The sequence below is a fragment of the Streptomyces sp. NPDC046335 genome, assembly GCF_055587985.1.
The window spans coordinates 1-56,840 of sequence record NZ_JBVJFF010000012.1 but is presented as its reverse complement, the minus strand read 5'-3'; the positions used below and the strand labels follow the sequence as shown (position 1 = coordinate 56,840).

Sequence of the window (56,840 nt, the reverse complement as noted above, 5' to 3'; positions counted from 1 at the left end):
CGTCGCCGCGGCCGTCGCCGCGGCGACCCTCTCCACGAAGCAGCAGGACACCCTCAAGGACAAGCTCGCCGAGCAGGTGCCCGGCATCTCCGACCAACTGGACCTGGACGCCCTCGTCGCCAACGCGGGCACGGTCGGCCTCATCGCGGGCGCCCTGCTGCTCTTCACCGGCATCGGCTGGGTCGGCTCCATGCGGGAGTGCCTGCGCGCCGTCTGGGAGTGCGAGGACGACGACGAGAACCCCGTCCTGCGCAAGGCCAAGGACGCCGTGGTGCTCATCGGGCTCGGCGGCGCGGGCCTCGCCTCGTTCGCCGCGTCCGGCCTCGCCTCCGTCGCCGTCGGCTGGACGGCCCGCCTCATCGGCATCGACGAGACCGGCTGGGGAACCGTGCTGCTCCGGGCCATCGCGGTCGCGATCGCCGTCCTCGCTGACTTCCTGCTGCTGCTCTACGTCCTGACGCTGCTGCCCGGAGTACAGCCGCACCGCCGCGACCTCGTCACCGCCGCCCTGATCGGCGCCGTCGGCTTCGAACTGCTCAAGCTGCTCCTCGGCGGCTACATGAAGGGCGTCGCCTCGAAGAGCATGTACGGGGCCTTCGGAGTCCCCGTAGCGCTGCTCCTGTGGATCAGCTTCACGGCGAAGCTGCTGCTGTTCTGCGCCGCCTGGACGGCGACGCGCGCCGTCAGTCCTGCGGAGTCCGCCGGCCGGCCTGCCCCGGGAGCGGCATCCGGCGCCTGAGCACGAAGGCACCCGCACCGAGCACCAGGACCACGCCGCCCGTCACCGCGAGGGCGACACCCATGCCGCCGCCGCCCTTGTCCGAGGCGTGCGCCATGTTCGCCGCGGCGCCGCCGCTCTTGCCGCCGGGAGCGCCCTTGCCCGAACCGGTCGCCCCCTTCGGCGCGACGAGCTCACCCACGGGCTCGACCTTGTCCGCGGCCGCGAAGCCCCAGTCGAAGAGCCGCGCGGTCTCCGCGTAGAGCGCGTGCGGCTCTCCGGACGAGGGGTTCATGACGGTCACGAGGAGGACCTTGCCGTCGCGCTCGGCGACCCCGGTGAACGTGTTGCCCGCGTTCGTGGTGCTGCCGTTCTTGACCCCGGCGATGCCCTTGTAGGGGCTGACTCCGTCGGCCCCGGTGAGCAGCCGGTTGGTGTTCTGTATCCCGAAGGACCCGCGCTTGGTCTTGCCCTTGTCCTTGCCCTTGGTGACCTTCTTCGTCTCACCGGGGAACTGGGCGGTGGCCGTCGAGCAGTACTCGCGGAAGTCCTTCTTCTGGAGCCCCGACCGGGCGAACAGCGTCAGGTCGTACGCGGAGGAGACCTGCCCCTTCTCGTCGTAGCCGTCGGGCGAGACGACGTGTGTGTCGAGCGCCTGGAGCTCCTCGGCGTGCTCCTGCATGTCCTTGACGGTCTGCTTGACGCCGTCGTTCATCGCGGACAGGACGTGCACCGCGTCGTTGCCCGAGCGGAGGAAGACGCCGAGCCACAGGTCGTGGACGCTGTACGTCTCGTTCTCCTTGATGCCGACCAGGCTGCTGCCCGCGCCGATCCCGGCCAGGTCGGAGAGCGCGACCTTGTGCTTCTGGCTCTTGGGGAACTTCGGCAGGACCGTGTCCGCGAACAGCATCTTCAGGGTGCTCGCCGGAGGCAGCCGCCAGTGCGCGTTGTGCGCGGCGAGGACCTCGCCCGACTCCGCGTCCGACACCATCCAGGAGCGCCCGGAGAGGTCCTTGGGCAGCACGGGGGCGCCCGGCTTGAGCTGCACCTGGGTGCCTGGTCTGCCGAGCTTCGCACCGCCGACCGTCGACATGGAGGAGGGCGGCTTGGGCTGCCCGTTCTCGTCCGGCTTGTCGTCCGCGAAGGCGGGGGCCGTGGTCGACATGGTCAGCAACGTCGCGGAAGCGAGGAGCAAGGCGGCTTTTTTGGAGGCAGACACGGATGTGAACGTACAGGGCCCCGCTGTGGAGACCCGCGCCGAGGTGCTCCCCGTCATGACGTCCCCACCCCGGCGGTTGTTCGACAGGACGGATCGCGATACTGAGCGTATGAAGCTCAGCCGCCCTGTCTCATGGTTCCTGCTCGCCTTCGGGGTGTGGAGCTGGTTCATCTGGATCACTTTCGTCAAGAACCTGTGGAAGGACGGCAGCGGGCTCGCCTTCGACGACGCGGACAACCCGACCGGGTACTTCTGGGTGCACCTGACGCTTGCCGTTGTCTCCTTTGTCTTGGGGACGGTGGTAGGGACCATCGGGTTCCGTGGAGTCCGTGCTCTGCGGAGAACGTCATAGCCATGATCGTCGTCGCGGTCCTCGTGGGCCTTCTCGTCCTCGCCGCCTTCGCGGCCCTGCACTGGTACGCGTGGCGCCGCCTGGTGCGGGACACCACCGCGGGGCCGGGGCTCGCCCGCCGCTCCGGCACGGTGCTGTTCGTCGTCGCCCCGGTGGTGATGTTCGCCGCCCTCGTGGCCGAGCGGGCCGGAGCGCCCTTCCTGCTGCAACAGGTGCTGGCCTGGCCAGGCTTCATGTGGATGGCCCTCTCGCTCTACCTGCTGCTCGCGCTGCTCGTGGGCGAGTTGGTACGTCCGCTGCTGCGCCGCGGGCTGGAGCGGAGGGCTCACGGGGGCAGCGAGGCGCCCCCCGCGCAGGAGCCTGCCGCCGCACAGCAGCCCGCCGCCGCGCAGGAGCCCGTCGCCGCGGGGGCTGCTTCCGCTGCCCTGAAGCCGGCCTCCGGGGAGCGCGCTGCCGGGAAGCCCGCGCCGGAGGAACTCGTACCGGAGGAGCCCGTACGGGAGGAACCGGCGTCCGAGCGACCCGCATCCGAGCGGCCCGAATCCGAGCGACCCGCGTCCGAGCGGCCCGTGTCGTCCGCGCCCTCCCGCCGTCTCTTCGTCTCCCGGATCGTCGGGGGCGCCGCGGCGGCCGCCGCCGTGGGGACCGTCGGGTACGGGACGTACGGCGTGCTCAGCGGCCCCAAGGTCAAGCGGCTCACCGTCCCGCTGGCCAAACTGCCGCGCGCCGCGCACGGGTTCCGGATCGCCGTGGTCAGCGACATCCACCTGGGTCCGATCCTCGGCCGCGGCTTCACGCAGCGCGTGGTCGACACGATCAACGCCACGCAGCCCGATCTGATCGCCGTGGTCGGCGACCTGGTGGACGGCAGCGTCGAGAACCTCGGCCCGGCCGCGGCACCGCTCGCCGGGCTGCGGGCGCGCCACGGCGCGTACTTCGTCACCGGCAACCACGAGTACTTCTCCGGGGCCGACGAATGGGTCGACCACGTACGCGAACTCGGCCTGCGCCCGCTGCGCAACGCCCGTACCGAACTGCCCGGCTTCGACCTCGCGGGCGTCGACGACGTGGCCGGAGAGGACGAGGGCGCGGGCCCCGACTTCGCCGCGGCGCTCGGCGACCGGGACCGCGAGCGGGCCTCGGTGCTGCTGGCCCACCAGCCCATCGTGATCCACGACGCCGTCGAGCACGGCGTGGACCTCCAGCTCTCCGGCCACACCCACGGCGGCCAGCTCTGGCCGGGCAACCTCGTGGCCGACCTGGCGAACCCGACGCTCGCGGGCCTGGAGCGGTACGGCGACACACAGCTCTACGTGAGCCGCGGCGCGGGCGCGTGGGGCCCGCCGGTGCGGGTCGGGGCGCCCTCGGACATCACGGTCGTCGAACTGGCCTCGCGGCACGCCTGACGGGCCTCACGGCCCGGACCTCAGGGACCTCAGGAGGTGCGGGCCAGCTCGGGCCGTTTGAGGTAGTCCGTGAAGCCGATGACGTTGCCCCACGGGTCGGCGATCTCCACGGTCCATCCGGTGGACACGGAGAACGGTTCGGCGAGGAGCACGATGCCCGCGTCCGCGAGGGCCCGCCCCTTGGCGCGCGCGTCCGGGACCTCCAGCCAGAGCCGGGGCGAGGGCCACAGCGGCGTACGGGGGACGATCCCGTCCTCCAGGCGGAGCAGCACGCCCGGCGTCTCCTTGCCCACCTTCAGGATCGCGAGCCCGATGTCGTCGAGCCGGAAGGCGACGGGGAAGCCGGCCCGCTCGTAGAACCCGACGGCCTCACCGAGGTCGCCGACGGGGAACAGGACGTTGTCGAAGCCGAGCAGCGCGGTGGACGGCTCCGCGGACTGGTCAACGGACAGGCCGACGGACTGGTTGTCTGACATTCCGTCAGCGTAGGACGGCGGGCGCCGCGCGGACGCAGGCGCGCGAGAGCCGTGCCGCCGGGCGGCGCCATCTTCGGCCGTCCGGCGGCACGGGCGCCGTCCGCGGCACGGGCGCGCCGTCCGGCGCGGCCGTCACCGGTTGATGGACTGGATCTCCTGGACGCCGACGTCCTGGGCTCCCTCGAAGGTGCCGTTCGGCAGGTCGCCGCCCGCGTTGCCGGTGCCTTCCCAGGTGATCTCCCAGGTGATGGACGCCTTGAGCCGGTACGGTTCGCCGCCGGTGGCCCGCAGGTACGTGACGCCGCACGGCGGGTCCTCCTTCGAGGAGCCCTTCGTGTACGGGGTGCCGATGCTGCCGTCCTCGTTGACCACGCATTCGCCGTCGGCGGGAAACGTCTCGGCGTCCGCCGTGCCGGGGTCCAGGTGGAGGCTCACGGGTTTGGCGGTGGTCTCCGCGTACAGGTTCGTCCCGGGCAACTCGGCGCGGACCTTGACCGGCTCGAACTTGCCCTTGTCCAGCCAGATCCAGGTCGGCAGGTTCACGGTCGACTTGCCCTGGGGCTTCATCTCGACGTTGGTGTCGGGGACCTTGATCTGGTTGTACGCGTACGAGGCGAGGACTTCGGGTGTCGGGGCGTGAGCGATCTTCGGGACGGTACCGGCGTCCTGCCAGAAGAGGTTCTTCTCGCAGTCGTACGCCTCCGGGTCGTCCTCCATGTCCGGGTTGACGACCCCGCGCCAGAACTTCCCCTTCTTGCCCATGTTGAAGTTCTTGTAGCCCTCGGCGCCGTCGGACTGGGTCTTGCCCTTCTCGTAGTGGTCGACCATCAGCCGCTCTCCCCAGTACAGGGAGGGCGTGACCGGCACGAGGTTCTCGTTGGGAGTCTTCTTGAGCTGGTCCACGGCGGCCTTCACCTGCGCGGAGGTGGCCACGGGTTCGTACCAGCAGGCCGGAGGCTTCCAGTTGGGGTCCACCGGCACGACGGGCTTGGCGGCCGCGCCTCCCCGGCCCCCGCTGACCTGTGTGACCTCGATGCTGGTGGTTCCCGCACCGGCCATGAGCGTGTTGCCCCTGGCGCCACCGGACGGGCCGGACGGGCCGGACGGCGCCTGGTTGTCCTTGTCCCCGATGGCGTAGGCGGCCGTCGGGCACAACGTCGTGGCGAGGGCAGCGGCGATGAGGAAGGTGCTCGTCCTGGAGACGGCTCGCATCACTTGCAGCCTCCCGCCACCGTCTCGAGGGAGACGGTCTGCCACACGCCCTGCGACGATTTCGTGAGCCTGGCCCGGTACTGCAGGACAGATTCCGGGCTGTCGGGAGTCTCCGTGACCTTCTTCGTCTTGCGGTTCTTGGTGGCCGACTTGCGCTCGTCGACGCAGTAGAAAAGCACCCCTGCGCCGTTGTCGCTGACGTGAACCTTGGGGTTGTAGGCCCTGACCGAGCCGATCAGGCTGTCATCGGTCTCGACGAAGCTCTTGATCCACTTCCGGGCCGTGGTGAGGGACGCGCCGGAGTCGTAGAACGTCACGGCGTCCGACTGCGGGTTCGCCTCGGTGATCGCCGCGTACTTCGCCCGCAGCTCCTCGCGCCCGTCGTCCAGGATCTGCTGCAGCTTCGGATCACTGTTCGTCCAGCCGACGAAGTCGGCCTTGAACGTGGCCGGCAGTTTGATCTCCGGCCGGTCCGCGCCGCCCGGCTTCTTGCCGGGGGAAGGCGAGGCGGAGGCCTTGCCGGCCCCCTCGTCCGCCCCCTTGATCCCGTCGGAGGCGTCGTCGTCGCCGCCTCCCGAGCCGCACGCGGTCAACAGCAGGGCCGCGGACACGGTCAGCGCGGCCGTCATGAGGCGGAGAGGGTGCTTCACTCGGGACTCCAGAGAGGTAAGAACGTGGGGGGACGGGCCGTCCGCGGGAGGGACGCGAGCGGATCAAAGCTATAACCGCGGGCGTTGCGTACGCACATGGGCCCCGCTCCAAGAGGAGCGGGGCCCATGGGACGTACAGGAGGAAACAGGATCAGAAGCGGCGGGTGATCAGCGCGCGCTTCACTTCCTGGATCGCCTTCGTGACCTCGATGCCACGCGGGCACGCGTCCGTGCAGTTGAACGTCGTGCGGCAACGCCACACGCCGTCCTTGTCGTTCAGGATCTCCAGGCGCTGCTCGCCCGCCTCGTCACGGCTGTCGAAGATGAAGCGGTGCGCGTTCACGATCGCGGCCGGGCCGAAGTACTGGCCGTCGTTCCAGAACACCGGGCACGACGACGTGCACGCGGCGCACAGGATGCACTTCGTGGTGTCGTCGAAGCGCTCGCGGTCCTCGGCGGACTGAAGACGCTCGCGCGTCGGCTCGTTGCCCTTCGTCACCAGGAACGGCATGACGTCGCGGTAGGCCTGGAAGAACGGGTCCATGTCGACGACCAGGTCCTTCAGGACCGTGAGCCCCTTTATGGGCTCGACCGTGATCGGCTTGGACGGGTTGATGTCCTTGATCAGGGTCTTGCAGGCAAGACGGTTCTTGCCGTTGATCCGCATGGCGTCGGAACCGCAGATGCCGTGCGCGCAGGAACGGCGGAACGTGAGCGTGCCGTCCTGCTCCCACTTGATCTTGTGGAGGCCGTCGAGGACGCGCTCCTTGGGGTCGATCTCCATCTGGAAGTCTTCCCAGACCGCGTCCGCCGAGACCTCGGGGTTGAAGCGGCGGATGCGGAAGGTGACCGTGATGTACGGGGAGTCGGCGAAGCCCGCCTCGGGCTTGGCGTCTTCCTTCGTGAGGGTCGGGGTAGCCATCAGTACTTACGCTCCATCGGCTGGTAGCGGGTCTGGACGACCGGCTTGTAGTCGAGACGGATCGTCTCCGTGCCGTCGTCGCCGACCTCGCGGTACGCCATGGTGTGGCGCATGAAGTTGACGTCGTCGCGGGTGGGGAAGTCCTCGCGGTAGTGACCGCCGCGCGACTCCTTGCGGGCGAGCGCCGACTGCGCCATGACCTCGGCGAGGTCGAGCAGGTTGCCCAGCTCGACGGCCTCGAGGAGGTCGGTGTTGAAGCGCTTGCCCTTGTCCTGGATCGAGACGTTCTTGTAGCGGGCGCGGAGTTCGGCGATCTTCTCCACGGCCGTCTTGATCGTCTGCTCCGTGCGGAACACCATGACGTTGGCGTCCATGGTCTCCTGGAGCTCGGTGCGGAGCACGGAGACCCGCTCGTTGCCCTTGGCGTCGCGCAGCTGCTCGACGAGGGAGACGACGAGGCTCTCGGGGTTCTCCGGCAGCTCGACGAAGTCGTTCTTCGCGGAGTACTCGGCCGCGGCGATGCCCGCGCGCTTGCCGAAGACGTTGATGTCCAGGAGCGAGTTGGTGCCCAGGCGGTTGGCGCCGTGCACCGAGACGCAGGCCACCTCGCCCGCCGCGTACAGACCCGGGACGACGGTGGTGTTGTCCGCGAGGACCTCACCCTCGACGTTGGTCGGGATGCCGCCCATGGCGTAGTGCGCGGTCGGCTGGATCGGGATCGGGTCCGTGTAGGGCTCGATGCCGAGGTAGGTGCGCGCGAACTCCGTGATGTCCGGGAGCTTGGCGTCGAGCTGCTCCGGCGGGAGGTGCGTGAGGTCGAGGTAGACGTGGTCGCCCGCGGGACCGCAGCCGCGGCCCTCACGGATCTCCGTGTAGATGGAGCGCGAGACGACGTCACGGGACGCGAGGTCCTTCATGACCGGCGCGTACTTCTCCATGAAGCGCTCGCCGTCCTTGTTGCGGAGGATGCCGCCCTCACCGCGGGCGCCCTCCGTGAGGAGGATACCCATGCGCCAGATGCCGGTCGGGTGGAACTGGAAGAACTCCATGTCCTCCAGCGGCAGCCCGCGCCGGTAGCAGGCCGCCTGGCCGTCACCGGTGAGCGTGTGCGCGTTGGACGTCACCTTGAAGAACTTGCCGGTGCCGCCGGACGCGTAGATCACGGCCTTGGCCTGGAAGATGTGGATCTCGCCGGTCGCCAGCTCGTACGCGACGACGCCCGCGCTCTTCTTGACCCCGTCGACCTCGACGATGAGCTGGTCGAGGACGTAGAACTCGTTGAAGAACTCCACACCCTCCTTGACGCAGTTCTGGTAGAGCGTCTGGAGGATCATGTGGCCGGTGCGGTCGGCCGCGTAGCAGGACCGGCGCACGGCGGCCTCGCCGTGGTTACGGGTGTGACCGCCGAAGCGGCGCTGGTCGATCGTCCCGTCCGGCGTGCGGTTGAACGGGAGGCCCATCTTCTCCAGGTCGAGGACCGCGTCGATGGCCTCCTTCGCCAGGATCTCGGCGGCGTCCTGGTCGACCAGGTAGTCGCCGCCCTTGACCGTGTCGAAGGTGTGCCACTCCCAGTTGTCCTCCTCCACGTTGGCGAGCGCGGCGGCCATGCCGCCCTGCGCGGCGCCCGTGTGGGAGCGGGTGGGGTACAGCTTGGTGAGCACGGCGGTGCGGCTGCGCTTCGTCGCCTCGATGGCGGCGCGCATGCCGGCACCGCCCGCGCCGACGATGACTGTGTCGTACTTGTGAATCTTCACTGGGGTCGCCTCGGCTTTAGCGGATGTTCGGGTCGAAGGTGAAGATCACCAGCGTGCCCAGAAGGATGGTGAACACCGTGGCGGTGTACAGCAGGCCCTTGAGCCACAGACGCGTGTTCGGCCGCTCGGCGTAGTCGTTGATGACCGTGCGCAGGCCGTTCGCGCCGTGCAGCATCGCGAGCCACAGCATCAGCAGATCCCAGACCTGCCAGAACGGGGACGCCCAGCGGCCCGCGACGAACGCGAAGCCGATCTTGGAGACGCCGCCGTCGAGCACGAGCTGGATCAGCAGGTGGCCGAGGACGAGGACGACCAGGACGACACCGGAGAGGCGCATGAAGAGCCATGCGGCCATCTCGAAGTTGCCGCGGGTCGAGCGCGGGGTCTTGGTCGTGCGCTTGCGGGGCGGCTCGATGACCGGGGCCGGGTTGTCGGCGTCGTAGAGCGAGGCTCCTTCGACGGGACCGACTCCGGACGTACCGGACGAGCCGGACTTCTCAAGCGTGGTGTCAGAAGACATGTCTGGCCTCAGCTCCCGAAGACTTCGCGGACGGCGTGGCCCAGGACGGGGTAGAGCGCCCCGACCATCAGGACGACCCAGATGCCGACAACGGTCCAGAGCATCTGCTTCTGGTAGCGGGGACCCTTCGACCAGAAGTCGACGGCGATGACGCGCAGGCCGTTGAGGGCGTGGAAGAGGATGGCGGCGACCAGGCCGTACTCGAGGAGTGCGACGAGGGGCGTCTTGTAGGTGCTGACGACATCGTCGTACGCCTCCGGGGAGACGCGGACGAGAGCGGTGTCGAGCACATGCACGAACAGGAAGAAGAAGATGAGGACGCCGGTGACTCGATGAGCCACCCAGGACCACATTCCTTCCCTGCCGCGATACAGCGTTCCAGCCGGCACGGCAGAACCCTCCGGGAGCGGGGATTGGGGCCGGCCGCCAACTTTTTGCCGATTAGACACACAGTTTGTCGGTCGAGCCCGGCCGGGTACGGTCCACCGGCCGCTCGTCATCGTATCGACGAGTTGTCGGTGACCTTGCCCCGGGTCGGCAGGTGTGATCAAACAGGCAATCAAACAGGCACGTACGGGCTATCAGGACGCGATTGCGGGCGAGTGGGGCGTTGGGCGTGTCCTGGGGCCCCGGCGCCCGTGTTTCCGGCGTCGTCGCAGGTCGTGGTGGCCGTGGAGCGCACGAGGCGGGTGAGCCGGCCCCGGATGAGGCGGCGCAGCTCGTCCGCGGCCACGACGCGCTCCTCGTCCGGATCGTTGCCGAGGCGTGACCGGATGCCGGAGAGCAGGTGGTCGAGGGCCTCACCGGGGTCGACGTCGTCGAGACAGATCACGAACGTATGTCCGAACCGGCTCTCGTACGCGGCGTGGGCGGCGCGCAGAGCGGTGTCCGCGGCGCCGTACGTGCCCTGCGGCGCGCTGTGACCCGGAACGCCCGGAACGCCTGGAACGCCTGGATCGAGAGGCTCGCAGGTCAGCGCCTCGACGAGATGGGAGGGCGGCAGGTCGTACGACGCTTCGTCGGAGGCGGCGAGCAGCGCGTCGAGGTCGGGGTAGGGCCGGTGGGCAGCGATACGACGCGCCCAGCGGCGGCTGCCGCAGCAGGTCAGGAGGGCGGCTTCCGCGGCGTCCGGGTCGGCGGAGTTGAGCTGATCCGGCGTGACGACAGGGGCGGCGTGGGATACGTCACCGGGGAGTCGAGGAGGACGGTACGGAGACAGCGGGCGCTCCTGGGCAGGGGGCGGTCGGGGACGGGGTGCGGGGGGAGGGGGGCGCGCGGTGGTACCGGTGGTGGGGGTAGTGCGCGGGGTGGTGCGGGGTGGCGCGTATGTGGGAGTCGGTAGTCACGCTAGCGAGCGTGGGCTGAAGGCGTCGGACCGCCGAGTGAATTTCACCTGAATGGGCGAGTTTCGTCTCGTGGTTTGGACGTTGGGTGGTCGGGGCGGCGTGGGGAGGGGGCCGGAACTCTCGGGGTCTCGGGGCGTCGGGGCCTCGGGGTCCTCGGGGTGGCCTCCCGGTGGACGGGTGAGCCGCGCGGACGCGCCGTAGCGTGGTGGGCATGGCTGTGACTTCTGGTGCGATGGCTGTGACTGCTGGTGCCTGCGATGCCGCTCGGCGGCGAGGCGGTACGCGAAGGGTCTGTACGCGACGGGTCGGCGTACGGCGGGCCTGTGTCCGGCAGGTCTGTCTCCGGCAGGTCTGTCTCCGGCAGGTCTACGTACGGCGGGCCTGCGCCTGCGCCTGCGTCCGGCAGGACGAGGACGAGCACATATCCCCGCCCCCGCGGGAACGGCCCGCCGCCCCCGGGAGCGAGCGGTGAGCCCCGGACCGCGGCGCGGCCCCCTCGTGGCCGGGGGCGTCACGGCCGCCGCAGTCGCCGCCGCGCTGACCGTGGCCCTGTGGCCCGGCGGTGCCTCCACCCCGCAGAACCGGCCATCGGCGGGGAAGTCCGCGGCGGCCCCGAGCCCGAAGGAGACCCCGACGCCCGGCAAGAGCTACGCGCTCTCGAAGGCCCCGGCCACCATCCCCGCCGTACGGGAGCACACTCCGGCCCGCGGCCCCGGCTGGCGCCCCGACGGCAAGGGCCGCGTGGTCACGGGCGACGACGGCCTTGCGGACGAGGGCCGCCTGCTCGCCGGCGAGCTGAAGCTCCGGTACGCGGGGGACGAGAAGCCCCGCGAGGGCGACGTGGAACTACGGCTCAACAAGGACGCGAAGGATTCGCGGGGCGGCGGCCCCGAGTCGTACACCCTGTCCGTCGAGGGACGGACGGTACGGATCACCGCCCCGGACCAGGCAGGCGTGTTCTACGGCACCCGCACCCTCAAGCAAGCGGTGAAGGGCGGAGGGACGGCCCCCGAGGGTGTCGTGCGCGACCGGCCCGCCAAGCCGCAGCGGGGCTTCATGATCGACATCGCCCGCAAGCACTTCGACGCCTCGTGGATCGAGGACCGGATCCGCGAGCTCGGCGACCTCAAGTACAACCAGCTCGGTCTGCACTTCTCCGACGACCAGGCCTTCCGCATCGAGTCGGACTCGCACCCCGAGATCGTGTCGTCCGACCACCTCACCAAGGACCAGGTCCGCCGCATCCTGAAGCTGGCCGAGAGCCGGCACATCACCGTCGTGCCGGAGATCGACTCGCCGGGCCACCTCGGCGCCGTCATCCGCGCCCACCCCTCCCTCCAGCTCAAGAACGTCCAGGGCGCCGCCACCAAGGGAGCCGTCGACATATCGAAGCCGGAGGCCGGGCGGATAGTGGACGATCTGCTCAAGGAGTACGGCAAGCTCTTCCCCGGCGCCTACTGGCATCTCGGCGCCGACGAATACCTCGCCCTGACGGTCCGGGACCCCGAGGCCTCGTTCCCGCAGCTCGCCGCCGCCGCCCGCGAGCGGTACGGGCCGAACGCCCGCGTGCAGGACCTCACGACGGGCTGGCTCAACGACCGCGCGGACGCTGTGCGCCCGCTCGACAAGAAGCTCAAGGCCTGGAACGACGGCTTCTTCCGGGGCGGCGAGACCCAGGCGGCCGACGACCTGGAGGTCGCGTACTGGACCGGCAAGGAGATCGGCGCGCGCGAGCCCGACGAATACCTGCGGGCCGGCCGCAAGCTCACCAACTACAACGACGAGTACCTCTACTACGTGCTCGGCCAGCCCAACGACTTCCGCTATCCGACCGGGCAGCGGATATACGAGAGCTGGACCCCGCGGGTGATCCGCGGCACGAGCCCGGTGAGCGAGAAGTACGACGACCAGATCCTCGGCGGCTCGTTCGCGGTCTGGTGCGACCTGGCCGGGTCGCAGACGCAGGAGCAGGTCGCACAGGGCATCCGCATGCCGCTCGCGGCGACCGTCCAGAAGCTGTGGGACCCCAGAAAGCCCGCGCTGTCCTGGAACGATTTCGCGAAACTCGCCGATACGGTCCGGTAACCGCCGGTCCCCCGGCCCGTAGTTTCCCGCTACCGGTAGCGAGATCGCGTACGTCTGTGGTGTATTCGGCCGAGAACGGCACGGAGCACTGCGGGGGGACGCGACATGGGTTACTGGGGTTACTACGTCGTGGGCAAGAGCGAGCGGCCGCTCGTGGAGTTCGCGGCGGTGGAGGGCGTACGGGACGAACTGGCCCTCCTGGTACAGCGGCCCGACGGCTGGCAGGTCTGGGAGGTGCCGGGCGGCGACGACGGACGCGACGTGGGCAACATGAACGCCCTCGCCCTGGAGACCGGCGCGCCCGCCCTTTTCGGCTACGTGATGGACAGCGACTGCGTGGTCATCGAGGCCGCGGCGCCGGAGAGCGGGGCATGGACCACGTGCCTGGCCCGCGACGCCATGGCGGGCTACCTCGGCGACAGCGGCCTGACCGTGGAGGACTACTTCCTCGAACCGCGCGACGCCGCCCAGCGCGCGGTCGCCTGGGCCGCCGAGTCGGGCAGGACGGTACGGGCGACCCCGCTCCTCGACGTACTGAACGCCGACGCCGAGCCATCGGCGGAGGAACTCTTCTTCCGCTTCCTCGACCGGCTCGGCGTCGTGCCGCAGTAACGCCCGCCGCCGGCTGAGCGGGCGCTCCGCCGCGGCGGCCGGGGCGGCCGGGCGGCGCAGGTGGCACGCCCGTAGGAGCCGAACGCGGTGGCACGCCCCCGGTGTTCACCCCGGACGGAAAGCGCACACCTGGCCTCGCCGCCACGCTTCCCGAGCCGAATGCTGACGGCCGCCCCCGCGCCGAGCGGTACACGCACCGTCTTGTGCCACGGCAGTGCGACGGCCGTCTCGACGGCGGCGCCGCCCTCCGCGTTCTGTGGGATCAATGGGGAGCCATCATCAAATCCCCGATCACCCGGCAGCCGACACGAGCGGCCAGCCATGGAGCCCGTTCCGCCTCGATCTGCTTCACATGTACGAACACCGTGTGATCGGCCGCGGGTTCCAGCAGGTCCAAGTCGCGGACATTCATGCACAGCGTCACGAATGCGCCTCTGATGCCACCCACCCCCAGCCCGGCCTCGGGAGCCGCCGGCCAGCCGTCGAAGTCCCACCGCAGCGCCGCGGGGGTGTCGCCCACCACCGGCAGGAGGGACGGGACGGTGTCCGGCGACATGCCCCAGCTCTGCATCCAAGCGGCCTCCTCGGTCCAGCGATCCGCTTCAGGGAGGACGGCCATCAGCGGCTTCAGAGCCTGCTCCGAGCCGGCTCGGGCCTCGAAGTCGACTTCGAGGCGACTGGTGTCGGCAAGGGCGAGCAACTGTTCAACGACGCGTAGGCCATCCGCGAGTTCGGTCGTTCTGTGGATGGGTTGCGCGTATGAGTTGGACACGGCGATCAGTCTCCCAGAGGTGAATTGCAGGAGGGGGCGCTTCAGGCGGGCCAACGGTTGTATGAAACGCAGGCCTTGTTCGTTTGAAAAGAGGCACCGCCCGGAGCCGTCATGGCAGAGAGGCGCCTTCCGCTTGATAATTTGTCGCTCATGTGACCGCGCGGAACCGGTTACCGCTCGACTTCTCCGTCGCAAGCCTCCGCGTCGTCGACTTCCAATTGCCTTGAGCGGGGCGGAACGGACGGCTCCGAAGTGTCGCTCCAAACCTTTTACATCACCTTGCCGGGCCGTGTGCGCCACGCGGCGTGATATCGACGCCGGTGAATTCTTGAGACTTCTAGTGAGCCGTGTAGCGTGAAGCATGGGCGCAGGCAGGGCACGGGCACGGTGGGCAGTGCCGACGGCGTTAAGAGGAGAGCGTGGCGCCGGGTGGGGTACATCGCCGTTCGACGGATCGCGATCAAGGGCTGACGCGGGCCCTGCTGACGCGCGGGAAGGGGACGAGGACGCTTTCGCTTTCGTCTATCGGTGCGTTCACCCGGGAATTCTCGGATACCTGCGCGGACTCGTCCGCACCTCACGCTGATCGAGCAGGACGTCCTCGACTTCCCGGCCGTGGACGACACGGCGGGCCGGGCCCTGGAGACGCTCTCGACGGAGCACGTCCTCGCCCTGGACGCCGCCCTGCCGCCCACCGCGGAATCCGGCGTCTGTCACGGCAGTTGGCGCGCGCCCCGGACACTCCGGGGCCGGCCGGCCGGTGGCGGGCGGCCGATCGGGCCGAGTGCGGGCGGGCGGCGCCGGGGCGCGTCGTCGTACCCACGTGATTGAGTGGGGAACCGGCCTCACGGAGAGGCGGAGCGGCCCGCCCTCCAATACGGTGAGGGGAGCGCCTGCGACGAGCCGGTTGCCGTGGTGGAGCTGAACAGCCAAACGTGAGGCGCCGCTCCCCGGTTCGGCCGGGGAGCGGCGCGACATGTCGTGTACCGGACCGCTACGGCGTAAGTGCCTGGCCCAGCTTCGCCCCTGCCGGGGTCCCCAGCAACGTACGCCCGTAGTAGACGCCGCTCGAACCCGGGACGCCCGAGCTGGTGCTGTCCAACTGGAGGATCGTGCCGTCGGCCGAGTCCTCGCCCTCGACGCCGATCGCGAGGTCCGCGCGGCCGTTGCCCGTGAGGTCCGCCAGGGTGACCGAGGTGCCGAGCCGGTCGCCCGACTCCGTGGAGCCGGGGACGCCGGGCTCGTCCTGCGAGAAGGCCTTCGCGCCGGTACCTGTGAGGCCGGACGAGGTGCCCTTCAGGAGGAGGGAAGTGCCCGCGTCCTTGCGGTTCTTGTCGGAGCGGGTGATGTCCTCGTTCGGGGCGCCCGCCAGGACGTCCGCGTAACCGTCGTCGTTGTAGTCGCCCGCCGCGACCGACCAGCCCATCGCGTCGCCCGCCTCCGCGGCGCCCGGCACGCCGGACGTCGCCTGGTGGACCGTCCTCATGCCCGTCGTGGTGAAGCCCGTCGACGTGCCGGGGACCACCGTCACCTGCCCGCCCGCGTGCGCGCCGGACTCGGCGGTGTACGGCTGGCCGATGACCAGGTCGTCGTAGCCGTTGCCGTTGACGTCGCCCACGGCGACCGAGCGGCCGCCCGGCACGGAAAGCACGCCGGCCCGGCTCAGCCCGGAGCGGCCGCCCCGGAACCAGGCGACCTTCCCCTTGCCTGCCTGGTCGCGGTAGGTCAGCGCCACGTCCGCGTAGCCGTCGCGGTTGAAGTCGCCGGACGCGGCGTCGGGATACGCGATCGCCGTGTCGCCCGGGGTGAGGCTGCCGCCCGACTCGTGTTCGGCGTCGAGCCGCGCGGCCCACGAGCCGCCCGTGCCGGTCGCCACCGAGAAGACGTCGTCCTTGCCGTCGGCGTTGAAGTCGCCGGACGCGACCGCCGAGCCGAACCTGGCGCCGGGGTAGTGGAAGTCGGCCGAGAGCTGCATGTCCGTGCCGGACCTGAACTTCGGGCCGTACAGCATGGTGACCGCGCCGCGGTCCTTGTGCGAGGAGTCGTCCTCACCGGGGGCGCCGATGACGAGGTCCGCGTGGCCGTCGCCGTTCAGGTCGCCCCAGGCGGTCGCGGCGCCCCACTCGTCGCCGGCCTCGGATACGCCGGGGACGCCGGTGCTGGTCTGCGTCAGGGAGATCTTCGAACCGCCCACCGGGCCGTCGAGGCCGCCGGGGACGACCGTGACGCGGCCGCGGCTGCTCGAAGCCTTCGGGGTGGCGGCTATCAGGTCGGTGATGCCGTCGCCGTTGTAGTCACCGTCGCCGGTCTCGGGGGCCTCGGGGGCCTCCTCCTCGGCCGCGAAGGCGACGGGAGCCATGGCCGTTGCGCACGGCACCGCGCCCGCGCCCCCGAGCACGACGGCACCGATCGTCAGCCACGCCCTGCGCCGCAGACCCAACGGTCCGTACGCATGCGTGCTACGCGCCTTTTCACGCGGTTTGCGCGGGCTCAAGTACCCCACCCCTTAGTGAATGACAGGTAAAAACCAAGCGAGTTCGTACGACTGACCGAGGGGTCAAAGGGTTGTACTCGCGGCGGACTTTTGTCGAGTGACGTATCCCGCACGCCGCAGGTGTGACGACCCGTCCGACCGCCGCGCTGAGACATGTGACAGTTGTGCTGCGGCACGACGGGTGGAATCCGGGATTCGGGCGGGGGATCAGGTGGCACAGCGTGTGAACGGCCGGTCGGCTGCGATACGTGGGCGGTGGCCGCGACGCGCGGTCGCGCTCACCCTCGCCCTGGGCGCGGCGGCGACCACGCTCACGGCGTGCGGCGCGGACGGCGAGGTGACGTACTCCGGCGGCACGCTGGACGAAGCCACGCCCGCCACCACGGCGGAGGCCACGTCCGCCGACGAGGTGCGCGGCAAGGAACTCGCCGTGGAGGGCATGGAGTTGCTCCGCACGGCGGACACCGTGCGCATCGGCGTCGACATGGTCACCCCGAAGGGCCACCAGAAGGTCACGCTGCACATGGACCGCGACAGCAACTGCACGGGCACCTTCGACGCGGGCCCCACGCAGCGCGGCGAGCTCATCATGGTCGCCGGGGAGGCCACGTACGTACGGTTCTCCGACGCATCGCTCGACGCCATCCGGGAGATGGGTGAGCGGCGGGGGCCCGACGGGGCGGCCACCATCAGGGAGCGGACCAACCTCGCGCGCGGCAAGTACCTGAAGATCCCCGCGGGAGCGAGTGGGGGAGCGGGTGGAGGAGCGGGTGGGGGAGCGGCCGTACCGGGGATGAAGTGCGACCTCGACGAGCTGACCGACAAGATCGTCGGCGGCCCCTCCGCGGACGACGTCATCCGGGCCATGCCCGAGACCCGGCGCTACGGCCGCGATGTCACGCCACTCGTGGAGACCGAGGACGACGGGGACGGCGCGAACGGTGCGAACGGCGGGGACGGTGAGGAGACGACGGTCTACGTGGCCTCGTCCGGCAAGCCGTACATCCTCGGCGTCGAGGGGATGAAGGACGGCGGCCAGAGCATGAAGCTGCGGATGTCCGCGTACGACGAGCCGGTCGCCGCACGGGCCCCGGCGGCGGCGCTGACCATCGACATCTCCCGCATCCGCGGCGACGGCGCACTCTTCGAGGTCTGATGCTTTTGGCGCTCCCGGCGTGCGCCCCCCTGTGACATTTCCACCCCTACTGACGCTGGTGAGCGTGAGGGCACGTGCGCGGCCGGGCGTGCCTCGTCGGCCGGATGGGAGAACGTTGGGCCAGGGTGGGGAGCACCGTCGCGCGCGGGCGCACGACGAGAAGCTTGGCGAGGCCGTCGCGGCCGCGCAGGCCGGCGACGAGGCGGCCTTCGCGGTCGTGTACCGCATCGTCCAGCCGGGGCTCGTCGGCTACGTACGGGGCCTGGTCGGCGCGGACGGCGAGGCCGCGGAGGACGTCGCGGCCGAGGCCTGGCTCCAGATCGCCAGGGACCTCGGGCGGTTCCGCGGTGACGGGGCGGGTTTCCGCGGCTGGACCGCGACGATCGCGCGCCACCGTGCCTTCGATCATCTGCGCAGCCAGAAGACACGGCCGCGCCCCGCCACCCTCGAACAGGACGTGCTCGAACTCCCGGGTTCGCACAGCACGTCGGCGGCGGCCCTGGAGGCGGTCTCGACGGAGCAGGTCCTGGCCCTGGTGGCCACCCTGCCTCGCGACCAGGCGGAAGCCGTACTGCTGAGGGTCGTGGTGGGTCTGGACGGCCCGGCAGCCGCCCGGGTCCTGGGCAAACGCCCCGGAGCGGTACGGACGGCGGCCCACCGAGGCCTGAAGAAACTGGGCGAACGCCTGCGCCTGGCCGGCGTGGCGGACGAGGGCCCCGGGGCGCTTGGGGGATCACGATGAACACGGACGGCCCGATGCCCCCTGGCGGCGACCGAGATCTCACCTCGACCGAGGGGCTTGGCGTGGCCGAGGGGTCTGGGGTAGCTGACGGGCCTGGCGTGGCCGAGGAGCGCGGCGTGGCCAAGGGGCCCGGTGCGGCCGAAGGGCACGGCGTGGCCGAAGGGCCTGGCGTGGCCGAAGGGTCCGGCGTGGCCGAGCCGGAGGGTGGGGACGGGCTGCGGGCTGCCGTTGAGGCGTTTCGGGTGGCGCGGGACTCGGGGGCGCATCGGGCGCGTACCCGCCGCCGGGACGACTGGCGCCCCCGCGAGCGCCGCCGCGGCAGGCTTCCGCTGCGGGCCGCCGGGGGCGTGGTCCTGGCCGGAGGCCTCCTGGGCGGCGTGGCCCTGGCCACGGGCTCCCCCCTCGAACTCCCCGGCGACGGCCCCCGCCCGGCCCCTTCGTCCCCCCGCCTCACCCCCGACCGCACGGCCACGCCGCCCCGCCCGCTGTCATCACCGCCCCGAAGCCGGGAGACGAACGAGACGCCCAAGGGTGCGGGCAGGGGAGAGGGCAAGGGCAGGGACGAGGACGAGGCAAGGGGCAAGGACCGAAACGAGGCCGCCCCCAAGGGCGAGAAGGCGAAGGACGAGAAGGCGAAGCCTGGAAAGGCAGGGCCCGGCGAGGCGAAGCCCGACAAGGCGAAGGCCCAGAAGCCCAAGCCCACGAAGCCCAAGCCCGACAAGGCGAAGCCCGACAGGGCGAAGGCCGAGAAGCCCAAGCAGGCCAAGCCCAAGCCCGGGAGGGCCAAGCCGGCTAAGCCCAAGCCGGCGAGGGCCAAGCCTGCGAAGGCCCAGACCCCCGACAAAGCCGGGACCCCCAAGAAGGCCATGAGCCCCGACAGGGCCGTGACGCCCAAGAAGGCCGGAACTCCCGCGAAGGCCAAACCGCAGCAGCCGAAGCAGAAGAAACCCTGAGGGCGAGAGCGCGCCCAGCCCCAGGGCGGAGTCGGCGGGGTCGCTGGGACTCAGGCAAGCGACGATGCGAGGCCGACGGCCAACGACCGGGGGCGTACGGAGCGCGCGCCTGGCCCGCGGCTCGGGGTCAGGTCGGCCGACGGCCGGGAGCGTACGAAGCGTGCGCCAACCCCCGGCTCGCGGCCCGGTTGGCCCCGCCCGGGGGTGTACGGAGCGCGCGTCGACTCCGGCTCGTGGTCAGGTCGACCCCTGCCCGGGGGGTACGGAGCATGCGCCGCCCCCCGACTCACGGTCAGGTCGACCCCCGCCCGGCGGGTGTACGGAGCCGTGCGCCGGGTCCGCGACTCGCGGGTCAGGTCGGCCCCCCGCCCCGGGGGCATAACGACCGTGCGTCGGCCCCCGGTCGGCGGTCCGGTCGGCCCCCGTCCGGGGATGTGCGGTGGCCGACCGGAGTGGAACGCTCCGCGAGGGTTCGGTCAGTGAGGTGACCGGCGTGTCGCGATTCCGTGCTCATTCTGGGCGGCCCGGCCCCGCGAACCCAGCTTCCTTACAGGAAGCTGCCAGTAGGCCCCAGCGGCGTGCCCGGACCCGGGCGGCTCTCCGGTGGCGCCGCTCGCGGGACCGGGGCGGGCAGCAGGCCCAGTTCGGCCGCCCGCAGGCCCGCCTGGAAACGGGAGTTCGCGCCCAGGGCCGCCGTGATCTCGGCCACGTAGCGCCGGTACGTGCGTACGGACACCGACAGCTCATCGGCCGCCTGCTTGTCCGTCATCCCGGAATGCAGACAGCCGAGGATCGACTTCACGAACTCCGCGCGGGCGTGACCGCCCCAGTCGATCCGGGCGGAGACCGGCACAGCGCCGCCCCACACGGCGACGAACAGGGCGTGCAGAGCCCCGACCACGCCGCCGGCCCGGGCGAGGGACACCTGTGGCCCGATGGCCGAGTCGGCGATCAGCAGAGCGCTCCGGCCGTCCATGACGACGCAGTCCGTCAGCGGTACGCGGGCGATCCGGACCTCGACGCGCTCGCTCGCCGCGAGCTCCTCCCAGGGCTCCGGCTCCGGGACCCTGTTCTGCCCGTGTTGCCCGTGCTGCCCGTGCTCGGAGCGGTCGAAGAGCAGTCGGGCCCGGACCGATTCATGCCGGGCCCGCAGGAGTTCGAGGAACCAGGGGACACGGGTCGTGTACTGGGCGAAGCAGATGTCCACCGACTGCCGCGCCTGGCCGATCTGTTCCGCGATGGCCGCCATGACCGACGCCTCGTCAGGACCCACCGGTATCGCCAACGGCTGGTTCCGGGCGGCCTCGTCCCTCTCGGCCCGGGAGCCCGTATGACTCCCCTCCCACGCATGCACCGTACGCACTTCCGATCCCCCCGTCTCCATGAATCTCATCGCCCGTAACAGGACGTCAGCCCCAGCGCGACGGCCCGCGCGCCCGCCTGGAAGCGGGAGTCCGCCTCCAACGCCTCCATGAGCTCGGCCACGTGCCGCCGGTAGGTGCGCAGGGAGACGCTCATCTCCCGGGCCCCGGCGTCGTCGGCGAGCCCCGCGCCGAGCCGGCGCAGGACACCGAGGGTCACCTCACTGCGTGTGCGGTGGCACAGCCGGTCGTGGTCCGCCAGCGGCACGGCCGTCGTCCAGGCGCCCGCGAACAGGGCCTCGAAGACGCGCACGACGGCGGGGCCGCGCACTGTGGCCGGGCCGTGGGCAGGGACGAACGCGACGCTGCCGTCCACGATGACGACCGGCTCGGCGCCGGTCGCCGTCACCCGGGTGACGGATGCCAGGCCGTTGTGCTGGAGGTCGCGTGACATCTCGCCGGCCAGCGCGTCCGGCCCGCACAACAGGCGGATGACCAGGCCCCGTCGGCGCGCGTCGGCGAGCCTCTCCAGGACCGGACCCACGGCCCGTGCCCGCTCGCCGCAGTCCGGCAGCACAATGCCGGCCGACCACTGGGCGAGTGCCAGCAGCCGCTCCACCTGCGGGACGGTGTCGTCGAGGTGGGGCGGCACGCCCAGGGCGTCGAGGGCGCTGTCGTCGGGACCGCCGCAGGCAGCGTGACGATCCGTGGGCCTTTCCTGGTACGGAGGGCCGAACGGCTCCCACCGGTGGTCCACCGCTCTCATCTCTGCCTTCCGTCGGCGCGCAGACAACTGCCTGTCGACCACTACTGCCTGTCAGTGACACTACTGGGAACTGGCGGGGTCAACGCGATCAGCCGGCCCCCGGCCGTCCTTCTCCGAGGAGCCGGAAACCACGGGAACACTGACCCACGGACCTGACCGTTAGTCATTTTTTGGCAGCAAGGTGCGCCCATGGCGGGCGGTACGGCGCGCCGTGTGGATCGCGCGCGCCGCCCCGCCCTTCGTACGCCCGGGTCAGGAGCGGCCGCCCGTGGTCACCGGCTCCTGCTCCTCCTGGCGGTCCCCGGCGAGGGGCTGCTCGGGGTGGTCGGGGCGCTGCCCGGACCGGAGCCGGGGCCACCACGCCTTCGGGCCGATCAGTGCCGTCAGTGTCGGCACCAGGAGCAGCGCCATGACGAACGCGGTCAGCAGGATGCCGAAGGCCACCGCGAAGCCCATCTGCTGGAGCATCGAGTTGTCCGCCAGCATCAGGACGCCGAAGGTGCCCGCCAGGATGACGGCTGCGGAGCCGATCGTCGGGGCCGACTGGGAGACGGCGAGGCGTACGGCCTCGGCCGTGGACCTGCCGTTGTGCACCTCCTCGCGCAGCCGCGCCACCATGAGGATGTTGTAGTCGGTGCCGATGGCGACGACGAAGAGGTACACCACGATGGGCAGCGAGAACAGCAGCCCCTCCTCGCCCTTGATGTTCTGGAAGAGCAGGACCGCCGAGCCCAGCGTGGCGGCGAAGCCGAGGCCGACGGCGAGCATCAGGTAGAGCGGAGCGACGACGCTGCGCAGCAGCAGCCCCAGGATGAGCATGATGGCGAGCGCGGCGATCGGGAAGACCAGCTTGTAGTCGTGCTTGACGGCGTCCTCGATGTCGGCGAGGACCGCGGTCTTTCCGCCCACCAGCGCCTTCGTCCCCTCGGGCGCGCTCTTGTGCACCGCGTCCCTGAGGTCGCCCGCGACCAGGTCGATGGCCCGGTCGGATGAGGGACGGAAGTCCAGCACCACGTGGTACTGCGCGACGTCGCCCTTGGAGCTCAGGCGGGCCGGGGAGACCTCACCGACGCCGGACACCCCGGCGATCGACTGCCGGAACGAATCAAGGGCGGATTTGTCGAGCGGCGTGCCCTGAGGCGAGGTGACGAACACCAGGCTCGGCTCGGCCTCGCCCGCCGAGAAGCTCTTCTGCAGATCCGCGTTGGCCTGGATCGACTCCAGGGACTTGGGGAGCGAACTCTCCTGGTCGAAGCCGGGCTTGAAGCCCAGTGCCCCGATGGCGAGCACGGCGAGCACGAGCGTGGAGGCGGCGGCGACCAGGCCGGGGCGCCGGGAGGCGAAGGTGCCGACCTTGCCGGCCAGGCGGTTCTCCGGGGTCCGCTGCCATGCCTTGGACGGCCAGAACGCCTTCGTGCCGAGGAGCGAGAAGATCGCGGGCACCAGGGTGAGCGCGGCGACGAGGGTGACGGCGACGGAGATCGCGAGGGACGGGCCCATCGCGCGCAGGTTGCCCATGGTGGAGAACAGCAGTGCCAGGAAGGCGACGATCACCGCGCCCGCGGCGGAGGCGATGGTCTCGCCGACCCGCGAGACGGCGTCGATGAGGGCCGCCTTGGGCTCGTGCCCGTCGCGCAGGTGCTCCCGGTACCGGAACAGCAGGAACAGGATGTAGTCCGTCCCGACACCGAAGAGGACCACGATCAGGATCGCGGAGTTGCTGCTGTCCGCTTCGAGGCCGAAGAGTTCACTGGCGGTGGCGATCAGGCCGTTGGCGACGATGAACATCAGCGCGATGGAGAGGACCGGCAGCAGCGCGATGAGCGGGCTGCGGAAGATGGCCCCGAGCAGCACGATGATCAGGATCAGCGTGGCCATCATGATCATGGCGTCGGTGTCACCGGCTGCCTCCTTGGCGTCGAGCGCCAGGGCGGTGGGGCCGGTGACGCCCATCTTCAGCCCGGTGCCCCGGAGCTGGTCCTTGCCGTCCTCGCGCAGTTGGCCGACCGACTCCTGGCCCTCCTCGGTGGCCGGGTCCTTCTCGGCGGAGGCGACGCTCGCGAGCGCCATCCTGCCGTCCTTGGACACCGCCTCGGGCGAGGTCATGACCTTGTCGAAGGTCTTGTACCGCTTCGCCTGGAACTCCTTGGCCGCCTCGGTGACGGTGGCCTTGTCGGCGGCGGTCAGCCTGCCGCCGTCGGTCCGCTGGAAGACGACCACGGCGGCGGGCGTCTCCTGCTGCGGGAACGCCTTCTCCTGGACCTTCGTGACCTGGGCCGACTCGTACCGGGATGGCAGGAAGTCGGCCTGGTCCGTACTGGACTTCAGCTGGGGGGCCAGGGTGGCCAGGGCGACCGCCGTGACGATCCAGGCCACGATGGTCAGCCAAGGCCGGTTGACGGAGAACCGTCCTATCCGTCCGAACATGACGCTCCTTTGGAAAGGGATGGTGGTGCGTGGCCGTAGGTCCGCGGCAGGGCAGCACCTGTGGCCGCCCGTTGTCCGGGCGGCGGCGACACAACGCGGGGTGGGAGGCAGCGCACGGTCCCGGCGGCACGAGGGCACGCCGCTTCGAGCCGCGGCCGGGGTTCGAGCGCTGCCCGCCAAGTCTCCCGCCCCACCCCGGAATCACAGGCTCCGAACAGGCTGGTCGGCACGTTGCTGACAGCCGGAGCGGAACATCCGGCGGAATGTCGCCCGAACCGATGGCCGTGCGTCCCCGGACGATTCCGCGCTGTCCTCTTGCGGACGGCCGAGGTGGATTCCCTGTCCCGGCCGTGCGTTCCCTTCCTACGGTTCGGCGTGATGGGCCGTGACGACGCAGACGTGCCCCGAAGGAGGGGCAGATGTCGCAGGTGGCCACGCTGATCGCGAAGGCGCGCGGCCGGTCGGTGCTTTCCCGGATCGCCGTACGTGAGAACGAGCTGGAGTCCCGCCTGACCACCCGCCTCGGGCGGGTGGAGGAGCGGCTCCGGGAGCTGTCCGCGGGAACCGCCGACCCGTGCGTGGCCGAGGTGGTCGGCTACCTCGTCGCGGCGGGCGGCAAGCGGCTGCGCCCGCTGCTGACGCTGGTGGCCGCCGAGTTCGGGGAGCCCGACGCCGCGGGTGTCGTGGACGCCGCCGTGATCTCGGAGCTGGTCCACGTCGCCTCGCTCTACCACGACGACGTGATGGACCAGGCCCGCATGCGGCACGGCGTGCCCAGCGTCAACGCGCGCTGGGGCAACTCCGTCGCCGTCACGGCGGGCAACTGGCTGCTCGCCACCTCCGCCCGGCTCTCCGCCGGCCTGGCGGCGGAGACCCTCCCGCTGCACGCCGACGCCTCCGGACGGCTGGTGCGGGGCCAGTTGCGGGAGCTGCTCGGCCCGGGCGCGGCCGACGACCCCCTGGCCCACTACTTCAGCGTGGTGTCCGACAAGTCGGCGGCACTGATCTCCCTCGCGCTGCGGCTCGGCGCGCTCCAGGCCGGGGCGCCCACCGCCGTCGCCGACGCGCTCGCGGAGTACGGCGAACACCTCGGCGTGGCGTTCCAGATCGCCGACGACCTGCTCGACATCACCTCGTCGTCCGCGCTGAGCGGCAAGGAACAGGGCAAGGACCTCGCGGTCGGCGTGGCCTGCCTGCCCGTCCTGCTCGCCCGCGCCGACGACGACCCCCGCGGTGACGAACTGCGGGCCCTGCTGAACGCCCCCTCGGGAGTGGCGGGCGAGGCGCACCACAGGGCCCTCGCACTGCTCCAGCGGTCTCCGGCCATGGCACAGGCCCGCACGCTCATGGACGGGCGGATCTTGCTGGCCCGTTCGGCCCTGGAGCGGGTGCCTTCCGGGCCGCCGTCGCGGGCCCTGGACGCGCTGTGCGATGTGGTGGCCCACCGTACGGAATAGCGGGGTGACGGCCGCCACGGGTGCCGGTCCGTCTCCCCCGCGCGGCGGAGACGGATGGCCCCGCAGGCTGAGGCGCGGCTCCGCCGCGGCGACGAAAGTGAATCACATGCTGAGGAACGCAATCCCGGACGTGCCGCGCTGGGCCGTCCGCACCGCCTGCGCCGTACCGCTGGTCACCCTGCCGTCGGGCCTGTGGCGGCTCGCTCTGGTCGCCGGGCTCCCGGTGTCGTCGGAGCCGGTGCGCACGGGCTGGGGCGCGGTATACGTCCTGGTCCTCACGGTGGTCACGGAGGCTCTTGCCCTGCTGACGCTCGGCCTCGTGCAGCGCTGGGGCGAGGTCGTGCCGCGCTGGGTCCCGCTGATCGGCGGCCGTCAGGTACGCCCGCTCGCGGCGGTGGTCCCGGCGCTCGCCGGGGCGTTCCTGCTGTTCGCCCTGAGCATCCTGGTCGGCTTCGTCCAGGGCGGCAACCTGGCGGGCGGCGCTCTCACGGACACCGGCGCCCAGAAGGCCCTCCTCATCGTCTGCTACACCCCGCTGCTCGCCTGGGCTCCGCTCCTCGCGGTGTCGGCGGTCGCGTACTACCGGCGGCGCACCGCCCCCGCTCCCGTGCCGGAAAAGGCGACAGCCATATAGAGGTATTCAATGGATGAGGGCGCTACGGCCGGTTGATATCTAGGGTTTGACCCATGTCGACCGAACGGGGGCCCAACTCCGCGGTGGCGACAAGCGATTCGGTCGACCGAATTCGATGTCACTGATGACAGTGGCCCGGCCCGGGATTCCCGCTGAGGGACCGACCACGGACCGGACCGCCCCGCGAGATGGAGTGGAATCCATGCAAGGACACGTGCCGCCGTTCGCGGTGATTTCCGGCGCTCAGGTGGAAGGGGTACTCACCGGACACGAGCCGCAGGTGACGAAACTGATCGAGAGCGCCTACCGGACGCACGGCCAGGGCGACACGGTGAATCCGCCGTCGTACTTCCTGCGCTTCCCCGACCGCCCGAGCTCGCGCATCATCGCGCTGCCCGCGTCGATCGGTGGCGATACCCAGGTGGACGGGGTGAAGTGGATCTCCAGTTTTCCGGAGAACGTCGCCGCCGGGATACCCAGGGCCTCTGCGGTGCTGCTGCTCAACGACCAGGACACCGGATATCCGATCGCCTGCCTCGAATCGTCCATCATCAGCGCCGCGCGTACCGCCGCCTCGGCGGCCCTGGCCGCCGACGTCCTCACCCGGGAGCACGGCCGCCCGCGCCGGATCGGCTTCATCGGGGTGGGCCTGATAGCCCGCTACGTGCACACCTACCTCGCCGCCAACGGCTGGACGTTCGACGAGGTGGGCGTGTACGACCTGGCGGCCGAGCACGCGCGAGGGTTCGGTGACTACCTCAGCGGCAGTGGCTGCGAGAAGGTCACCACCCACGACCGGGCGGAGGACCTGATCCGCCGGTCGGACCTGGTGGTGTTCGCGACGGTGGCCGGCGCCCCGCACGTCACGGAGCCGGCGTGGTTCGCCCACAACCCGCTGGTCCTGCACGTATCGCTGCGCGACCTGTCCCCGGAGATCGTGCTGGCCTCGACCAACATCGTCGACGACGTCGAGCACTGCCTCAAGGCCAACACCTCGCCCCACCTGGCCGAACAGCTCACCGGCAACCGCGACTTCCTCCACGGCACCCTGTACGACGTGCTGATGGGACGGGCACCCGGGCACGACGGGAGCAGACCGCTGGTGTTCTCGCCGTTCGGCCTTGGCGTCCTCGACCTCGCACTCGGCAAACACGTGTACGACCAGGTGACCGCCGCCGGCGAGCTGATGGTCGTACCGGACTTCTTCCACGAGCTCAGCCGCTACGGGTCGAGGGGCTGAGGGCTTGCCCATCGTCAGTGCTCCTGAGCAGTTCAACCAGGAAGACCTGTATCTCGACCTGCGATCGACCATGGACCTGCCGATCCACCTCAAGTGCGAGGGCTTCAACTTCGCGGGGTCGATCAAGATCAAGGCGGCCACCGAGATGGTGGACGCCGCCGAGCGGGAAGGTCTCCTCGACTCCGACTCGGTCCTGATCGAGTCCTCGTCCGGCAACCTGGGCGTGGCCCTGAGCATGATCGCCGCGAGCCGGGGCTACGCCTTCGAGTGCGTCACCGACGCCCGGTGCAACCTGGCCACCCGGCTCCTGATGGAGGCCATGGGCAGCCGGGTGAAGGTGATCACCGAAGAGGACCCGGAGCGCGGGCTGCTCGGCGCCCGCCTGGACTACGTGCGCAAGCAGTGCGAGGCCGACCCGCGCTACGTCTGGCTGAACCAGCACGCCAACCCGAACAACTGGAGGGCGCACTACCGGAGAACCGCGCCCGCCGTGGCGGAGCGTTTCCCGGACCTGGACGTGCTGTTCATCGGGGCCGGCACGACCGGCACCCTGATGGGCTGCGCCCGGTACTTCCACCAGGTCAACCCCCGGGTGACGATCGTCGCGGTGGACAGCGTCGGCTCCGTCACCTTCGGCACGCCGGCGGGCCTGCGGATGATTCCTGGCCTTGGCACCGGCGTGCGGCCCAAGCTGCTCGACGAGTCCTTCGTGGACCACGTCGTGCACGTGCCGGAGGCCGAGACGGTCCGGGTCTGCCATCGCCTCGCCCGTGCCGGGTTCCTCTTCGGCGGCTCCACGGGAACCGTCGTCGCCGGCGCGCGCCGCTGGCTCGCGGAGCACCGGCCCGGGGGCGGGGGCCCCGCGGTGGCGATCGCCCCCGATTTCGGCGAGCGCTATCTCGACACGCTATATCACGCCAACTGGGTGCGGGAATTCTATGGTTCGGACGTCCTGGACGGCCTTTCCCCCGACGAGCAGTACACGCATTGACAAGAATGGAGCGGAACGACCATGACAAATCCCTTTGAGGACCAGGACGCCCATTACTACGTCCTGGTGAACGACGAGGGCCAGCACTCCCTTTGGCCGGCCTTCGTCGACGTTCCGCGGGGGTGGACCACCGTGTACGGGCAGGACGGCCGGCAGGCGTGCCTGGAGTTCATCGAGCGCAACTGGACCGACATGCGCCCCAAGAGCCTGGTCGCCGCGATGGCGGGCCAGGCGGGCTGACGGACCGCCCGGCGGCGGCCCGCTCTCAGCAGCGGGCCGCCGAACCGGGCCTCCCACGGGCCAGGGTCAGGCCCAGTTCGGCGGCCCGCACCCCGGCCTGGAAGCGGGAGCTGGCGCCGAGCAGCGACATGATCTCCGCCACGTAGCGGCGGTAGGTCCGCACGGAGACGGTCAGCTCGCGGGCGGCGACCTCGTCGGTGACCCCCGCTTGCAGTGCGCCCAGGATGCGCTGGGCCAGGGCGGCCCGGTCGCGGTCGCCGAACACGATGGTCTCGCCCACCGGCACGGCGTCGCTCCATACGTTCTCGAAGAAGGTGCGCAGGGTGTGCAGCACCTCCGGCACCCGGATCACCGAGGAGCGGCGCCCGACGGCGGATTCCGCCACCACGAGCGCGGCACCGCCGTCGACGATGAGCGCCTGGAGCGGGGGCATGCGTGACACACGGACCGCCACCGGCCGCTCCCGGCCGAACTGCTCGCGGACGAACTCCTCGTCGAGCAGGGGAGGAATGGTCAGCATGCGTACGGAGACCCCCTCGGCCGCGCCGTAGAGCAGCTCGCGCTCCGCCTGCTCCGAGTGGCTCGCGGCCAGATCGGAGGCGCTCGGCCGCCGGGCATGGACGATCTCGATGCTCCGCGAGGCCCCCTTGATCAGGGTCCGGGCGGTGTCGAGGACTGCGGCATAGCCGTTCTCCACCGTGGTGATCAACTGCTCCTGGGCACTGTGGTCGCGGTGGATGGCCACGGACGACTCGATGAGTGACCGCACTTCGAGCAGCGCTTGTTCCAGTTCGTCCTCGCGTCTGTCGGACACGTCTTCTCGCTCTCCCCGTTCGCCTTGTTCCGGGTGGGCGCCCCGCACGGGGGCGCCCACCCGGAGATGCCCCTGCCTGATCAGGCCGACAGCAGGCCGTACTCGACCGCGCGTACCCCCGCCTGGAAGCGGGAGTTGGCGTCGAGTTCCCGCATGATCTCGGCGACGTAGCGCCGATAGGTGCGCAGGGACACGCTGATCTCGCGGGCGGCCGCCTCGTCGGTCTGGCCCGCGCGCAGCCGCTCCAGGATGCTCCGGACGAGTTCGGTGCGCAGGCGGGGGCTGAGCCGCAGATGGTCCGCGAGGTCGCGGCCGCCGGACCAGGCGCCGACGAACAGCAGTTCAAGGGCCCGCACGGCGGCGGCGTCCCGGACGACGGCGAACTGCCCCCCGGCGGCGTGACCGGGCGCCTGGACGAGCGCGACCCTGCCGTCGACCACGAGGACCCTGCGCAGCTCGCTGTCGGTGACGCGGACGTCGAGCCGCGGCTCCGGGAGCTGACGGAGCCGGTCCCCGGAGACCTGCGTGGCATCGGCGGTGCACAGCACCCGGACGGTCGCCCGGTCCGGGCCGCCGACGAGCAACCGCAGGGCGGATTCGGTGAATTCGCCGGGGCCGGTGAGAGCGAGGGCGACGGAGTGCCGGGCGCGGCCGATGAGCTGCTCCATGGCATCACCGAGCTGGGCATTGTTGTTGTGCGCGATGGGAGAAGGAAGAACCTGGCGCTCACGGTGCATCGAAACCGTGGACTCGATCAGGGCTCTGGCCCGGAGCAGCGCCTGCTCCAGGTGAGCGGCGTGGCCACCGGCCCAGTTACTCGTCGCGCGCGTGGCCGACGGTCTGACTATCACATCCACTTTGTACATCCCCCCGTGTGCTCGCCCCACCTGCTGTTTTCCGCTCCGCGTTCCCAACCGTCCGGCAACGTCGAGGGGCGCCTCAGCCCCGCAAACAAGTTGCGGATTGAATAAGTTGGATCGCGGTCGTCGCTGGGCGGGCAGCAATTAGCTTGAACCGTCCAGACATTAGAGCGAGCGGTCAGATTCGGTCAACCAGCGTTTGGCGGACTTCAGATGTGGTGTACCCGACGAAACTCCTTACCGGCCTTGCCAGGACTTGCCGGTGGTGTCACCAAGCTGCAGTCGGGGCCTGGAAAGTGGCAGAAGTCATTACTATTTATATCGCGTAAAGTAGCCAGTTGATCACGTACTGTCGGCCTGGTGTCCACTAGGGGTCATGCGGTCACCCCTATAGGCACCTTCCTGCATACGGTGCGTAGCGTGAACACCAGTCCTTGGCAGCCCCCAATCGCCTCTCTCCCGACCCGCGGTGGAGTCGGCGCATCCGGGTGAGGAGTGCAATACGGGACGTCCTGGGCCCGGGATATCGGTCATGACCGATGGAAACCAGCCCCTGATGGACGGGACGTCCTGATCGTCGAACGGCCGCCCTCTCGCCGGGAATGAGCCCCTCATGAATCAGTTCATGGGGAATTCCCTGCGCGTTAACCGAAAAGGTCGTACGGCGTGCCGGCTTTATGGAAATTCCGCACTTTCCCCTACGACGCCGGCCGGGTCCGCACGCCTTGCCGCGTCCTGAGGTATCGGAGAAGCCCTTGAGTACCGCAGCACCGCAGACCATCGCCGACCTGCTCAGGGGTGCCGCACTTCAGCACCCCGACTCGGGGCTCCGCTACTGCTCCGGGGGCTCGACCGCCGAATACCGCGACCAGGGTCACGCGGAACTGCTCAACGACGCCCTGCGGCTGCTCGGCACGCTGCGCGCGCGGGGCATGCGGCCGCGGGACAACGTCGTACTGATCCTGGAGGACCCGCGGGAGTTCCTCACCGCGTTCTGGGCCGCCGTGCTGGGAGGCTTCGTACCCTGCCCCGTGGCGCCACCGCAGGGCGACCTCGACCGCTGGACCGCCCACCTGGCCCACGTGAACCGCATCCTCGACCGCCCTCTCGTCGTCACCAGCGACGCACTCGCCGCCGGACTTCCGGCGCTCGAACGCCTCTTGGTGCTCTCCGCCGGCCGCTCGGCCGAGGGGCCGCCCGCCACCCCGTACACCGCGCGGCCCGAGGACACCGCCGTCCTCGTGCTCACGTCGGCGTCGACGGGCCCGGCCAAGGCCGTCATGCTCAGCCACGCCAACCTGCTGGCGTCGATGGCGGGCAAGAACGGCGCCCATCGGCTCACCGCCGCCGACACCACGCTGAACTGGATCTCCTTCGACCACGTGGCGGCCCTCCTGGAGTGCCACCTGCTGCCCCTGTCCACCGGCAGCCGGCAGCTCCACGTGGCGGCTCCCGTCGTCCTCGGGGAGCCGCTGGAGTTCCTCCGGCTCATCGCGCGGCACGGCGTCACCATGAGCTTCACGCCCAACTTCCTGCTCGGCCTCCTCAACGCGGCGGCGCCTCGGCTGAGCGGGGCCGGTGAACGTCTCGACCTGTCCCGGGTGCGCCAGATCATCAGCGGTGGAGAAGCCGTCGTACGCGCCACCGGTGAGGCGTTCCTCGACGCGTACGCGCCGCACGGCCTCGCCCGCGACACCCTGTGGCCGGCCTTCGGCATGACGGAGACCTGCGCGGGCAGCGTCTACTCCCGGGCCGCCTTCCCCGACGCAGACCAGGGGCGCGAGTTCGCCGGCCTCGGCACCCCGATCGAGGGGGTCCGCATCCGGATCGCGGACCCCGACGACCGCGCGCTGCCCCCGGGCCAGGTGGGCGAACTCCAGATGTCCGGGCCCGTGCTCACCCGCGGCTACCTCAACGACGAGCGGGCCACGCGGCAGGCGTTCACCGCCGACGGCTGGTTCCGCAGCGGCGACCTCGGTCGCCTCGACGAGGGACGCCTCGAACTCGTGGGCCGCAGCAAGGACAGCGTCATCGTCAACGGCGTCAACTACTTCAGCCACGACCTGGAGAGCGTCCTGGAGACGCTGGAGGGAGTGGCGGGGTCCTACTGCGCCGCCTTCCCCGTCCGCCCGGCAGGCAGCGACACCGAGCACCTGGTGGTCGCCTTCCACCCGGAGGTCCCGGACGACGACGCGGCGCTGCACCGGGTGCTGACCGCCGTGCGCGGCAGTGTGGTCGCCCACTGGGGGTTCAGGCCCGCGCTCATCCTGCCGCTGCCCAAGGACGCCTTCCCCAAGACCAGCCTCGGCAAGATCCAGCGTGCCCTCATGCGGGAGCGGCTGGAGTCCGGCGCGTACGACGCCGCCCGGCGCTCCGTCGCCGCACTCGCCACGCGCATGCTCGGCCGGCACGTCGCACCGCGGGGCGCGACGGAACAGGCGGTCGCGGAGGTGTACGCGGAACTGTTCGGCATCGAACCCGGCGCCGTGGGCGCCACCGCCAACTTCTTCGACCTGGGCGGGACTTCGCTGGACATCCTGCGGCTGTGCGGCAAGCTCGCCGAGCGGTTCGGCGGCACCCGTCCCGAGGTCGTCACCGTCCTCAAGGCGCCGACGGTCCGGGCCCTCGCCGCCCGGCTCGCCGAGCGGGAGGTGCCGGGGGCGGCGGAGTACGACCCGCTCGTACATCTGCAGACCGGCGGCACCAAGACCCCGCTGTTCTGTGTGCACCCGGGCGTCGGAGAGGTCCTGGTGTTCGTCAACCTCGCCCAGTACTTCACGGGCGACCGGCCCTTCTACGCCCTGCGCGCCCGCGGCTTCGGCACCGACGAGAAGCCCTTCGCCACCTTCGACGAGATGGTCGACAGCTATGTACGGGCCATCCGGGCCCGGCAGCCGCACGGCCCGTACGCCGTCGCCGGCTACTCCTTCGGCGCCGCCGTCGCCTTCGAGATCGCCAAGGAGCTGGAGAGCCAGGGCGAGCGGGTCGACTTCGTCGGCAGCTTCAACTTGCCGCCGCACATCAAGTACCGCATGAAGGAGCTCGACTTCGCCGAGACGGCCGTCAACCTGGCCTTTTTCCTGGGACTCGTCGACAAGCGGCAGTCCCGCGAGCTGCCGGCCCGGTTGCGCGGCCTGCGGACGGAGGAGCAGGTGGCCCGTCTCCTGGCCGCGGCGTCCCCGGAGCGGCTCGCCGCCCTCCAGCTGGACGAGGAGAAGTTCGGGGACTGGGCGGAGCTCGCCGACTCCCTCACCGACCTCGGCCGCGGCTACGAGCCGAGCGGCACGGTGCCCTCGGTCAGCGTCTTCTGCGCGACGCCGCTGCGGGGCACCAAGGAGGCGTGGGTCCGCGACGAACTGCGCCGGTGGGACGAGCACACGACCGGACCGAACCGCTACATCGACGTGCCCGGAGAGCACTACACCCTGATGGGCCCCCGGCACGTCGCCACCTTCCAGGCGATCCTGCGCCGGGAACTCGACCGGGCCCTGGAAGAGGCCGACCGCGTCGCCGCGGGCAGAGCAGCGGACCGGCACCACGACAGCCACTGATCCACGACGAGGAAACCGACGATGAGGCACAACGGGGGGAACATGATGCCCAGGCATCAGCAGGACCGGGCAGCGGCCCCGAGAGGCAAGAAGATCCTGGTGACCGGCGGCACCGGCCAGGTGGCCCGGCCGGTGGCCGAGGCGCTGGCGGAGCACAACGAGGTGTGGTGCCTGGGGCGGTTCGGCACCCCGGGCATCGAACGCCGGCTCAACGAGCACTCCATCACCACCCGGTACTGGGACATGGCCGACTCCTCGGCGCAGGCGCTCGCCGGCGTGCCGGACGACTTCACCCACGTCATGCACTCGGCCGTACGCCGGGGCGAGGACGGCGACGTCGACACGGCCATCGAGGTCAACTCGGCGGCGGCGGGCAGACTCATGGCCCACTGCCGCGACGCCGAGGCCTTCTTGTACGTGTCGACAGGCGCGGTGTACGCCCGGCAGTCCCTGGACCACCGCTACACCGAGACCGACCCGGTCGACGGAGTCGCCGACTGGCTGCCCGCCTACCCGGTGGCCAAGCTCGCGGCCGAGGGCGCGGTCCGCGCCTTCGCCCAGGTACTCGGCCTGCCCACCACCATCGCCCGGCTGAACATCGCCTATGGGCCCGGAGGCTACGGCGGCGTGCCGATGCTGTACTTCAAGCGCATGCTGGCGGGCGAGCCCATCGCCGTGCCCCTGGAGGGGCAGAACTGGTGCTCTCTGCTGCACAGCGACGACCTGGTGGACCAGGTGCCCCGGCTGTGGGAGGCCGCCACGTATCCGGCGCGGCTGGTCAACTGGGGCGGCGACGAAGCGGTCGGCATCACCGACTGCGTCCGCCACATGGAGGAACTGACGGGCGTCGAGGCGAAACTCGTGCCCAGCGCCGTCACCAGGGAGACCTACCAGTTCGACCCCACTCTGCGCCGGGCGCTGACCGGCCCCTGCGCGGTCGGCTGGCGGGACGGCATCCGCCGCACCCTGGAGGCGCACTTCCCCGGCCACGTCCGTGTGCCGGCCCACATCTGAGGAGCGAGATCCCATGAACCCCACTCCCGTGCTCGCGCCCTCGCGCCAGCTCGCCCTGATCCAGGCGGCCTACGAGGCGTTCCACGCCCGTGACGTCGACGCTCTGCTCGGCATCCTCGACCCGGAGATCCAGTGGGTGCACCCCGACGGCATGACCGACTACGGTCTCGGCGGCTCCCGCACCGGTCACCAGGGAGTCAAGGCCTTCCTGTCCCGCGTCCCCACGTTCGTCGCCGGGATGCGCCTGTACCCCCAGGAGTTCGTGGAGTCCGGCGACCGCGTCGTGGTGTTCGGCTTCCGTGACGTCACGTCGCTGAGCGGGCGGACCGAGCGGCTGAAGTTCGTGCACTCCTGGACGCTGCGGGGCGACCGGGCCGTGCGTATGGAGGACGTCTTCGACACCGTCCTCTTCCACCGGCTCATCGAGAGCTGAACCGGGCCACCGAGGAGCCGGGCCGTACCGCGGTCCCCGTCCACGCGACGGGGGCCGCGCCCTCACGCCTCGATCCGGCGGCGGACGGCGGTCAGGATCTCCCTGCGGACGAGCCCGGCGGGCAGCCGGATGACCGTCCAGTACCGGCGGAACCGGCTCCGGGCCACCTCGTCGGTGCCGAAGACCCGGGTCTCCGTGCTCAGGACGCCGTCGACGAACCGGAAGTCGAAGGCCACCTTCGTCGAGGCGGGCTCGGCGTAGGCGCGGAACCAGGTCACGCGCGCCCCGTCGGCGTCGTCCGGCGGGAACGGCTCACCGCCCGACACCGCGGCGAGCACCAGCTCCCGGTCGTCGCGCGTCAGTACCGCGAAGCCACTGGAGAGGAACTCGCCGAGGACCGCGCCGGCCGGGTCACGGCGTACGCGGCCGAACGACGCGGCCCGCAACAGCGAGCTGAACAGCGGCACTTCCGACCACGTGACCTCCATGACGGCCCGGAGGACCTCCTCGCGCGGCCCGTCGATCCGCATGCGGTGCGGGCGCTTGCGGAAGTGCCACCGCGGCATCACGTCGTCCAGACGGGCCCCGGGACCGCCCCCGGCGTTCTCCTCGGTGCTCATTCAGCGGGCCGTGGCCTTGCCGAAACTGCGCAGGGTGGCCGGGACGATCAGCGCGAACAGGACCGCCAGGGACACGAGGGCCACCACACCGGGGTGATCGGCGGCGAACCCGTCGCCGTGGGCGGTGGTCGAGTTGCCCCACAGCCGTCGGCACTGGTCGGTGACCGCGGTCAGCGGATTCCACTGGGCGACCGTGCGCAGCCAGCTCGGCAGCCCGTTCAGCGGGATGAAGGCGCTCGACAGGAACATGAACGGCATGACGATCACGAAGCCGAGGGAACCCACCGCCTCGGCGCTGCGCAGGGTGAGCCCCAGGAGCGCGCCGCCCCAGATGGCCAGGAATCCGAGCAGCATGATCAGGCCGAACCCGGCGAGGGCGGACCAGAAGCCGCCGTGAATGCGCCAGCCGATCGCCAGACCGACCACGGACATCACGGCACAGGCGATGGCCGAGAGGAGGAGATCCGACACCGTCCGCCCGATGAGGACGGCGGACCGGGACATGGGCAGGGACCGGAACCGGTCCATGATGCCGTTGCTCAGGTCCTCGCACACGCCCACACCGGTCGTGGTCATCCCCGCCACCATGACCTGGGCGAACACGCCCGCCATGAAGTACTCGCGGTAGTCGGCTCCCGGTACGTCCATGGCGCTGCCGAGGATGTACCCGAAGGCGAGGACCATGGTCACCGGCATCACGGTGACGGAGAGCAGCTTCTGCGGGACCCGGCGGATGTGTTTGACGTGCCGGCCGATCAGGGCCATGCCATCGACGACTACCTCGCTCATGCCGCGTTCCCCGCTTCTGCGTCCGGCTCCGAATCCTGGACCGGTGTTCCGTGACCGGTCAGGCTGAGAAAAACATCGTCGAGCGACGGCTTGCGAAGGCTGAAGTCGACGATGTGCGCGCCCTCGCCCTTGAGCGCGGTGACCGCGGCCGCGACCGAGTCGATGCCGCCGTCGACGGGCACGGTCACCCGCCGGCCGCCTTCCCCGACAGTCGCCGCGCCCACGCCCCACTCACGCAGTGCGCGCGCGGCGTCCTGGGCCCGCACCGGATCGGCGAGGGTCACTTCGAGGCGCTGCCCGCCGACACCGACCTTCAGCTCGTCGGGGGTGCCGTCGGCTATCGTCCGGCCGTTCTTGAGCACGACGACACGGTCGGCGAGCTGGTCGGCCTCTTCGAGGTACTGGGTGGTCATGAGCACGGTCGTGCCGCGGGCGGTCTGCTCGCGGACCAGCTCCCACATGGCGATGCGGTTGATCAGGTCCAAGCCCGTCGTCGGCTCGTCGAGGAACACCACGGGCGGGTCGGCGAGCAGACTCGCCGCCAGGTCGAGACGCCGGCGCATACCGCCGGAGTACGTCTTGACCTGGCGGTCCGCCACGGCGGTCAGGTCGAACCGCTCCAGCAGGTCGTCGACCCGGCCGCGGACCTGGTGGCGGCCGAGGTGGTAGAGGGTCCCGATGAGCCGGAGGTTCTCCAGGCCGGTCAGCCGCTCGTCGACCGCCGCGTACTGCCCGGCGAGGCCGATGTTGCGCCGGACCTCCTTGGCCTGTCGGACCACGTCGAGTCCGACGATGCGGCAACTGCCGGAGTCGGGCCTGAGCAGGGTCGTCATAAGCCGGACCGTGGTGGTCTTGCCGCAGCCGTTCGGACCCAGCAGGCCCAGCACCGTCCCCCGGGGGACCGCGAGATTGAGCCCGTCGAGAGCCTTGTGACGTTCGTAGCTCTTGGAAAGGTCGTGGGTCTCTATGGCGTACTCCACGCCAGCCTCCTCGATCGGTGCAACGACCTGGATCCGTTCACACACCGCCGGCGACAGGCCGACGGGCGCCCTGACGGTACGCAGTTCGCGGGCCCGCCCTCCAATCCACTGCGAATACTTCGATATGGCGCGGCTCCGGCGCGCTTGTAACACCTCCCGGCCGCGCGGAAGGCGTCTCTACACGTTCCTGCACCGAATCGCCCCTCCGGTGCGGTGCGGCGTGAAAATGGTGCCGACACGGTGGGACGGAGTCTTTCTCGTCCACGGACAGCGAATTGTTTGAGGAGAGTTGGTCATGCACGAGCGAGAGCTCCGCGCCTTCGTCTCGATCGCAGAGACAGGGAGAATGGACCAGGCGGCCAAGTGCCTGGGCTATTCCCAGCCGGCCGTCAGCTATCAGATCAAATGCCTGGAGCAGGCCCTGGGCACCAAATTGTTCGTCCGGGACTCGACCGGGGCCCGGCTGACCCGCGAGGGACGGATGATCCTGCCCTCGGCGCGCGCCATGCTCAGCCTGTTCGAGAGCATCAAGAGCGTCGCCGCCTGACCGCGTGGCGGCCGGCCCGGGCGGCGGCCACCCGCCCCGCCAGTGTCGTCGTGATCGGCGTATGCGGCCAGCGGCGCATTCAGGCTTTGAAACTGGATTGGCCCACGGCCTGTTCGGGCGGCCAGACTCCCCTCGGCGGAGCGGCACCGGCACTATCCGGGGCCAACGGCCTTTCGCTCACAGTGACTTCGCGGGCGCCGGAAGCGTGGCGAACACCACGTTCCAGCGACGAGCCGTCGGCCGGGGCATCACCCGTGATGGCACCTTCTGGACACGACATCGGACTGAGCCGGGAACCTCGGCTTAGCGTTGGCGCGCTCGGCGACCCCGACCGCGGCAACAGGGAGGACGGTATGAGCACGTCGGTACGTCCGGATCGGACGCGGGAGCCGTGTGCGCCCCCGGCGCAGGCCCCGGCCGCGCGCACGGCGGGGTGGCGCGGACGTCCTCCCTACGGCTACCGGGTCACCACCGGTGCGTACCGGTCGGCGCTCGCGGTCGTTCCCGACGAGGGCGCCGCGGCAGTCGTCCGCCGGATCTTCTCCGAGTACGCCGGGGGCAAAGGCCTCCAGGAGATCGCCGAGCGGCTGACGGACGACGGCATCTCCAGCCCGAGCGCACATGCCGGTGCGGAGGATGACGGGGCATCGGCCCGGTCGGCCCACGGGACGGCCTGGTCCAAGGGGGCCGTGCGGTCGATCCTGGTGAACCCGCGCTACGCGGGGGATTCATCGGCGGCCTTCCAGCCGATCGTGCCGACCGCGGTGGCGGACCGCGTCACCGAGCTGTTCGCGGCCCGCCGGACGAGCACCGGCCGGTCCCTGCCGTCCGGGCGTACCTACGTCCTGCGCGGCCTGGTCCGCTGCACGTGGTGCCACCGGCTGATGCAGGGCACCCACAACAACGGCGAGTCCTACTACCGGTGCCGCCTCCCCGGAGCCTCCACGCGGGCCGGCGGCCAGGACGAGCATCCGCGCAACGTGTACCTGCGGGAGCAGGCGGCCGTCGGCGCGGTGCTCACCTGGCTGCGGGGTGCGCGCGCCGCCGCCCACAAGGCCGGCCGCGTACTGGGGGCGCTGCCCGACGTCCCGGGTGAGGAGCACGCCGCGCTGTTCCGCTCCCTGGGGCTGCACATGACCTACTCGGACACCTCGCGCACCCTGCGGGTGAAGGCCGCCGTCGGAGCCGGGGGCATGCCCCTGAGCGGCGCGCTGCGCCTGTGACCCGCAGGCAAGAAACAGAAGGAGCAACGATGTCCGCTGTCACCCTGCTGCCGGGGGAGACCCTGACGCGCCTGGACGACACCGGAGTCACCCTGAGCGTGGCAGTCGACCCCAAGGCGCCCGTGTTCGCCGGGCACTACCCCCACTTCCCCCTGCTCCCCGGCGTGTTCCTGCTCGACCTGACGCAGCGCGCGGTGCGCCGCTTCGCCGACGGGCACGGGCGCGGCATGCGGCTGGAGTCCGTCGTGTCGGCGCGCTTCCTCGCCCCGGTCGCCCCGGGCGCCGAGCTCACCGTCGACTGCACCTTCGCGCGGGGCGAGGACTCGCTGTGGACGGTGAGCGGCCGCTGCACGGCCGACGGCGCGAAGGCGGCCACCTTCCGCCTGCGCTACCGCGAGCTCCAGTGACTCCCGCCCACCGACCGGCCAACCGCATGAGAAAGGCAGACCGCACATGTCCGCTACGTTCGGGCCCGGAACGGCGAAGTCGCTGATTCCGCACCGCTACCCGATCCTGCTCGTGGACCGGGTGCTCACGGTCACGGCGGGCCACGGCATCTCCACCCTCAAGGCCGTGACGTGCAACGAGCCCTGGTACCAGGACGTCCCCGAGGGCGCGGAGGACGGCGCGTACGCCTACCCCACCGCCCTGCTGATCGAGTCCTGGTGCCAGAGCGCCGCCCTGCTCGCCGCCCGCACCGATCAGGGCGGAACGGGGGAGGGTGACGTCGTCCTCTTCGGCGGCATGTCCGATGTGGCGGTCCACGGGCAGGCGTACCCCGGTGACGTGGTGCGCCACGAGGTGAAGCTGGTGCAGCGGACGGCCGGCGCGACGTTCTTCGAAGGCACCGCGTCGGTCGGCGGCGAGCCGATCCTCACGGTCGGCCGCGCGGTGACGCTGGTAAAGCCCGCCACCGCCCTGGAATCCGCGGCCGGACGCTGATCCCAAAAGAATTCACGGGCGTTTTCGAAATGCGCCGCCCGTGTGTTTGGCGTGCCGATTTCCGGCCGGAAAGCCGATTAGTTCTGAACCCCCATAAAGGCTGGAAGTGCCGGAGTGGGGCGCATTAATCTCACTGTGTAAAGGCGAGATTCGCCTCTCTGGAAGATGGAGAATGAGAATGCCAACCGTCATGAAGCAGGAGCAGCTCGAAGAGATCCGCGAGATCGTGGCCGAGGTTCTCGAGGTGGAGCCCGAGGAGATCACCGAGACCAGCAACTTCGCCGCCGACCACGAGGCGGACTCGCTGCGCGCGATCGAGATCCTCGCCCGCCTGGAGAAGAAGTACAAGGTCGAGATCCCGCAGTCGGACCTCCCGAAGATGGAGAACCTGACCGCGGTCTACGAGATCCTCGCCGAGCGCGCCGGCTGGCTGGACTGATCACATGCGACGGGTAGTCATCACGGGCCTGGGGCCTGTCTCGAGCATCGGTATCGGAGCGACCGCTTACGAGCAGGCGCTGCGGCAGGGCGTCAACGGCGTCTCGCCCATCGAGTGCTTCGATACCACGGGTTTCCCTTACTACATGGCCGGAGAGGTGCACGACTTTCGGCCGGAGGACATGGTCCGTCGGCTGTCTGTCGAAGAGTGGGGCCGCACCAGCCTCTTCGCCGCGTCCGCCGCCCGCCTCGCGGTGGCGGACTCCGGCATCGACGAGGACGTCCTGGCGTCCTCGGCGGCCGGCTCCACGATGGGAACCACCGGCGGTGAGACGCAGATTTTGGAGCGCCTCACCGCCGACTCCCTGGCCGTCGGCCCCGCCGGCCTCGACGCCGGCCTCGTGCGGCAGGTGTCCAGCGCCCGCATCTCGCAGGCGGTCAACCGCGAACTGCGCCTGACCGGCGACGCGGTGACGCTGTCCACCGCGTGCTCGGCCAGCAACTACGCCCTCGGCTTCGCCAGCGACCTCATCCGCTCCGGCGAGATGGATTACATGATCGCCGGTGGTGCGGACTCGGTGCACCGCTGGTCGCACGCCGGGTTCTACCGGCTGGGCGCGCTCACCGAGAAGGCGTGCTCGCCCTTCGACAAGGACCGCGCAGGCATCATCACCGGCGAGGGCGGCGCCGCCATGTTCCTGGAGAGCCTGGACTCGGCTCTCGCCCGGGGCGCGCGGATCCACGCCGAGGTCCTCGGCTACGGCCTCAACTGCGACGCCAGCCACATGGTCGCGCCGGACCGGGCGAGCATCGCCGCGTGCATGCGCCTCGCCCACAAGAACGCCGGGATCAGGCCCGAGGACGTGGACTACATCTGCGCCCACGGCACCGGCACACCCGCCAACGACTACACCGAGGCCAGCGCGGTGGTCGACGTCTTCGGCGACGACCCGCCGCCGATCAGCTCGACCAAGTCGATGCTGGGCCACGCGATGGGCGCCGCGAGCGGCCTGGGCGCGATCGCCTCGGTGCTCGGCATCACCGGCTCCTTCCTGCCGCCGACCATCAACTTCAGCACTCCGGACCCGGCGCTGCCCGCGATCGACCCGGTACCCAACCACGCCCGGGACGCGGACGTCCGCATCGCCCAGGTCAACGGATTCGCCTTCGGCGGCAACAACGCCATCGTCGTCCTCGGGAGGATGTCATGACGACCGCGCCCAGTAGTACCGCGGCCGCCCCGGCGCCGAGGACGGCGGCCACCGCGACCCTGGCGATCACCGGCTTCGGCGTGCTCTCGGGAGCGGGCCTCGGACCCGAGGCCCTCGCCGCGGCGCTCGGCAACCCGAGCCCGAGCGACGTCTCCGGGATGTACGAGGAGCCGCTGCCGCGCCAGGAGGCGCACGCACTGGTCGACTTCAAGGTCCGCGACCACCTCGGCCGCAAGGGCACCTCGTTCTTCGACCGTTCGACCGCGCTCGGCCTGGTCGCCTGCAAGGCCGCGCTCGCCGACTCCGACCTGGAGGTCGACGACGGCAATCGCGACCGCATCGGCATCACCATGGGCACCACCACCGGCAGCGCCAAGTCGACCAGCGACTACAGCAAGGACACCTTCACCCAGGACCGTCCCTACCTGGTCAACCCGCTGCTGTTCCCCAACGCCGTGATGAACTGCACGGCCGGGCAGGCGGGCATCTGGTTCGGCCTCAAGGGCCCCAACGCCACGGTGGCCGGCGGCCACATGGCGATGCACAACGCCCTGCGGTACGGCCGCAACCTCATCAACTGCCACTACGCGGACGCCCTGCTCGTCGGTGCCGTGGAGGAGTTCAGCCCGCACACCGCGTGGGCCGCGCACTACACGCAGTCCGTCGAGGGCGGTGACCTGCCCGCCGGGGAGGGCGCCGCGGTGTTCGTGGTCGAGCGCGCCGAGGAGGTGCGCGCGGCGGGGCGCGCGATGGACGCCGAGGTGCTGGCCGTCGAGGCCGGTGTCTTCGAACCGCCCGGTCCCGACGGGGCCTTCGCCGCGGGGCTGGAGACCTGCCTGCGGCGGGCCCTGGACCGCGCCGGGGTGGCGCCCGGCGACGTCGCCACCGTGGCGACGGCCTGGAGCGGGATGCCCCGCCTGGACGACGCCGAGGAAGCGGCCGTCACCGCCGTGCTGGGCACGGACGTGCCCCGGCTGCGGGTCAAGGAGTCCACCGGCGAGGCGCTCAGCGTCACCGGTGCCTTCCAGGTCGCCGCGGTCCTCGCGCGCCACCGTGCCGAACCGGACCGCGACGGCGAGATCTCGGTCATCACCACCCGCTCCGCGGAGGGCGCCGCCGGTGCGGCGGTCATCAGGGGGTGGAGCCGTGCCGGCGGCCATCACGGGTAGCTCCATGGTCACCTGCCTCGGTGACCTGGAGGCCACCTGCCTGGCCCTCCTGGAAGGGCGCGACGGGGTCGCTCCGCTGACTCTCGGCGACCCCGGCAAGCTCGGCGTCACCCACGGCTACGAGATCCAGGACGATCAGGCGAGGCCCCGGTTGCGCCTGGCCGGGGACTGGCTCGCCGGCTGCGTGACCGAGGCCCTGCGCGCCGCCGGGGTCGACCCCGCGCGGCGCCGGGTGGCGGTGGTCGTGGGCACCGGCCTGCGTGAGCTGCGCGGCGTCGAGCAGTGGCACGCCGACGGCGCGCAACTGCGCCTGGCGCAACTGCACTTCGGAGAGGCCGTACGGGCAGCGGTGCCCGAGGTCACCGAGGTGCACACCATCGCCAACGCGTGCGCGGCGTCCGGATACGCGCTCGCGCTCGGCGCGGACATGCTCGAACTGGGCGACGCCGACGTGGTGGTCGCCGCGGGCTGCGACACGATGACGGAGAGCATGCTCACCGTCATCGGCAAGGTCACGGCCGGCACCTCCGACATGGTCCGCCCGTTCGACGAGGACCGCCCGGGCGTCCTGCTCGGCGAGGGCGCGGCAGCCGTCGTACTGGAGCGCCCCGAGGACGTCACCGACGGACGGCCCACTCTCGGCGTGCTCCGCGGCGTCGGCCTCACCTGCGACGCGTACCACGAGACCGCGCCCGACCGGGCCGGGATCGTCGCGGCCATGCGCCAGGCCCACGAGTACGCCGGGATATCGGCGGACGACATCGGTCTGGTGGTGGCGCACGGCACGTCCACCGGCCTCAACGACCCCACCGAGGGGGCGGCCCTGCTCGACGTGTTCGGCCCCGAAGGACCGCCGGTCACGGCCATCAAGGGCGCGATCGGCCATACGTCGGGCGGCTCGGCACTGATGAGCGTGCTCGTCGCGCTCACCGCCATGCGCGCCGGGACCGTCCCGCCGGTGACGGGGCTGCGCAAACCGATGCCGGAGGCCGAGAAGCTCAACCTCGTGCACGGCGCCCCGCTCCGGGTGAGCCCGCGCCTCGCGCAGGTCGACGCCTTCGGTTTCGGCGGGGTCAACGCGGTGACGATTGTGGAGGCGACTGATGGCTGACCGCGACCCGCAGGTCGTACTGGCGGGCTGGGCCGTGCACGTGCCCGGCACGGGGGCGGCCGAACTGCCCGGCTCCCCGCAGGAGCCCGCCTGCTCGGCGGCGGACGCCAAGCTCGTCCTCGGCCGCAAGGGACTGCTCGGCAAGGAGCCGGCCACCCGGCTGGCCCTGTGCGCGGTGCACCGGGCGCTCGGCCTGCCCGCGGGCCGGGCCGCCGGGCCGGTGGACCGGGCGGCGGGCACCGCCGTCGTCGTCGCCTCGAACCTCGGCAACGCCGGGACCGTCTGCGCGATGGTCTCGGACATGCGCGAGGGCGGCGGCGCCGCGGTGAGCGTCCTGGACGCGCCGAACGCCTCCAGCAACATCATCGCCAGCAGCATCGCGATCCGGTACGGCTTCACGGGACCGAACCTCGCGGTGTGCAGCGGCGCGACGGCCGGACTCGACGCCGTGCAGCTCGCCGCCCGGCTGCTGCGCGCCGGCCGGGCCCGGCGCGCCGTCGTCGTGGGGGTCGAGCCCGCGGACCCGGTGGCCCGGGGCCTTGATGCGCTGCGCCCGGACGGCGGCCGGCTGACCGAAGGCGCAGGCTGTGTCCTGCTCGGCGTGGACGGCGCCTGGCCCGGCCGCGCGGCCGTCGCCATCGGCTCCGTCGAGCGGTACGGCGAACGGCCCGCCACCGCGGAGCCCGGCATGGGCAGCCGCTACGGCGCCGACGGTGTCATCGGCCTGGCGGTCGCCGCCGAGCGGCTGGTCACCGGGCAGGCCGCGGGCCCGCTCACGGTGGCCTGCGGCGACCGCGAGGACGCCTGGGCCGGTGTGACCGCGGCCCTGCGCGAACCGATCGGCGGCGCGGCATGACCCAGTGGGACACGGTGGCCCGGACCGACGGCCTGGAGGTGCGGCGCGGCCCGGGGGAAGGGCCCGTCCTCGTCGCCGCCCACGGCATCGAGGACTCCTGGGGCATCTGGTGCGACCTCGCGGACCGACTGCCCGGATACCGCCTGTACGCGCTCCAGCTGCCCTGGCACGGCGGCAACTCCTACGCCTGGCGGGCCGAGGGCTCGCCGGGCGAGTGGCTGCGCCGCGCCCTCGACCTGGTACCCGAGCGGCCCGCCGTCCTGGTGGGCCACTCGTTCGGGGCCAACGCCGTACTGGAGTACCTCGCCGGGTGCGAGGACGGCCCCGGCATCGAGGCGGCCGTGCTCGCGGCACCGTTCTACCGCCCGGTCGGCTTCCCCGTGTCCCCCGCGGTCCGACTGCGGCAGGAGGGCGCGCTGCGCAAGGTGATCCGCCAGGGAGTCACCCTCGCGCTCGGCCCCCGCGCGGCCCGGATCGACCCGGAGATCATCGCCTCGATGACCCGCAAGGCGAGCGATCGCGCCGTCGTCGGCGGACTGCCCGTCTTCCGCCGGGAGTTCGAGGCGTCCGGCAGGCTCGACCTCTCCGGCGTCACGGTCCCCACCCTGGTCCTCGCCGGGGTGGACGACGAGTCGCTCACCCCGATGCGGGCCGCCGCGCTCGACCGCGCCATGCCCGCGGCCACCGTGCGGCTGCGCGGGGTGTACGGGCACTTCTGCCATGTGACGCAGGCGCGGGAGCTGGCCCGGGAAGTCGACGCGTTCCTGCGCGGCATCCCGTCCGCCGCGCCTGTTCCCGGCGCGGCCCCCGAACCCGTATCCGCACGTGAATCCGTACCTGCACCGGAATACGTATCCGCATCGGCGGAATCCGTGTCCGGACCCGAATTCTACGAAGAAGGCACTGTGACGAATCTGCTTGACGGCGCCCCCACGACCTATGTCGGAATGCCCCGCTACGAAGGCGCCAACATCCGCACCTGGATCGGGTTCAAGCACTTCATGTACCTGGCCGAAGAAGCCGTACTGGAGTACTTCCGCGAGCGCGGTGTCGGGGCCCGTGACATGTACCACCGCTACGGCCTCGGCCTGGAGATCGTCGACTCCTCGGTGCAGCTGCCCGCGACGCTCTTCGTCGACGACCGGGTCTACGCCACGGTGGTCTCGGCCACGCCCAAGCCGGAACAGGGCGCGCCGTTCACCGTCACGCTGACCGTCGAGCGGGACGGCGAGGCCGTCACCGTACTCAAGGGCAAGATGCGTGTCGCCCTCGTCACCGTCAAGGACGGCTCGGGCACGGAGCCGGTGCCCGCGATCCTCGAAACCTTTGTGGTGCCCGAGGTGGCGGCCCTCGCCAACGCCAAGTCCGCGAGCCTGCCCATCGCCCCCGGCCAGGAGGTCGCCGACGTCCTCGTCCCCGAGGGCTCCGGCGCGCACCTGTGGTCCTGGCGGGCCCCGTACTACTACTGCCACTTCTCCGACCGGCTCCAGCACTCGGCCTACGTGCGCACGCTGGAGGAGGTCGTCGACCGCTTCCTGCACGCCCGGGGCCTCGCCATCGGCCGGCTGCTCGAGGAGCGGGCGTGGATCCCGGTCGTCTCCCGTGCCCGTGTGCAGATGCTGTCCGACATCTTCATGGAGGAGACCGTGCACACGGTCTTCACCGTCGAGGACGTCATCAAGGACACCGTCTACACCGCCCGTATGGACTGCTACGTGCGCCGGGGCGACAGCCTGGAGCTGGGCGCGACGGCGACGATCATGCACGGCTACGCCATCAGCAAGGGCGAGAAGGCCGGCACGGTCGCGCTGTTCGACGAGGACGTCAAGGCGGCGCTGCTCGGGGGGCAGGCGTGAGGAGGCCGCCCCGCCTGTACTTCTCGCTGCGCAGCCCGTTCAGCTGGATGGCGGTGCGCCTGCTGGAGGAGCGGATTCCGAACGCGCAGGAACTCATCGAGTACGTGCCGTTCACCGAGCCGGACGAGCAGAGCCTCGCCGAGCTCGAAGCGCGCGGCGGCGAGTTCCACTACGTCGCCATGAGCAAGGCCAAGCACCTGTACATCCTCAGCGACACCAAGCGCCTGGCCGCGAAGCACGGCTTCGCCATGAAGTGGCCGATCGACACCGGCGACGAGTGGTGGGAGCTGCCGCACCTCGGCTGGCTCAAGGCGCGGGAACTGGGCGTGCACCGCGAGTACTACAGCGCGGTCATGGCCGCCCGCTGGGAGCGCGGCGAGGACATCTGCGACCGCGAGACGCTGCGCCGCGTCTGCCGTGAGGCGGGCCTGGACGGCGACGTCCTGGCGGCCGCCCCCGAGGACCCGGCCATCCGGGAGCAGGGCGTCCAGGCACTCATGGACGTGTACGAGGACGACGTGTTCGGCGTCCCGTACTTCCGGCTCGGCAGGCACCGCTACTGGGGCCTCGACCGCCTCGACGACTTCATCACCGCGCTCGAACAGCAACTGGCGGCCACCGCCGCGAAGGGCTGAGACATGAGCGTGAGCACCCCGCGCCGACGCCCCTGGGAGCCGCTCCCGCCGGCGGCGGGCGACACCAGGACCGATGACCCGCTGGCGGACGTCCCCCTGGTGCTGGAGGACCGATTCGCCTTCTTCGTCGCCGCGCTGGAGCGGCAGCTCGCCGCCGTCACCGTCACCGGAAGGGAATGAGGAAGAGGAATGAGTACGACCACGAACGCCTCGCGGACTGACGGTCCCGGGGAGCCGTCCACCGGCTACCCGCTGGTGGACGAGGAGTGGGGCGAGGACCCGCTGGCCGGCATCCCGAAGGAGGCCGTCGGCCGCGTCGGCGCCCTGGACCGGGACACCGCCGGCGGCTGCGGCTGACATGCCGCCCGTGTTGATCCACCTACTGGCTGAGGAGAGAGAGCAGTGACCGAAGAGGGATGCACCGTCGTCACGGGCGGTTCCAGGGGCATCGGACGCGCCGTGGCCGTCCGCCTGGCGCAGGAGGGCCGCAACATCGCCTACTGCTACCGCTCGGGTGTGGAGGCGGCGGAGGAGACCGAGAAGCTGGTCCGCGAGGCGGGCGTGCAGGTCTACCACGCCCCGTGCGACGTGTCCGACTTCGACGCCGTGCAGGCGTTCGTCGCCGACGCGGAGAAGGCGATCGGTCCGGTCCGCGCCCTGGTCAACTCCGCGGGCATCGTCCGCGACAACCCGATGGTCCTGATGCCCCCGGAGGACTGGCGGGCCGTCATCTCCACCAACCTCGACGGCACGTTCAACTTCTGCCGCGCGGTGGTCTTCGGGTTCATGAAGCGCAAGGAGGGCGCGATCGTCAACATGTCCTCCGTCGCGGGCATCGACGGCAACGCCACGCAGACCAACTACTCCGCCTCCAAGGCGGGCATCCAGGGCATGAGCATCTCGCTCGCCAAGGAGCTGGCCGCCTACGGCGTGCGGGTCAACGTGGTCGCCCCCGGCTTCATCGAGACCGACATGACCGAGGTGCTCACGGAGAAGGTGCGCGCCCAGGCGCTGAAGAGCATCCCGATGCGCCGCTACGGCGGTGCCGACGAGGTCGCCGACCTCGTCTCGTTCCTGCTGTCCTCGAAGGCCGGTTACATCACCGGCGAGGTCATCCGGGTGGACGGCGGAGTCGTGCTGTGACCCCCGTCGTCCCGCCGCCCGTGCCCGGCGCCGCCATCGAGGCCGGCCGCCGGGCACGGGCGGTCCCGCTCCCGGCTGTGGACGGCTGCACCGTCCTGTCGGCCACCGAGGTCACCGCGCACAAGCTCGTCCGTGCCGACGACCCCTACATGGAGGGCCACTACCCGGACTTCACCATCTACCCGGGCGCGTTCCTCATCGAGTCCGTCTACCAGGCGGTCCTGCATCTGGTGTGGGAGAACCACGGCGAAGGGGCCTTCGCGGAACCGGCACGGATCATCTCCACCCGTTTCCTCGCGGCACTGCGCCCCGGCGACCGGCTCGACATCCACTGCGTGGCCAGGGCCGGGGCCGGGGGCCCGGACGAGCTGGAGGTCACCGCCGACTGCCGCCGGGGGGACGCCCTGGCCGCGAAGGTCTCGATGGCCTTCCGGATCGTCTCCGGCGCCGGCGCCGGCACCGGCACCGGCGCGGCCACCGGGACCGGCAGTGGTGGCACACGGACCCCCGCAACCGGTCCGGAACCGGCGCTCCTTGAGCACGCCGAGATCCGCGGCACGATCCCGCACGCCCACCCCATGCTGCTCGTCGACCGGGTCCTCGCCCTCGACCCCTACGACCGCATCGTCACCAGCAAGGCCGTGACCGGCAGCGAACCCTGCTACGCGCGGCTGGCACCCGACGCGGGGGAGCGCGCCCTGCGCTATCCGCCGTCCCTCCTCATCGAGTCCTGGGGACAGAGCGGTGCCCTGCTGTGGCTGCGGCGCGAGCGGGACAAGGGACAGCCCGGCGGCAACGCCCCGATCCTGGCGACCGTGCGCGACATCGTCTTCCACCGGGGCGTCCACCCCGGGGACACCCTGCGGCACACCGTCCGCATCGACCAGTACACGTCCGTCGGTGTCGTCATGAGCGGTCAGATCCACCGGGGTGACGAGCTGGTCGCCGAGATCGGCCAGGCCCTCGCCGTGCTCCGCCCGTCCGGCGAACTGTTTTGAAGTATTGAAAGCAAGCGCGACCTCCGCGTGCTCCGCGCATATTCTCACTGTGCTGCCGGATCGGATCAATGAGCTTCAGTGAAATCTGAAAGTGCCGCCGATTACCGGAAAAGGCGAACTTCGCGCGTTGACGAGAAATTCCACCGTGGTTTCGACCTTGCCGGACCGGTGCCGAGAAAACCAACGGAGGGGAACAACAATGTCAGCAGTGCCTGCTGAAGCCATTGATCTCACTGCGGCGCAGCGCGGCATGTGGTTCGCTCAGCGGCTGGACCCGGACAACGCCATCTACAACATCGCCGAGTACGTCGACATCCGGGGCCCGCTCGACCGGACGGCGTTCACCGAGGCGCTGCACCGGGTCCTGGGCGAGGCCGAGGCGCTGCGGACCGCGTTCCACCAGCACGACGGCGAGCCGGTGCAGAGCGTGCACCCGGCCCCGCCCGCCCGGATCCGCACGGTCGACGTCAGCGCCGAACCGGTCCCGGAGGCGGCCGCCCTCGACTGGATGCTGGCCGACGCGCGCACGGCGGTGGACCCCGCCCGGGACCCGCTGTACCTGTTCGCCCTCATCGACCTCGGCGGCGAACGGCTCCAGTGGTACTACCGAGCCCACCACATCGCCCTCGACGGCTTCAGCGGCGGCCTGATCGCCACGCGCGCCGCCGAGCTCTACCGGGAACTCACCGGCGGCCGGGCCCCCGACCCCGGGCGGGCGTTGGGCGGCCTCACCGAACTCGTCGCGGCCGACGCGGCCTACCGCGCGTCCGACGGCTTCGCGGCCGACCGGGAGTACTGGCTCGACCGTTTCGGGGACCGCCCGGAACCCGCCAGCCTCTCGGGCGGCCAGCCGACGATGCCCTCCTCCTTCCACCGGCGCACCGGCCGTCTCCCCGACCCGGTCACCGAAGGGCTGCGCCGGCTCGCACGGGAGACCAACACGAGCTGGCCGGTCGTCACCGCCGCCGCCATCGCGCTGTACATGGCGAAGATGACCAACAGCACCGACGTCGTCCTCGGTCTGCCGGTCGCCGCCCGCCGCGTCGGAGCCGCCCGCCGCATCCCGGGCATGGTCTCCAACGTCCTGCCGCTGCGCGTCCCCGTACCGGCCACGGCCACGGTCGCCGAACTGGTCAAGGCGGCAGCCGAGGCGATGCACGGCGCGGTGCGACACCAGCACTACCGTTACGAGGACCTGCGCCGCGACCTGAAGCTCATCGGCGACGACCGCCGGCTCGTCGGCCCACAGGTCAACTTCCTGATGTTCGACACCGACTTCTCGATCCCGGGCTGCGAGACGGTCTCGCACAGCCTCACCGTCGGCCCCAACGACGACATGACGTTCGTCGTCGACGGCCGTCCTGGCCGTCACGGCCTCGCCATCGACCTGCACGCCAACGGCGACGTCTACGAACCCGGCGACGTCGACCGGCACGGCGCCCGGTTCGAACACCTCCTGGCCGAGCTGGCCCGTTCCGCGCCGGAGCGGCCCCTCGGCCGCATCGAGGTGGCGACCCCCGCCGAACAGGACCGCCTCGTCCACGGCCTGAACGACACCCGCCACGACACCGGCACCCTCAGCGCCCTCCTCGAAGCCCAGACGACCCGCACCCCCGACGCCGAAGCCCTCGTCTTCGGCGACGAGTCGCTGACCTACCGGGAGCTGCACATCCGGGCCAACCGGCTCGCGCACCGGCTCATCGACCAGGGCATCGGCCCCGAGGACCGCGTCGCCGTCGCGCTGCACCGCTCGGTGGACCTGGTCGTGGCGCTGCTCGCCACGCTCAAGTCCGGCGCCGCCTACGTGCCCGTCGACCCCGGCCACCCCCGCGACCGCATCGAGTACGTCCTCGACGACGCGCGGCCGGCGGCGGTCCTCACCACCACGGGCTCCGCCGCGCACCTGCCCGCCACGGACTGCCCGCGGCTGTGCCTCGACGACCCCGGCACCCGCGAGGACCTCGCCCGGTACCCCGGCACCGACCCCACCGACCGGGACCGCACCACCGCACTCCGGTCGAACCACCCGGCATACCTCATCTACACCTCGGGCTCCACCGGCCGCCCCAAGGGCGTCGTCGTCCCGCACGCCGGAATCGCCAACCGGCTCCAGTGGATGCAGGGCCAGTACCGTCTCACCGGCGATGACCGTGTCCTCCAGAAGACCCCCTCGGGCTTCGACGTGTCGGTCTGGGAGTTCTTCTGGCCGCTGGCCGAGGGCGCCACCCTGGTCGTGGCGCGGCCCGACGGGCACAAGGACCCCGCGTACCTCGCGGAGATCATCCGCGCACAGCGGATCTCCACTCTGCACTTCGTCCCCTCCATGCTCCAGGCGTTCCTGGCCCGCGCCCCCTTCGCCGAGACCTTCCCCGGCCTGCGCCGGGTCGTATGCAGCGGCGAGGCACTGCCCCGCGAGACCCAGCGCCAGTTCTTCGCCGCGCTCCCCGAGGTGGAACTCCACAACCTGTACGGCCCGACCGAGGCGTCCGTCGACGTCACCGCCTGGCAGTGCGGGCCCGACGACAGGGACGACAGCGTGCCGATCGGCGCGCCCGTATGGAACACCCGTGCCTACGTCCTCGACGCCGCGCTGCGGCCCGTACCTGCGGGCGTCCCCGGTGAGCTGTACCTCTCCGGCGTCCAGCTGGCCCGCGGCTACCTCCACCGCGCGGCGCTGACCGGCGAACGGTTCGTCGCCGACCCGTTCCGCGACGGCGAGCGGATGTACCGGACCGGTGACCTGGCCCGGTGGCGCGACGACGGCAACCTGATCTTCCTGGGGCGCTCCGACGACCAGGTGAAGATCCGTGGCTTCCGCGTCGAACTCGGCGAGATCGAGGCGGCACTCTCCGACCTCGACGAGGTGACGCAGGCCGCGGTGATCCTGCGGTCCGACGGCCCCGGCGGCAGCCAGCTCGTCGGCTACGCGACCCTGCGCCCCGGCACCGACGCGCACCCCGCCGACCTGCGCCGCGCCATGGCGGACCGGCTGCCCGAGTACATGATCCCGGCCGCCGTCGTCGTCATGCCCGACCTGCCGACCACCGCCAACGGCAAGCTGGACCGCCGTGCCCTGCCCGCGCCGGACTACGGCGGCCTCACCACGGGCACCGCCGCCCGCGACGAGGCCGAGGAGATCCTCTGCCGGGCCTTCGCCGAGGTGCTCGGCCTGGACACCGTCGGCGTCACCGACAACTTCTTCGACCTGGGCGGCGACAGCATCGTCGCGATGCGCCTCGTCTCCCGGGCCCGCGCCCGCGGTCTGCTCGTCACCGCCGAGGACGTCTTCGCGTACAAGACCGTCGAGGCCCTCGCCCCACGTGCCACGGCCATCGGGACGGGCGGCGCCGACGAGGTGGGCCCGGTGGGCGACGTCCCCGCCACACCGATCATGGAGTGGCTGCGCGGCCGCGGCGAACACATCGACCGCTTCGGCCAGTTCGCCCTCGTGCAGACCCCGGCCGGCGTCCGCGCCGAGCACCTCGACACCGCGCTGCGCGCCCTGCTCACCCACCATGACGCCCTGCGGGCCCGCCTGGTCCGCTCCCCGTCGTGGCGGCTCCACATCGCCGATGCCGCCGACGCCACCGCCCTCACCCAGGTCGTCGATGTCGCGGACCTCGGCCAGGAGGCCCTTGCCGCCACCATCGCCACCCACCGGGAGGCCGCGGCGGACCGGCTGGCCCCGGACGACGGCGTGATGGTGCAGGCGGTCTGGTTCGACGCCGGAAGCACGCGGCCAGGCAGGCTGCTGCTCGTCCTGCACCACCTCGTGGTCGACGGCGTCTCCTGGCGTGTCCTGCTCGACGACCTGGAGAGCGCCCACGGCGCCGCGGCAGCCGGCCGCACCCCCGACCTCGGCGCGCGCGGCACCTCCTTCCGCGCCTGGGCCCACCGGCTCACGGACGAGGCCCGCAAGCCCGAGCGGGTCGCCGAACTCCCGGCCTGGACCGCCCATGTCACCCGCCCCGCGCCGCTGCTGCCGGGCGGCGACCCGCTCGACCCGGCTCGCGACACCGTGGCCCACCTCGTCTCCCTCGACACCGCACTCGGCCCCGCCCTGACCGAGCCGCTCCTGACCACCGTGCCGGCCAGGATCAACGGAGCCGTCACCGACGTCCTGCTGGCCGCGCTCATGATGGCGGTCCCGCAGTGGCGCGGCGCCGACGAACCCGGCGGAGGACGGCTCACCGTCGCCCTGGAAGGCCACGGCCGCGTACCGCTCGGCGAGACGCACGACCTGTCGAGGACCGTGGGCTGGTTCACCTCCCGCCACCCGGTGACGCTCGGCCTCGACCCGGCGGACGCGCGGGCCGCGAGCCGGGGCGGCACCGCCGCCGACGACGCCCTCAAGCAGATCAAGGAACAGCTCCGCACCGTCCCCGGCGACGGAATCGGCCACGGACTGCTGCGGCACCACAACCCGGACACCGCCGCCGAACTCGCGGACCGGCCCGAACCCGACGTGGGCTTCAACTACCTCGGCCGCTTCGACGCCGCCGCCACCGGACCGGACACCTGGGGCCTCGCGCCCGGCGAGGCCCTCGGTGAGATCACCGACCCCGCCATGCCCGCCGCGCACCGGATGGACATCAACGTCATGGTGCGGGACGGTGCGGACGGCCGCCGCCTCACCGCCCGGTGGACCTGGCCGAAGGCCCTGATCACCGAGGAAGCGGCCACCCGCCTCGCCGACCTCTGGCAGCGCTGCCTGGAAGCCCTCATCACCAGCGCGGAACAGTCGGACACCGCCGTCCAGACGCCGTCGGACCTCACCTTGAACACCCTCAGCCAGAGCGATCTTGACGCGCTCGAAGACGAGTTGGCCCGAGAATGGGAGATTGCCCAGTGAAGCAGTCGCGTATTGAAGACGTCCTTCCGCTCGCGCCCCTTCAGGCCGGCCTGCTCTTCCACGCACAGTTCGACGAGACCGCCCCCGACGTCTACACCGTGCAGTTCGCCCTTTCGCTGAGCGGCCCGGTCGACGTCCCCGCCCTGCACAGAGCCGCGGCCAAGCTGCTTGAGCGCCATCCCGGCCTGCGGGCCGGCTTCCGCGCCCGCCGCGACGGCGACTTCGTCCAGGTGGTGCACCGCACCGTCCCGCTGGACTTCACCGAGCACGATCTGAGCGCCCTTGACCCGGCGGACCGCGGACGGGAGCAGGAGCGCCTGGTCGCCGAGGACCGCGCCCGCCGCTTCGACCCGGCCGTGCCCCCGCTGCTGCGGTTCACCCTGATCCGGCTGACCGACGACAGCCACGTACTGCTGCTCACCAACCATCACATCCTCCTCGACGGGTGGTCGATGCCCCTGCTCATCGAGGACCTCCTGCGCCTGTACGCCGACGCCGAAGGCCGCGACCTGCCGCCCGCCGTCCCGCACCGCACCTACCTGGCCTGGCTGATGCGCGAGGACGCGGCGGCGCACAAGGCGGCCTGGGGCGAACTCCTCGACGGCGTCGAAGAGGCGACCCTCCTGGCACCCGACGTCCCCGCCGACGCCGACAAGACCCCCCTGAACCACTTCGTCCAGCTCTCCGCCGAGACCACCGAAGAGCTGAACACGTTCACCCGCGCGCACGGCCTGACCGCCAACACCGTGGTGCAGGGCGCCTGGTCGCTCCTCCTGGCCCACCACACCGGCCGCGACGACATCCTCTTCGGCGCCACCCTGGCGGGCCGCCCCGCCGAGGTCCCCGGCGCGGAGTCCATGGTCGGCCTGTTCATCAACACCGTCCCGGTACGCGCACGGGTCCGCCCCGACGAGGCGGTACTGCCCCTGCTCGAACGCCTCCAGCAGCAGAGCCTGCGCATGGCCCGGCACCAGTACGTCGGCCTCGCCGACATCCAGCGCACCGCCGGCATGGGCGAACTCTTCGACTCCCTGGTGGTCTTCGAGAACTTCCCGCACGAGCTGGACCGCGAGATCCCCGGCACCGGACTGCGCCTGGCCGGCGTGGAGCCGCACGACGCCACGCACTACCCCCTGGCCCTGGTGATGGCCCCCGGCCCGCGTCTCACCCTGCGCTTCAACTACCAGTCGGGCGCACTCGACCGCGCCGAGGTGGCGGCCATCTCGGACCGCCTCGTCAGGATCATCACCGCGATCATCCGCGACGCGGCTCAGCCGGTCGCGGCCATCGACGTGCTGGGCGAGGCAGAGCGCCACCGGGTCCTGGTGGAGTGGAACGAGGTGCCGGGTTCGGCGGCGACCGAACCGTCGACGCTGCCGGCCCTGTTCGAGCGCCAGGTCGCGTCGGTGCCGGATGCGGTGGCGCTGGTGCGCGGTGACGTGGAGCTGACGTATGCGGAGCTGAACGAGCGCGCGAACCGCCTGGCCAGATACCTGATCGGCCGTGGTGTGGGCCCGGAGCGTTTCGTCGCTCTGGTGATGCCGCGTTCGGTGGAGCTGGTGGTGGCGTTGCTGGCGGTGGTGAAGGCCGGTGGCGCGTATGTGCCGGTCGATCCCGGCTATCCGGTGGAGCGGATGGCGTTCATGGTGGCTGACGCGGCGCCGGTGGTGGTGCTGACGCTGGACGGCGTGAATGTGGGTGATGTCGGCGCGGCCGATGTGGTGGTCGTGGATGATCCCGCGGTGGCCGGGCAGGTGGCCGCGCTGTCGGCGGCCGATGTCTCCGACAGCGAGCGGGACGAGCCGTTGCGGGTGGAGCACCCGGCATACGTCATCTACACGTCCGGTTCGACGGGCCGCCCCAAGGGTGTCGTCGTCACCCACCACGGCATCGCCCACCTGACCGCCTCCGAGATCGACCGCTTCGGCGTGGACGCCGCGAGCCGTGTCCTCCAGTTCTCATCGCCGAGCTTCGACGCCTCGGTGCTCGAAGTGTGCATGAGCCTCCTGGCGGGCGCCGCCCTCGTCGTCCCCACGACCGACGTCCTCGCGGGCGAGGAACTGGGTGCTCTCCTCGCCGAGGCCCGGATCAGCCACGCCCTCATCTCCCCCATGGCCCTCGCCGGCGTCCCGCCCCTCGAACTCCCCGAGTTCCGCGGCCTCGTCGTCGGCGGTGAGGCGACAAGTGCCGATGTGGTGGAGCGTTGGTCGGCCGGTCGGCGGATGGTGAATGCGTATGGTCCGACGGAGTCGACGGTGTGTGTGTCGATGAGTGGTCCGTTGGCCGGTGGTGG

53 protein-coding genes (1 of these 53 running past the window's edge) are annotated in these 56,840 nt (G+C 71.1%); 34 read left to right on the top strand and 19 right to left on the bottom strand.

The annotated features are described in order from the left end of the window. Nucleotides 1–739: the 3' portion of a YihY/virulence factor BrkB family protein gene (locus ACZ6JY_RS28350; protein ID WP_469200235.1), read on the top strand. It extends 161 nt beyond the left edge of the window; only the last 739 of its 900 coding nucleotides appear in the window; its start codon lies beyond the left edge, outside the window; its stop codon occupies nt 737–739. Here the strand turns inward: ACZ6JY_RS28350 and ACZ6JY_RS28345 are convergent. Then, nucleotides 684–1,883, bottom strand: coding sequence for a D-alanyl-D-alanine carboxypeptidase family protein (locus ACZ6JY_RS28345; RefSeq protein ID WP_469200233.1), 1,200 nt, complete (start codon nt 1,881–1,883; stop codon nt 684–686). The two genes, ACZ6JY_RS28350 and ACZ6JY_RS28345, sit on opposite strands and share 56 nt — an antisense overlap. Nucleotides 1,884–2,046: 163 nt before the next feature. Between ACZ6JY_RS28345 and ACZ6JY_RS28340 the strand changes: the two genes are divergently transcribed. Together ACZ6JY_RS28340 and ACZ6JY_RS28335 are read left to right on the top strand one after the other, a co-directional pair. Next, nucleotides 2,047–2,289, top strand: coding sequence for an SCO4848 family membrane protein (locus ACZ6JY_RS28340; RefSeq protein ID WP_055566125.1), 243 nt, complete (start codon nt 2,047–2,049; stop codon nt 2,287–2,289). A 2-nt stretch (nt 2,290–2,291) separates the two neighbouring features. Beyond that, a complete protein-coding gene (locus ACZ6JY_RS28335; RefSeq protein ID WP_469200232.1) occupies nt 2,292–3,695 on the top strand; it encodes a metallophosphoesterase in 1,404 nt (467 codons plus the stop codon). Between the two features lie 29 nt (nt 3,696–3,724). On the opposite strand, the gene ACZ6JY_RS28330 is transcribed toward ACZ6JY_RS28335, so the two are convergent. The 8 genes from ACZ6JY_RS28330 to ACZ6JY_RS28295 form a co-directional block, all read right to left on the bottom strand. Continuing rightward, entirely contained in the window at nt 3,725–4,171 is a 447-nt protein-coding gene (locus tag ACZ6JY_RS28330) for a VOC family protein (RefSeq protein ID WP_469200230.1), read from the bottom strand. 132 nt (nt 4,172–4,303) lie between these two features. Further along, nucleotides 4,304–5,383, bottom strand: a complete 1,080-nt coding sequence (locus tag ACZ6JY_RS28325; RefSeq protein ID WP_469200228.1) for a hypothetical protein — start codon at nt 5,381–5,383, stop codon at nt 4,304–4,306. Further along, nucleotides 5,383–6,033 carry a hypothetical protein gene (locus tag ACZ6JY_RS28320; RefSeq protein WP_469200226.1) on the bottom strand — a complete coding sequence of 217 codons (651 nt, stop codon included), beginning with the start codon at nt 6,031–6,033 and terminating at the stop codon, nt 5,383–5,385. Before ACZ6JY_RS28320 ends, ACZ6JY_RS28325 begins: the two co-directional genes overlap by 1 nt. Before the next feature lie 151 nt (nt 6,034–6,184). After that, entirely contained in the window at nt 6,185–6,955 is a 771-nt protein-coding gene (locus ACZ6JY_RS28315; RefSeq protein WP_469200224.1) for a succinate dehydrogenase iron-sulfur subunit, read from the bottom strand. Continuing rightward, nucleotides 6,955–8,709 (bottom strand): succinate dehydrogenase flavoprotein subunit, encoded by a 1,755-nt coding sequence (gene sdhA / locus ACZ6JY_RS28310; RefSeq protein ID WP_469200222.1) that lies wholly within the window; start codon nt 8,707–8,709, stop codon nt 6,955–6,957. The genes ACZ6JY_RS28315 and sdhA overlap by 1 nt, the downstream gene beginning before the upstream one ends. 16 nt (nt 8,710–8,725) lie before the next feature. Then, the gene (locus ACZ6JY_RS28305) at nt 8,726–9,229 is read right to left on the bottom strand and encodes a succinate dehydrogenase hydrophobic membrane anchor subunit (RefSeq protein ID WP_469200220.1); all 504 of its coding nucleotides are present in this window, start codon (nt 9,227–9,229) and stop codon (nt 8,726–8,728) included. An 8-nt stretch (nt 9,230–9,237) separates the two neighbouring features. Beyond that, the gene (gene sdhC / locus ACZ6JY_RS28300) at nt 9,238–9,618 is read right to left on the bottom strand and encodes a succinate dehydrogenase, cytochrome b556 subunit (protein WP_076684883.1); all 381 of its coding nucleotides are present in this window, start codon (nt 9,616–9,618) and stop codon (nt 9,238–9,240) included. 170 nt (nt 9,619–9,788) lie between these two features. Further along, a complete protein-coding gene (locus ACZ6JY_RS28295; protein WP_469200798.1) occupies nt 9,789–10,448 on the bottom strand; it encodes a 2-oxo-4-hydroxy-4-carboxy-5-ureidoimidazoline decarboxylase in 660 nt (219 codons plus the stop codon). A 595-nt stretch (nt 10,449–11,043) separates the two neighbouring features. On the opposite strand from ACZ6JY_RS28295, the gene ACZ6JY_RS28290 reads away from it, so the two are divergent. Both ACZ6JY_RS28290 and ACZ6JY_RS28285 read left to right on the top strand, forming a co-directional pair. Continuing rightward, nucleotides 11,044–12,660 (top strand): family 20 glycosylhydrolase, encoded by a 1,617-nt coding sequence (locus ACZ6JY_RS28290; RefSeq protein WP_469200218.1) that lies wholly within the window; start codon nt 11,044–11,046, stop codon nt 12,658–12,660. Between the two features lie 105 nt (nt 12,661–12,765). Further along, the gene (locus ACZ6JY_RS28285) at nt 12,766–13,272 is read left to right on the top strand and encodes a hypothetical protein (RefSeq protein ID WP_469200216.1); all 507 of its coding nucleotides are present in this window, start codon (nt 12,766–12,768) and stop codon (nt 13,270–13,272) included. Nucleotides 13,273–13,534: 262 nt separating this feature from the next. Here ACZ6JY_RS28285 and ACZ6JY_RS28280 read toward each other — a convergent pair whose 3' ends face one another. Continuing rightward, on the bottom strand, nt 13,535–14,044 hold the full coding sequence (locus ACZ6JY_RS28280) for a hypothetical protein (RefSeq protein WP_469200215.1): 510 nt from the start codon (nt 14,042–14,044) through the stop codon (nt 13,535–13,537). A 528-nt stretch (nt 14,045–14,572) separates the two neighbouring features. Between ACZ6JY_RS28280 and ACZ6JY_RS28275 the strand changes: the two genes are divergently transcribed. Then, nucleotides 14,573–14,875: a hypothetical protein gene (locus tag ACZ6JY_RS28275; RefSeq protein ID WP_469200213.1), complete on the top strand. Its 303-nt coding sequence runs from the start codon at nt 14,573–14,575 to the stop codon at nt 14,873–14,875. 163 nt (nt 14,876–15,038) lie between these two features. Here the strand turns inward: ACZ6JY_RS28275 and ACZ6JY_RS28270 are convergent, their stop codons facing one another. After that, nucleotides 15,039–16,403: an FG-GAP-like repeat-containing protein gene (locus tag ACZ6JY_RS28270; protein ID WP_469200211.1), complete on the bottom strand. Its 1,365-nt coding sequence runs from the start codon at nt 16,401–16,403 to the stop codon at nt 15,039–15,041. Nucleotides 16,404–16,749: 346 nt separating this feature from the next. Between ACZ6JY_RS28270 and ACZ6JY_RS28265 the strand changes: the two genes are divergently transcribed. The 3 genes from ACZ6JY_RS28265 (at nt 16,750) to ACZ6JY_RS28255 (ending at nt 19,389) form a co-directional block, all read left to right on the top strand. Beyond that, the gene (locus ACZ6JY_RS28265) at nt 16,750–17,694 is read left to right on the top strand and encodes a hypothetical protein (RefSeq protein WP_469200209.1); all 945 of its coding nucleotides are present in this window, start codon (nt 16,750–16,752) and stop codon (nt 17,692–17,694) included. A 115-nt stretch (nt 17,695–17,809) separates the two neighbouring features. Then, entirely contained in the window at nt 17,810–18,436 is a 627-nt protein-coding gene (locus ACZ6JY_RS28260) for an RNA polymerase sigma factor (RefSeq protein WP_469200207.1), read from the top strand. Between the two features lie 116 nt (nt 18,437–18,552). Further along, nucleotides 18,553–19,389 carry a hypothetical protein gene (locus ACZ6JY_RS28255; protein ID WP_469200205.1) on the top strand — a complete coding sequence of 279 codons (837 nt, stop codon included), beginning with the start codon at nt 18,553–18,555 and terminating at the stop codon, nt 19,387–19,389. 547 nt (nt 19,390–19,936) lie between these two features. Here the strand turns inward: ACZ6JY_RS28255 and ACZ6JY_RS28250 are convergent. From ACZ6JY_RS28250 to ACZ6JY_RS28240, 3 genes are all read right to left on the bottom strand, one after another. Continuing rightward, on the bottom strand, nt 19,937–20,752 hold the full coding sequence (locus ACZ6JY_RS28250; protein ID WP_469200203.1) for a helix-turn-helix transcriptional regulator: 816 nt from the start codon (nt 20,750–20,752) through the stop codon (nt 19,937–19,939). 26 nt (nt 20,753–20,778) lie between these two features. Next, the gene (locus tag ACZ6JY_RS28245; protein WP_469200201.1) at nt 20,779–21,516 is read right to left on the bottom strand and encodes a helix-turn-helix transcriptional regulator; all 738 of its coding nucleotides are present in this window, start codon (nt 21,514–21,516) and stop codon (nt 20,779–20,781) included. A 252-nt stretch (nt 21,517–21,768) separates the two neighbouring features. Then, nucleotides 21,769–23,943 carry an MMPL family transporter gene (locus tag ACZ6JY_RS28240; protein ID WP_469200199.1) on the bottom strand — a complete coding sequence of 725 codons (2,175 nt, stop codon included), beginning with the start codon at nt 23,941–23,943 and terminating at the stop codon, nt 21,769–21,771. Nucleotides 23,944–24,362: 419 nt separating this feature from the next. On the opposite strand from ACZ6JY_RS28240, the gene ACZ6JY_RS28235 reads away from it, so the two are divergent. From ACZ6JY_RS28235 to ACZ6JY_RS28215, 5 genes are all read left to right on the top strand, one after another. Then, nucleotides 24,363–25,400: a polyprenyl synthetase family protein gene (locus ACZ6JY_RS28235; RefSeq protein ID WP_469200197.1), complete on the top strand. Its 1,038-nt coding sequence runs from the start codon at nt 24,363–24,365 to the stop codon at nt 25,398–25,400. A 106-nt stretch (nt 25,401–25,506) separates the two neighbouring features. Then, nucleotides 25,507–26,034, top strand: coding sequence for a hypothetical protein (locus tag ACZ6JY_RS28230; protein ID WP_469200195.1), 528 nt, complete (start codon nt 25,507–25,509; stop codon nt 26,032–26,034). A 202-nt stretch (nt 26,035–26,236) separates the two neighbouring features. After that, entirely contained in the window at nt 26,237–27,274 is a 1,038-nt protein-coding gene (sbnB, locus tag ACZ6JY_RS28225) for a 2,3-diaminopropionate biosynthesis protein SbnB (protein WP_469200193.1), read from the top strand. A gap of 4 nt (nt 27,275–27,278) precedes the next feature. After that, nucleotides 27,279–28,265: a 2,3-diaminopropionate biosynthesis protein SbnA gene (sbnA, locus tag ACZ6JY_RS28220; protein WP_469200191.1), complete on the top strand. Its 987-nt coding sequence runs from the start codon at nt 27,279–27,281 to the stop codon at nt 28,263–28,265. A gap of 21 nt (nt 28,266–28,286) precedes the next feature. Further along, entirely contained in the window at nt 28,287–28,505 is a 219-nt protein-coding gene (locus ACZ6JY_RS28215; protein ID WP_469200189.1) for an MbtH family protein, read from the top strand. Nucleotides 28,506–28,530: 25 nt separating this feature from the next. On the opposite strand, the gene ACZ6JY_RS28210 is transcribed toward ACZ6JY_RS28215, so the two are convergent. Both ACZ6JY_RS28210 and ACZ6JY_RS28205 read right to left on the bottom strand, forming a co-directional pair. After that, a complete protein-coding gene (locus ACZ6JY_RS28210) occupies nt 28,531–29,319 on the bottom strand; it encodes a LuxR family transcriptional regulator (RefSeq protein WP_469200187.1) in 789 nt (262 codons plus the stop codon). An 80-nt stretch (nt 29,320–29,399) separates the two neighbouring features. Continuing rightward, nucleotides 29,400–30,170 (bottom strand): DNA-binding response regulator, encoded by a 771-nt coding sequence (locus tag ACZ6JY_RS28205; RefSeq protein WP_469200185.1) that lies wholly within the window; start codon nt 30,168–30,170, stop codon nt 29,400–29,402. 764 nt (nt 30,171–30,934) lie between these two features. On the opposite strand from ACZ6JY_RS28205, the gene ACZ6JY_RS28200 reads away from it, so the two are divergent. Genes ACZ6JY_RS28200 through ACZ6JY_RS28190 form a run of 3 tightly spaced genes read left to right on the top strand, consistent with a single transcriptional unit; the run spans nt 30,935 to nt 35,177 of the window. Beyond that, nucleotides 30,935–33,730, top strand: coding sequence for an alpha/beta fold hydrolase (locus ACZ6JY_RS28200; RefSeq protein WP_469200184.1), 2,796 nt, complete (start codon nt 30,935–30,937; stop codon nt 33,728–33,730). Nucleotides 33,731–33,775: 45 nt separating this feature from the next. Beyond that, nucleotides 33,776–34,744 (top strand): NAD-dependent epimerase/dehydratase family protein, encoded by a 969-nt coding sequence (locus tag ACZ6JY_RS28195; protein ID WP_469200796.1) that lies wholly within the window; start codon nt 33,776–33,778, stop codon nt 34,742–34,744. A 13-nt stretch (nt 34,745–34,757) separates the two neighbouring features. Next, a complete protein-coding gene (locus ACZ6JY_RS28190; protein ID WP_469200182.1) occupies nt 34,758–35,177 on the top strand; it encodes a nuclear transport factor 2 family protein in 420 nt (139 codons plus the stop codon). A gap of 62 nt (nt 35,178–35,239) precedes the next feature. Here the strand turns inward: ACZ6JY_RS28190 and ACZ6JY_RS28185 are convergent, their stop codons facing one another. Genes ACZ6JY_RS28185 through ACZ6JY_RS28175 form a run of 3 tightly spaced genes read right to left on the bottom strand, consistent with a single transcriptional unit; the run spans nt 35,240 to nt 37,566 of the window. Then, nucleotides 35,240–35,797, bottom strand: coding sequence for a hypothetical protein (locus ACZ6JY_RS28185; RefSeq protein WP_469200180.1), 558 nt, complete (start codon nt 35,795–35,797; stop codon nt 35,240–35,242). Further along, entirely contained in the window at nt 35,798–36,586 is a 789-nt protein-coding gene (locus ACZ6JY_RS28180; protein WP_469200178.1) for an ABC transporter permease, read from the bottom strand. Then, nucleotides 36,583–37,566 carry an ATP-binding cassette domain-containing protein gene (locus ACZ6JY_RS28175; RefSeq protein WP_469200176.1) on the bottom strand — a complete coding sequence of 328 codons (984 nt, stop codon included), beginning with the start codon at nt 37,564–37,566 and terminating at the stop codon, nt 36,583–36,585. Before ACZ6JY_RS28175 ends, ACZ6JY_RS28180 begins: the two co-directional genes overlap by 4 nt. 295 nt (nt 37,567–37,861) lie before the next feature. Here ACZ6JY_RS28175 and ACZ6JY_RS28170 point away from each other — a divergent pair, with 295 nt between their 5' ends. The 17 genes from ACZ6JY_RS28170 to ACZ6JY_RS28090 form a co-directional block, all read left to right on the top strand. Next, nucleotides 37,862–38,113 (top strand): LysR family transcriptional regulator, encoded by a 252-nt coding sequence (locus tag ACZ6JY_RS28170; protein ID WP_158924300.1) that lies wholly within the window; start codon nt 37,862–37,864, stop codon nt 38,111–38,113. 353 nt (nt 38,114–38,466) lie between these two features. Next, nucleotides 38,467–39,336, top strand: coding sequence for a recombinase family protein (locus ACZ6JY_RS28165; protein WP_469200173.1), 870 nt, complete (start codon nt 38,467–38,469; stop codon nt 39,334–39,336). A 29-nt stretch (nt 39,337–39,365) separates the two neighbouring features. Continuing rightward, a complete protein-coding gene (locus ACZ6JY_RS28160; RefSeq protein ID WP_469200171.1) occupies nt 39,366–39,743 on the top strand; it encodes a 3-hydroxyacyl-ACP dehydratase FabZ family protein in 378 nt (125 codons plus the stop codon). A gap of 46 nt (nt 39,744–39,789) precedes the next feature. Further along, nucleotides 39,790–40,278, top strand: coding sequence for a 3-hydroxyacyl-ACP dehydratase FabZ family protein (locus ACZ6JY_RS28155; RefSeq protein ID WP_469200169.1), 489 nt, complete (start codon nt 39,790–39,792; stop codon nt 40,276–40,278). A gap of 178 nt (nt 40,279–40,456) precedes the next feature. After that, nucleotides 40,457–40,717: an acyl carrier protein gene (locus ACZ6JY_RS28150; RefSeq protein WP_469200167.1), complete on the top strand. Its 261-nt coding sequence runs from the start codon at nt 40,457–40,459 to the stop codon at nt 40,715–40,717. Nucleotides 40,718–40,721: 4 nt separating this feature from the next. Next, nucleotides 40,722–41,927, top strand: coding sequence for a beta-ketoacyl-[acyl-carrier-protein] synthase family protein (locus ACZ6JY_RS28145; RefSeq protein ID WP_469200165.1), 1,206 nt, complete (start codon nt 40,722–40,724; stop codon nt 41,925–41,927). After that, on the top strand, nt 41,924–43,096 hold the full coding sequence (locus tag ACZ6JY_RS28140) for a beta-ketoacyl synthase N-terminal-like domain-containing protein (protein WP_469200163.1): 1,173 nt from the start codon (nt 41,924–41,926) through the stop codon (nt 43,094–43,096). The genes ACZ6JY_RS28145 and ACZ6JY_RS28140 overlap by 4 nt, the downstream gene beginning before the upstream one ends. Continuing rightward, a complete protein-coding gene (locus ACZ6JY_RS28135; protein WP_469200161.1) occupies nt 43,074–44,207 on the top strand; it encodes a beta-ketoacyl synthase N-terminal-like domain-containing protein in 1,134 nt (377 codons plus the stop codon). The genes ACZ6JY_RS28140 and ACZ6JY_RS28135 overlap by 23 nt, the downstream gene beginning before the upstream one ends. Next, nucleotides 44,200–45,063 (top strand): beta-ketoacyl synthase N-terminal-like domain-containing protein, encoded by an 864-nt coding sequence (locus ACZ6JY_RS28130; protein WP_469200159.1) that lies wholly within the window; start codon nt 44,200–44,202, stop codon nt 45,061–45,063. Before ACZ6JY_RS28135 ends, ACZ6JY_RS28130 begins: the two co-directional genes overlap by 8 nt. Continuing rightward, nucleotides 45,060–46,919 (top strand): alpha/beta fold hydrolase, encoded by a 1,860-nt coding sequence (locus ACZ6JY_RS28125; RefSeq protein WP_469200157.1) that lies wholly within the window; start codon nt 45,060–45,062, stop codon nt 46,917–46,919. The genes ACZ6JY_RS28130 and ACZ6JY_RS28125 overlap by 4 nt, the downstream gene beginning before the upstream one ends. Beyond that, entirely contained in the window at nt 46,916–47,554 is a 639-nt protein-coding gene (locus ACZ6JY_RS28120; RefSeq protein ID WP_469200155.1) for a DsbA family protein, read from the top strand. Before ACZ6JY_RS28125 ends, ACZ6JY_RS28120 begins: the two co-directional genes overlap by 4 nt. A 3-nt stretch (nt 47,555–47,557) precedes the next feature. Next, a complete protein-coding gene (locus tag ACZ6JY_RS28115) occupies nt 47,558–47,734 on the top strand; it encodes a hypothetical protein (RefSeq protein ID WP_469200153.1) in 177 nt (58 codons plus the stop codon). Between the two features lie 9 nt (nt 47,735–47,743). Continuing rightward, nucleotides 47,744–47,911 (top strand): hypothetical protein, encoded by a 168-nt coding sequence (locus ACZ6JY_RS28110; protein ID WP_469200151.1) that lies wholly within the window; start codon nt 47,744–47,746, stop codon nt 47,909–47,911. A gap of 45 nt (nt 47,912–47,956) precedes the next feature. Further along, complete coding sequence (fabG, locus tag ACZ6JY_RS28105; RefSeq protein ID WP_469200149.1) at nt 47,957–48,697, top strand: 3-oxoacyl-[acyl-carrier-protein] reductase; 741 nt, start codon at nt 47,957–47,959, stop codon at nt 48,695–48,697. Then, on the top strand, nt 48,694–49,695 hold the full coding sequence (locus ACZ6JY_RS28100; RefSeq protein ID WP_469200147.1) for an ApeI family dehydratase: 1,002 nt from the start codon (nt 48,694–48,696) through the stop codon (nt 49,693–49,695). The genes fabG and ACZ6JY_RS28100 overlap by 4 nt, the downstream gene beginning before the upstream one ends. Before the next feature lie 208 nt (nt 49,696–49,903). Continuing rightward, nucleotides 49,904–54,547 carry an amino acid adenylation domain-containing protein gene (locus tag ACZ6JY_RS28095; RefSeq protein WP_469200145.1) on the top strand — a complete coding sequence of 1,548 codons (4,644 nt, stop codon included), beginning with the start codon at nt 49,904–49,906 and terminating at the stop codon, nt 54,545–54,547. Then, on the top strand, nt 54,544–56,840 hold a 2,297-nt coding region (locus ACZ6JY_RS28090; protein ID WP_469200143.1), incomplete at its 3' end, for a non-ribosomal peptide synthetase. The genes ACZ6JY_RS28095 and ACZ6JY_RS28090, both read left to right, overlap by 4 nt.

Coding starts and splice junctions, on each gene's coding strand:
- ACZ6JY_RS28345 (WP_469200233.1), bottom strand. CDS start 1,883: ATGTCGACCACGGCCCCCGCCTTCGCGGACGACAAGCCGGACGAGAAC.
- ACZ6JY_RS28340 (WP_055566125.1), top strand. CDS start 2,047: ATGAAGCTCAGCCGCCCTGTCTCATGGTTCCTGCTCGCCTTCGGGGTG.
- ACZ6JY_RS28335 (WP_469200232.1), top strand. CDS start 2,292: ATGATCGTCGTCGCGGTCCTCGTGGGCCTTCTCGTCCTCGCCGCCTTC.
- ACZ6JY_RS28330 (WP_469200230.1), bottom strand. CDS start 4,171: ATGTCAGACAACCAGTCCGTCGGCCTGTCCGTTGACCAGTCCGCGGAG.
- ACZ6JY_RS28325 (WP_469200228.1), bottom strand. CDS start 5,383: ATGCGAGCCGTCTCCAGGACGAGCACCTTCCTCATCGCCGCTGCCCTC.
- ACZ6JY_RS28315 (WP_469200224.1), bottom strand. CDS start 6,955: ATGGCTACCCCGACCCTCACGAAGGAAGACGCCAAGCCCGAGGCGGGC.
- ACZ6JY_RS28305 (WP_469200220.1), bottom strand. CDS start 9,229: ATGTCTTCTGACACCACGCTTGAGAAGTCCGGCTCGTCCGGTACGTCC.
- ACZ6JY_RS28285 (WP_469200216.1), top strand. CDS start 12,766: ATGGGTTACTGGGGTTACTACGTCGTGGGCAAGAGCGAGCGGCCGCTC.
- ACZ6JY_RS28270 (WP_469200211.1), bottom strand. CDS start 16,403: ATGGCTCCCGTCGCCTTCGCGGCCGAGGAGGAGGCCCCCGAGGCCCCC.
- ACZ6JY_RS28245 (WP_469200201.1), bottom strand. CDS start 21,516: ATGAGAGCGGTGGACCACCGGTGGGAGCCGTTCGGCCCTCCGTACCAG.
- ACZ6JY_RS28240 (WP_469200199.1), bottom strand. CDS start 23,943: ATGTTCGGACGGATAGGACGGTTCTCCGTCAACCGGCCTTGGCTGACC.
- ACZ6JY_RS28235 (WP_469200197.1), top strand. CDS start 24,363: ATGTCGCAGGTGGCCACGCTGATCGCGAAGGCGCGCGGCCGGTCGGTG.
- ACZ6JY_RS28230 (WP_469200195.1), top strand. CDS start 25,507: ATGCTGAGGAACGCAATCCCGGACGTGCCGCGCTGGGCCGTCCGCACC.
- sbnB (WP_469200193.1), top strand. CDS start 26,237: ATGCAAGGACACGTGCCGCCGTTCGCGGTGATTTCCGGCGCTCAGGTG.
- ACZ6JY_RS28215 (WP_469200189.1), top strand. CDS start 28,287: ATGACAAATCCCTTTGAGGACCAGGACGCCCATTACTACGTCCTGGTG.
- ACZ6JY_RS28195 (WP_469200796.1), top strand. CDS start 33,776: ATGCCCAGGCATCAGCAGGACCGGGCAGCGGCCCCGAGAGGCAAGAAG.
- ACZ6JY_RS28190 (WP_469200182.1), top strand. CDS start 34,758: ATGAACCCCACTCCCGTGCTCGCGCCCTCGCGCCAGCTCGCCCTGATC.
- ACZ6JY_RS28185 (WP_469200180.1), bottom strand. CDS start 35,797: ATGAGCACCGAGGAGAACGCCGGGGGCGGTCCCGGGGCCCGTCTGGAC.
- ACZ6JY_RS28180 (WP_469200178.1), bottom strand. CDS start 36,586: ATGAGCGAGGTAGTCGTCGATGGCATGGCCCTGATCGGCCGGCACGTC.
- ACZ6JY_RS28170 (WP_158924300.1), top strand. CDS start 37,862: ATGCACGAGCGAGAGCTCCGCGCCTTCGTCTCGATCGCAGAGACAGGG.
- ACZ6JY_RS28165 (WP_469200173.1), top strand. CDS start 38,467: ATGAGCACGTCGGTACGTCCGGATCGGACGCGGGAGCCGTGTGCGCCC.
- ACZ6JY_RS28160 (WP_469200171.1), top strand. CDS start 39,366: ATGTCCGCTGTCACCCTGCTGCCGGGGGAGACCCTGACGCGCCTGGAC.
- ACZ6JY_RS28155 (WP_469200169.1), top strand. CDS start 39,790: ATGTCCGCTACGTTCGGGCCCGGAACGGCGAAGTCGCTGATTCCGCAC.
- ACZ6JY_RS28150 (WP_469200167.1), top strand. CDS start 40,457: ATGCCAACCGTCATGAAGCAGGAGCAGCTCGAAGAGATCCGCGAGATC.
- ACZ6JY_RS28145 (WP_469200165.1), top strand. CDS start 40,722: ATGCGACGGGTAGTCATCACGGGCCTGGGGCCTGTCTCGAGCATCGGT.
- ACZ6JY_RS28140 (WP_469200163.1), top strand. CDS start 41,924: ATGACGACCGCGCCCAGTAGTACCGCGGCCGCCCCGGCGCCGAGGACG.
- ACZ6JY_RS28130 (WP_469200159.1), top strand. CDS start 44,200: ATGGCTGACCGCGACCCGCAGGTCGTACTGGCGGGCTGGGCCGTGCAC.
- ACZ6JY_RS28125 (WP_469200157.1), top strand. CDS start 45,060: ATGACCCAGTGGGACACGGTGGCCCGGACCGACGGCCTGGAGGTGCGG.
- ACZ6JY_RS28115 (WP_469200153.1), top strand. CDS start 47,558: ATGAGCGTGAGCACCCCGCGCCGACGCCCCTGGGAGCCGCTCCCGCCG.
- ACZ6JY_RS28110 (WP_469200151.1), top strand. CDS start 47,744: ATGAGTACGACCACGAACGCCTCGCGGACTGACGGTCCCGGGGAGCCG.